The following is a 57,671-nucleotide window of genomic DNA, read 5'->3' as shown; positions in this document are numbered from 1 at the left end:
CGTTGTGTTACGATCAATCAACTTCGTGAAGACACCACCCATGGTTTCGATACCAAGTGACAATGGCGTAACATCAAGCAAAACAACATCCTTCACATCACCAGTAATAACACCACCTTGAACAGCGGCACCAAGAGCAACGGCTTCATCAGGGTTGATGGAGTGGTTAGGTTCCTTGCCGGCCATGTCCTTAACAGCTTCTTGAACAGCTGGAATCCGAGTAGAACCACCGTTTAAGATAACTTCGTCAATGTCGTCCATTGACAAGTCTGCATCACGCAAAGCGTTTTGAACAGGTGTCTTAGTCCGTTCGATTAAGTCAGCCGTCATTTGGTTGAATTGAGCACGTGACAATGTTTCTTCCAAATGTAATGGGCCGTTATCACCACTGGAAATAAATGGCAAACTAATTTGCGCTTCATTAACACCTGACAGGTCCTTCTTGGCCTTTTCAGCAGCATCCTTCAACCGTTGCATAGCCATGGTGTCTTTGGATAAGTCCACACCATTGGTCTTCTTGAAGCCATCAACTAACCAGTCAATGATCTTTTGGTCAAAGTCGTCACCACCAAGATGCGTGTCACCATTCGTTGACAGGACATCAAATACACCGTCACCTAATTCAAGAATAGAAACATCAAATGTCCCACCACCAAGGTCGTAGACTAAGATTTTTTCATCTTTGTCTTTTTTGTCCAAACCATAAGCTAAAGCAGAAGCCGTTGGTTCGTTAATGATTCGTTCAACATTTAAACCAGCAATTTTACCAGCATCTTTGGTAGCTTGGCGTTGAGCATCGTTGAAGTATGCAGGAACAGTAATAACCGCTTGTTCAACCTTTTCACCAAGGTAATCTTCAGCAAAACCCTTGATATACTGTAAGATCATTGCTGAAATTTCTTGAGGCGTATATTTCTTACCTTCAATATCAACCGTGTAGCCTGCTTCACCCATGTGACGCTTGATTGAACGAACGGTGTTAGGGTTAGTGATTGCTTGCCGTTTGGCAACTTCCCCGACCTGTGTTTCACCATTCTTGAATGAGACAACGGATGGCGTTGTCCGGTTACCTTCTGGATTAGCGATAATCTTTGGTTGACTGCCTTCAAGAACAGCAACCGCTGAGTTCGTAGTACCTAAGTCAATTCCAATAATTTTAGCCATTTTTATAAACTTCCTTATTATTTAATCTAATTGCTTACTGCGCGACAACGACCATCGCTGGACGTAAAACGCGATCTTTAAGCATGTAGCCCTTTTGAAGCACCGCCACAACGGTGTCCGGCTTCTGATCAGGGCCAACCGGTGTGGTCTGGACTGCTTGGTGCAGCGTTGGATCAAACGGTTTGTTGAGCGCTTCAATCTCCGTCACGTTATTTTCCTTCAAAGCATTTTGAAGGTGGTTATACACCATTTCAACACCGTGCTTCAACTGCTTTGCAGCCTCATCCTGAACATCCGTATTCAACGCGCGTTCAAGGTTATCCAACTCGGGAACGACATCGTGCGCCAGTTGTTGACCATCGTACTTCATCAACTGCGCAGTTTCCTTCTTTTGCCGCTGTTGAATGTTGGCAATTTCTGCCTGTGCTCGAAGTAGTTGATCATCCTTCTCTGCCAACTTATCATTCAGCTTATCAATTTCAGCAGATTGATCGACAGTATCATTTCCCGTTGGCTGTTGAACCTTTTTCTTAATGTCCTTAGCCGTTGGATCCTTCGCTTTAGCTGCGTTTGCCTTAGCTTGTTGATCATCTTTCGCTGCTGATGATTGGGCTTCTTTTTTATTTGACAAACTGCCACCTCCATTTAATTTTATAGTCAAACCACTGGTGACTGTTAAAAAAATTAGTCATCCAGGTTTCGATAATAATCCAAAAGCTTAGCGGCCAGTTCTTGTCGGAATGCACCAACTAAACCAATCATCCGCGAATATGGCATCCGCGTTGGACCTAACACGGCAATCATACCTCTTCCGTGGGAACCCACATCGTAAGTTCCTGTAACCAAACTATAATGCTTTAGCAAATCATTGGTAATCTCATTACCAATTTTCACCTGCACTTTATTGTCCGGTGGGCTTAAAACACTGGCGATGTCATCCGACGTGTCAAACAATTGATACAGTGATTTTAAGTCCTGCGGATTGTGGTTAACAGAAAAGTTCAGCAAGTTTAAGCGACCACCAACGAAGAAACGTTCAGTAGCTGCTTGGTCCAGCACACGACCGAAAATTTGTAAAAAGCCTTCCGGTGTCTGCATGTACTGACCAACTTTCGCAGGGATTTCCACACGTAGTTTGTCCACAATCTCAGTGATCGGCAAGCCAACCAACTGATCATTAATCAAACGAACTACTGTTTCCAGCTGATCGCTGGACATTGAGCGTGGAATCGTGAACGTTTGGTTAGCAACTTCACCGCTGTCCATCACCAAAATTGCCATCACCTGTCGATTGCCTAAAGGCACCAACCGAAACCCACTTAGTCGCGCATCCGCCTGTTCAGGCTTGAGCGTGAACGCAGTGTAAGAAGTCAATTCAGATAATAAATTTGCTGACTCTTCAATGATTTCATCAATCTTATTGAAAGAACCGCTCAATTCATTTTGAATTAACTGAATATCGGCATGTGCCACCGCATCATTATTAACCAGATGGTCAACATAGTAACGGTAACCTGCCAGTGATGGAATCCGTCCCGAAGACGTATGCTCTTTTTGAACATAACCTTGTTCTTCCAACGATGCCATTTCATTGCGGATTGTTGCAGAGCTAACGTGAATTGGCAAGCGGGCTGCGAGGGCCTTAGACCCAACTGCCGCACCGGTTTCCGTATACTCACGCACAATAGCTTGCAAAATCACTTTTTGTCGTTCTGTTAGCGTCTTAATCACCCCTTTTAGCACTTACGCTATTTGAGTGCTAAGAACAGTTACTAATATAACAACTTGGTCAAACAAAGTCAAACAATTTTGGCGAGTTCAAACATCTTTTGTTAATTATTTTTTTCAACGCACTTAACCGTCAAATGATAGATCGAATTGCACAGTATCTTCCGTCTAAAAACAATAAAAGAACGGCTTCTTTCCCAATATGGAAAAAACCGTTCTTTCGTTAAAAGTTACTGTTTCATCGATAAATGTTCAACGGGTCCTTCGAGGTGTTTCGCCATGAACACCCGTGTATCGGCAGCATCCTGATCTAGTTGACGTATCAAAGCATCAGCACCGTCAAACTTAACTTGACCGCGCAGATATGCGCCCCAAGCGACCTTAACCTCTTCACCGTAAACCTCCTGATTAAAATCAAGCAGATTAATCTCGATAGTGACAGGCCGATGTTCACCAAACGTTTCGTTGCGGCCTATTGACGCCATGCCCGGATACCATCGCTGACCGATTTGGAGCCACACTGCGTAAATCCCAATGCCTGGAACCCGTTCACTCGCTGTCGGATCAACATTGGCCGTTGGATAGCCCAATGTCCGCCCACGCGCCTCACCGTGAACAATAATTCCGGTAGTTTGGTACGTGTATCCCAACAACTCGTTGGCTTCTGCCAGTTGACCGTCATCAATTAACTGACGAATTCGAGTCGAACTATCCTTTGCTTGGTCAATGGCCACTTGTTTGACCTCAACCACATCAAAACGCCCCTTAGCATAAGCCGGTAATTGTGCCATCCCGGCGATGGCCTTCTTGCCATACGTATGATCAAATCCGGCAACCACGGCCACTGCATGTAAGCCAACCATGTAATCGTCAACAAATTCCTGTGGGGCAACTGCCGACAACTGGGAGGTAAAACTAATTCCATACACAATATCAACACCGAGCTGATTTAATAATTCTAGTTTACGGTCAAACGTTGATAAGTAGCGAAAAGAGTCAACGGATGTTTTGTAAACAATTGAAGGATGATGCGTGTAGGTCAACACCGCAAGTTTGACACCCCGCTCATTGGCCAGTTTACGCCCCCACTCAATTACCGTCTGGTGACCAATATGCACACCATCGAAAAATCCCATTGCTAAAACAACCGGTCCATCAGGAATTTGTTCTGGTCGGTATGGATGTCGTAAATAAATAACTTGCAATGTTTCGCACCTTCAATATCAAAAATTTTAATTCACACCCATTACAGATGATTCGAAAACATTTTCAGTGGTTTGGCTACTTTACCGTCAGTTGATAATTGGTAAAGCGCCTTAATGTGATTCTGAAACTTAAGGGCAGTGACCCCTTGATCAACCAATACAGAAGGCGACAAAAAACCGCCGTTTGTCACAATCTGCCACTCTGCTAACGTTAGTTCTGTAACAGGATAGTGGGCCAGCGCGACATCAATTGGCAATAAATACTGATTTATATTACCCTCGGTCATTGCGTCGGCAACCTGTTCTAAAGTGACTGTTTGTGACAGATCAAAACCGCCACTTTTCAAACGTGTCAAATCACTCATAACAGCAGGGACGCCCAACGCTTCACCCAATTGAACGGAAAGCGTTCGAACATAAGTCCCCTTACCACACCCAATCTCAAACGGAATCACTTGAGTTCCGCTTTCTTTATCGAAACTAGTTGGTCCCGTTTGTTCAAAACGATCGACATGAATATGACGTACTGGACGTTCAACTGTTTCCCCAGCCCGAGCGTACTCGTATAGCTTCCGCCCATTAACTTTGACTGCTGAATACATCGGTGGAATTTGATCGATGTCGCCAGTCAACCCCATCATGGCGTGCAAAATTTGAGCATCAGTAAATGGCTGCGTTAAGTGTTTTCGAGCAATCTCCGCCCCGTCTAAATCTTCAGTTTCCGTGGCAAATCCCAACGTCACTGTGCCACGGTAAACCTTTCCTGAAGCCATTAAATATGGCACAACCTTCGTAGCCGGTCCCACACAGATAGGCAACACACCATCAACATTGGGATCTAATGTTCCAGAATGGCCAATCTTTTTTGTGTGCAATATTTTTCTCAGTTTAAAGACCACGTCATGACTCGTCATTCCACGCGGCTTATTAATCGGCAAAATGCCTTCCATGGCAGCGATAACCTCACTTCATCTTTTAAGAATAGGCCAACGTACAGTGGCCCATCAATTTGAATTAATAACGGTCACAATTATAACCTAGCAAAAACTAAAAAGCGACTGCCAGTCTTGGCAGTCGCTTTTTAGGATTAGTCACGTTCTTGTTGATGTAATTTATTAATTAATTCATCAATATGATTACCATACTGAACGGATTTATCTTGCTCAAACGTGATTTCTGGTGTCTTGTAAATGCTTAGCCGACTGCCAAGTTCACTACGAATCAAACCACTGGCCTTACTCAATCCAGCTGCAGCCTTTTCGTTATCACTCGCCTTATCGGACAAGATACTGTAATACAATGTTGCTTCTTGCAAGTCGCCCGTTACCTCAACACCGGTAATAGTGACACCGGCTACACGAGGATCACGGACCCGCTTAAGCAAAATATCAGCAACTTCACGTTGAATCTCCTGTTCCAGGCGACCCACACGATAATGCTTATTTGGCATCGTCTTTCACTCCTAACGTTACTTGAATTTACTAGACTACCGAGATTATTCGACGGGAACTTCCTTCATCACGAAGGCTTCGATAACGTCGCCAACCTTGATGTCGTTATAACCAGCTATGGTTAGACCAAGATCAAAACCGGCTTTAACCTGCTTAACCTGATCCTTGAACCGTTGTAGAGAGCCCAGCTTACCTTCGTAAACGACGACACCATCACGAACCAGACGAACACCGGCATCGCTACTGATGTAGCCTTCTGTAACCATACCACCGACAACAGTACCGACTTTAGAAACTTTGTAAAGTTCACGAACCTCAACCTGACCAGTAACTTCTTCTTTGTAGACAGGTTCAAGCATGCCCTTCATCGCTGATTCAATTTCATCAATAGCATTGTAGATAACGTTGTGCAAACGAATGTCCACACCATCGCTATCAGCCTGCGACTTGGCTTGAGCGGTCGGACGAACATTAAATCCAACAATGATCGCATTTGAAGCCTCGGCCAGAGTAACATCACTTTCATTGATGGCACCAACGGCCTGATGAATAATGTTAACCCGAACACCATCAACCTGAATCTTCTGGAATGAAGTTGCTAACGCTTCAACAGAACCTTGAACATCGGCCTTGATGATAACGTCAACTTCCTTCATTTCGCCTTCCTTCATGGTGTCGAACAAATTGTCCAACGTCACGTGGTTAGCATGAGAGCGTTCTTCAACTAAGGCACGTTTAGCACGTTCCTCACCAGCTGCCCGAGCAGATTTTTCATCTTCAAAGACAACAAACTTGTCGCCGGCTTCTGGTACATCGTTCATCCCTGTGATTTCCACTGGTGTTGCAGGTGTAGCTTCTTTAACGGTCCGACCACGATCATTGTTCATGGTTCGAATCCGTCCGTAAGTGTTCCCAATAACAATTGGATCACCGACTTCAAGCGTACCTTCTTGAACTAAGACAGTGGCAACAGGGCCACGACCTTTGTCCAAACGTGCTTCAATAACTGAACCGAGAGCACGCTGTTCTGGATCTGCCTTGAGTTCCATCAAGTCAGCTTGCAAAAGAATCATGTCCAACAATTCATCCAGGTTCTTATCGTACTTGGCTGAAATTTCGACAAAGATGGTATCGCCACCCCAGTCTTCAGGAATCAAATTGTAAGCAGACAACTGTTCAATAACATGGTTCGGGTTGGCACCTGGTTTATCAATCTTGTTAACGGCCACGATAATTGGCGTCTTAGCAGCTTGCGCGTGGTGAATAGCTTCAATTGTTTGAGGCATAACACCATCATCAGCAGCAACGACCAAAATCGTAATATCAGTAATGTCAGCACCACGTGCACGCATAGCGGTAAAGGCCGCGTGTCCTGGTGTATCGATAAAGGTAATCTTACGACCCTTTAATTCAACTTGATAAGCACCAATCTTCTGAGTGATCCCACCGGCTTCACCAGCCGTAATGTGAGAATTACGCAGTTGATCCAACAGTGTTGTTTTACCATGGTCAACGTGACCCATGATTGTTACAACTGGTGGACGTGGTACTAGCTTAGTTGGATCAGTTGTCGATTGCTCTTCGAAGAATTTGTCGATATCGGCAATATCTTCCTTAGGCTTTTCTTGAGCCTCGATACCGTAATCAGCTGCCAAAATTTCAATGGTATCCTTATCCAAACTTTGGTTTTGGTTAACCATGACACCCAGCATGAATAATTTCTTAACGATTTCCGCAGTCTCACGGTGCAAGATTTTACTCAAGTCCTGAGCGTTCATGCCAACGTCATACATCAATACATCTGGTAATGGACGTTCCTTACGAGTTGGTGCTGGCTGTGCTTGGGCAGTCTGCTTAATTCGTTGATTACGTTTATTACGCTTTTGGTGCTTCTGTCCATATTGTTGTTGGCCACGGCCACCACGACGGTTGTTATTGCCAAAACGGTTACCATTGCTACTATTACTGAAACGGTTATTACGACCACTGCCATTGCTGTTGTTATTGGATGACGATGCACCGACATTAGCAGTTTGTCGGCTCGAAGTGCGCGAACTCGTGTTGCGCGAGTTGGTACTGTTCCGGTTGTTTGAGTTACCAGAATTGTTGGAGCCGTTGTTGTTACGTGATCCATAACTACGATTATTGTCACGGCCACCATTGTTAGTATTGCTACCATTACGGTTGTTGTTACTGTTATAGCCACCATTACGTCCGTTTGAATGCGAACTGTTGGTGCGACCAGTACGGTTAGCCGTTGTGTGATTATTATTGTTATTGCGTGAACTATTGTTACCGCCGTTACGTTGATCAGTGTTTCTAGCAGCCGGTCGAGACTGAGTTGGTCGACTCGTCGTATGAGTAGCAGCAGAACGCGGTGCATGACTTGTAGCGCTTGTCTTAGCAGCCGCCTGCGAACGAGGCGTCGTTGATTTAACAGTTGACGAAGCAGTCACTGAAGTTGCAGTGGACTGAACAGCTTGTGATGTCGCTTTAGCCGCAGTACTCGTTGCAGTTTGTGAAGCAGGCGCTTGAGAGCGTGGTGCAGTTGACTGCTGTTCTTGCTGACGCTTTGTTTGACGATTATTCGTCCGTGGATTACTCAAATTCATGATCCGCCCTTCGCCGTGTAAGTTGGCCCCGTTTCGGCCAAAATTAGTATGACGACGGTCCGATTTCTTATTATTGTTGATCAAATGGTGAACGACTTTGCGTTTAGGTGCGTTATCACCAGACTTTTCATTTGCCGCTGCATTGGCAGCTTTCGCTTGAACAGTCGGTTTAATAATCCCACGTAACGTCTTTTCTTGAGCATCACTAATGGTCGCCATGTGATTATTAAAACTCATCCCCTTGGCGCTTGCCTTCGTTAGGAGCTCCTTGCTGGAAACATTAAGTTCCTTCGCGAGTTCATAGATTCGCTTATTGGCCATCCTTTCACTCTCCTCATTTCATTTTATCCAATAACGTTTGCATTTTTTTGGCGAAGCCAGCGTTGCTGACGCCTAATGCTGAACGTTGTCGTCCCGTAGCCTGACTCAGTTCCGCAACACTAAATGCGGTACTGACCGGTACATGGTAAAAGCTTGCTTTATCAGTTAACTTCTTTTTTGAGCTTGCGCCCATGTCATTTGCAACCCACAGAAAACGAATATTACCTGCTTTAATCGCTGCCAATACCATGGGTTCGCCTGTAACCAACTGGCCCGCCCGTTGTGCCAGGCCAAGAAGGTTTAATAATTGCTGTTCTGGGGTCATTTGTGATCGTCCCCGAACAACTCGCGCCGGGCTTGCTGGTGATCGACGTAAGCAATTAACTCTTCATAGAAGGCGTCGTCAACTTTCATTCCAAACGCCTTGTCCAAGCTATGCTCATGTTGTGCCTTTTTAGCCGTCGCTGTATCAATGGTCACATAGGCGCCACGACCATTTTGCTTACCCGTTGGATCGATTGTGACTTCATTTTCCTTATTTTTGACTACACGAATCAAGTCTTTTTTCGGAAACATGTCGCCACTGACGATGTCTTTACGCATGGGTACTTTACGTTGATGCATCACAATTCCCCCTTAAGGTTAAAAACTAGTGCCAGTCTACTCTTCGGACTGATCGTCGTCTTCGCCCTTTTCAAAATCGGGCTTGTCGACCTCAACGTCTGATCCAGCTTCAACATACTCCTGATCATCCGCATCTTCAAACAAGTTGGCAGCTTCAGTTTCTGACTTAATGTCAATCTTGAAACCAGTCAGCTTAGCAGCTAAACGGGCATTTTGTCCACGTTTACCAATGGCTAATGACAATTGATAATCCGGAACAACAACCGTGCAGGCCCGCTCGTTTTCAGAATCAAACACAACGTCAACAACTTCAGCCGGGTTCAGTGAGTTTGCAACGTATTGCGCTTCGTCATCCACCCATTCAACGATATCCATGTTTTCGCCGGATAATTCATTAACAATAGATTGGACACGCTGACCACGAGGACCAACACAGGTACCAACAGGATCCAAGTTAGGATCGTTGGACTTTACGGCAATCTTAGCACGATCACCAGCCTCGCGGGCAATCGAAACGATTTCAACAGTCCCATCATAAATTTCTGGCACTTCTTCTTCAAATAAGCGTTTTAGTAACTCTGGGTGTGTCCGGCTAACGAACACTTGTGGTCCCTTAGGGTTATTTTCAACCCGTGAAACATAAACCTTGATCTTATCGTGCATCTTGTAAGTCTCGTTTGGCATCTGGTCTGAACTAGCCATAACGGCTTCTACCGTATTAGAACCACTGCCTAACGTGACGTACAAGTAACGCGTGTCCTGGCGTTCAACTTCACCAGTAACGACTTCATCCATGTACTGACTATATTCATCGTAAACCAAACCACGTTCAGCTTCACGAACTCGTTGCATGATGACTTGCTTAGCAGTCTGAGCGGCAATCCGACCAAAGTTCTTCGGTGTGACTTCAAACTTGATTTCATCGCCAATTTCATAGGCACGGTTAATAGCAACGGCATCTTGTAGACTTACTTGTAACTGGTCGTTTTCGACATCTTCAACCACAGTTTTAACTGCATAGACCTTAATGTCGCCTTTACGTTCATTAAACTCAACATCAACGTTAGCAGCCTGATTATAATTCCGTTTGTAAGCAGAAACTAACGCGGCTTCCAACGCTTCGATAACGACTTGCTTTTTGATCCCTTTTTCTTGTTCAAGAGCGTCTAGCGCCCCAACCAATTCTTTACTCATTTCCTAGTACTCCTTACATGAACCGTCAGGATAACGATTCGCGACTTTAGCCACGATCGCTGTGTCAGTTGTGTTTTAAATACCACTAAAATCAATCGCCAAACGGGCACTTGCAATGGCTTTGCGTTCAATCGTCACTGTTTTAGCAACCCCTTTGACTTTATGATTCAACGTTAATGTTTCCGGCGTAAGTTTAGCCAAAGTACCTTCAAACACCTTCACTTTGTTAATCGGTTGATACAGTGAAATGTGAATGTACTGATTAACTGCGCTTTCAAAATCGGCTTCTTTTTTAAGTGGCCGTTCCGCGCCTGGCGAGGAAACTTCTAAATAGTAAGCTTGGGGAATGGGATCTGGGTCAGCGGCATCAAGCTCCGCACTCAGAGCATCATTCACGATGACACAGTCATCAATGGTAATACCGCCTTGTTTGTCCACGTAGACGCGCAAATACCAGCTTTTACCCTCCTTGACAAATTCAACATCCACAAGCTGAAAATGATGTTCGTCAACGATGGGCTGAACCATCTGGGTAACCGTTTCTGTCACACTGCTCAAGTTTTCCACCTCCTCATTTAGCCCTGAAAAAAGAGCGAGCCACGAATGGCTCACTCTTAGATTAAGAGTCTTAAATTACATGTCATAGTATAGCATCCCAGCGCCAAAAACACAACCAACGGCACCAATCCAAGCATTTTGAGCGTGTTCGGTATAAAATATGATCAAGTTCAACTGATATTGAGGAGGGGTATCATGCTTTTTTCGCCACATCATATTTCATTACTGACCGGTAATGCTTCCGTTAATGCACAATTTTACATTCAAGTACTCGGTCTTAGACTCGTTAAAAATTCCGTCAATCAAGAAGCCGTTCATATTAGACACCTTTATTACGGTAATAATTTGGGCGAGCCTGGCAGCGTGATCACCTTTTTTGTTTTAGACCGCTTAGGCCAACGTCAAGAAGCAAACCACGGACTAACAGGCATCCGGATCGGCATCCCTCGAAACACGACGTCCTATTGGCAAAAGCGGCTTGAGGCGGCCAACTTTCATCCACAGCTCAGCGCTAGTGGGTTAATAGTCACAGATCCGGATGGTGTTTTGTTAACCTTTGTCGAAGTGGATCGTCAATTAACGGAGCGGCAACAGGTGCCAAATGATGTTCCCGTGGAGAATCAAATAGTGGGTCTGCTTGGAACCAATATTGACTATGTTAATTATTCAGAAACAGTCACCTTCTATCAGGATTGGCTGGGGCTCAACGACTTTAATCATCAAATCCCCCTTCCATCGAGCGGCGCAGCCATCACCCTAACATCAGCGCCTGATTCAAAACACCGCTCGCGAATGGGCCGCGGCAGCGTTGATCACATCGCACTACAAGTTCCGGATCAATCAACACTGTTTCGTTATTACAGACGGGCACAATCACTCGGTTTGGACATTGAACTTTATCGTGACCGGGGCTGGTTTCAAAGTATTTATGTTCGTGACCCCTCCGATAACCGAATCGAATTAGCAACTACTGCGCCTGGTTTTGCATTGGAAGAACCAGCCTCCACTATGGGTCAACAACTGTCGCTACCGCCCCTTTTTGCTGACCAAACAGACACTGTCAAGCGTTGGTATGATAAACACAATGTAAAGTTCGACGAAGTAGAACGTTTTGAACATAAGGCCACCCTTAACCAAAGCAAACTGCTGACAAGCAACCTACGATAATCATTACTGAACTGAACATCAAAAGAACGAAACAAGATCCGATATGCGTTCGCGTTGAACATGGCTAGTCGTAAAATATGCCCTATTCCTCAAATTCAGGAATAGGGCATATTTGGATTGATCATGAAGTTGAAGTTTTTCAAAATTTTAGAAACAAGATGACATCAGCCTCATTTGCTCTAAGTAAGGAATTGTCACGGCCACACTCAGTTCGAATTTTGACAGATGAAACACTGACTGGTCCGTTCAGACATTAAAATAGGCTCAGCTGATTTTCGTCTGGCAAATCATCTAACACATGGTTCTCAGTCAGAAAATCAATAATCGTAGCAGAAACTTTACCACGTTTGCTTAGATCTTCTTTGGACAGGAATGGCTTTTCTTCACGAGCCGCCACAATCTGTTTAGCAACGTTATCGCCCAAACCGGGAACTGCATTGAACGGAGCAATCAATGAGTCTCCGTCAATCAACCAGCTCTGCGCATCCGAACGTTCAACATCGATCATCTTGAACTTAAAGCCACGCTCCATCATTTCGTTAGCCAATTCAAGCACCGTTAACAAGCTCTTTTCCTTAGTCGATGCATCGTTGCCTTTGTCCATAATAGTTTTCATCGATGCCTTAACCGCATTTTTACCACGCGACATGGCAACTAGATCAAAATCATCAGCACGAACAGAAAAGTAAGCAGCGTAATACAACATCGGGAAGTAAACCTTAAAGTAAGCCACTCGCAACGCCATCAAAATATAGGCAGAGGCATGCGCCCTTGGGAACATGTACTTGATTTTTAGACAGGAATCAATGTACCACTGTGGCACATTCGACTCCCGCATAGCTGCTTGCCATTCATCAGGAATCCCGCGACCATGACGCACAGATTCCATAATCTGGAATGACATTTCTGAATCCAACCCGTAGTTGATCAAGTCGGTCATGATGTTATCACGACAACCAATCACGTTAGCAATTGTCGCCGTGCCATCTTTAATCAATTCTTCCGCATTACCCAGCCAAACGTCAGTCCCATGTGACAGGCCTGAAATTTGTAGCAATTCAGAATAGTTTTTCGGATGCGTTTCTTCAAGCATCCCTCGAACAAACCGGGTTCCGAATTCAGGAATGCCCAGTGTTCCTGTTTTACTGAAGATTTGTTCTTCTGTAACGCCTAGCACCTCTGTGCCAGAGAACAGCCCCATCACACCAGGATCGTCTGTGGGAATTGTTTTTGGGTCGATACCTGACAAATCTTGTAATGTCCGGATCATCGTGGGATCATCATGTCCCAGAATATCCATTTTCAAAATATTGTCATGAATCGAATGGAAATCGAAGTGAGTTGTCTGCCAAGCAGCATCTTGATCATCGGCAGGGTATTGAATAGGTGTGAAATCGTAAATATCCATGTAATCCGGCACGATGATAATCCCAGCCGGATGTTGCCCCGTCGTTCGTTTGACACCCGTGGCGCCACTGGACAAACGGTCAATTTCAGCTTGGCGGAAAGTAACGTCGTGATCACGTTCATAAGCCTTAACGTAACCATAAGCGGTCTTATCGGCAACCGTTCCAATCGTCCCCGCGCGATATACATTGTCCTCACCGAACATAACTTTAGTATAGTTATGCGCAATGGGTTGATAGTCTCCGGAGAAGTTCAAATCAATATCTGGAACCTTGTTTCCTTTAAATCCAAGGAATGTTTCAAACGGAATGTTCTGTCCATTTTTCTTAAGCAGCGTTCCACATTTAGGACAGTTCTTGTCTGGTAAATCATAACCAGAACTGTATTCACCATGCGTAAAGAACTCGCTGTACTTACATTCTGGGTTGGGACACAGATAATGAGGTGCCAGTGGATTGACTTCCGTAATACCGGCAAACGTTGCTACAACGGATGAGCCAACCGACCCACGGGAGCCAACCAAGTACCCGTCCTTGTTAGATTTATGCACTAACCGTTGTGCAATCAGATAAATAACAGAGAACCCGTTTCCAATAATCGACTTTAGTTCACGGTCAACACGTTTTTGCACGATATCTGGTAATGGGTCACCGTATAGTTCATGAGCCGTGTCCATTGTCCGTTCACGGATTTCATCCTCCGCACCGGCCATTCTTGGCGTGTACAGCTTATCTTTCAGTGGGTGCACGTCTTCGACCATATCAACGATTTTATTCGGATTGGTAACAACCAATTCCTGTGCCAAATCGTCCCCTAGGAAACTAAATTCTGACAACATTTCGTCAGTAGAACGGAAATGAACATCTGGTAAGGAATGACGATTAAGCGGATTAGCGCCACCTTGCGAACTAATGAGGATTTTCCGATAAATGGCATCATGAGGATCCAAGTAATGAACATCCCCTGTCGCCGCAATCGGTTTATCCAATTCATGAGCGATTTCAACCAATGACTTAATGATCGCCTCAAGTTTTGCATTGTCGTGAATTAACTCACCCTCGATTAAGGGTTTGTAAACCGGTTTGGGTTGAACTTCCAAATAATCGTAGTATTTTGCTCGTTTGAGTGCTTCGGCTTTCCCCTTTTGCATGGCCGCTTCAAATACTTCACCAGAGGAACACGCTGAGCCAACGATAAGCCCTTCGCGTAAACGATTTAGTTCACTCCGCGGGACACGGGGTACCCGGTAGAAATATTTCACATTCGACAGCGAAACAAGTTTAAATAAGTTCTTCAGGCCAGCCTGTGTTTTTGCAATCACAGTTGCGTGAAACGGTCGCGCATGTTTGTACGCGTCATTGTCACTCATGTGTTCATTCAACTGATCATGATAAACAATGCCATAGCGTTCTTCTGCATCTTTCAAGAAAATCATGGCTAAATGACCCGTTGACTCAGCATCAAAGATGGCACGGTGATGATGTTCCAATGAAACATTGAATTTTTTGGCTAGTGTATTCAGACGGTAACCCTTTAACGTCGGATATAAAAACCGTGCCAGCGTTAAGGTATCAATAATCGGATTATCGATTTCTGGCATATCATGACGCACATAACCAGTGTTCATAAAACCGACATCAAATGTCACGTTATGCCCGACCAAAATATCGTCGCCATACCAATCGCGGAACATTTTAAAGACTTCTTCTTCAGTCTTAGACCCTGCCACCATATCATCCGTAATACTCGTTAAGTTAGTGGTCGTATCTGACAAGTGAAAACCGGGGTCAATGAATTCCTCGAACTGATCAATGACGTTACCATCCTGCATTTTAACGGCAGAAAGCTCGATAACTTTATCGTAAATGGCTGAAAGGCCAGTCGTTTCAACGTCAAACACCACGTATTCGTGACCTTTTAGCACCTCATGTGCGTCATTGATTCCAATTGGCTCACCATCATCAACCAGGTTAACCTCAACGCCATACAGCATCTTAATGCCTGCCTTTTCAGCGGCCTTAAAAGCTGCCGGGAAGCCTTGAACACCCGCGTGATCAGTGATTGCAATCGCCTTGTGTCCCCATTTTGCGGCTCGACTGACAAAATCAGCAATGTTATTCGTAGCATCCATCGTGCTCATCTGAGTATGGAGGTGCAACTCTACCCGTTTACCATCTTCAGGCGCAGTGTCTTCTCGTTCGGTATGAGAAACCACCTGCAAATCGTTGGCGATAATGGCTAAGTCTCGTGAGAAGTTATCTTCCTGAACAGAACCGCGAACTTTAACCCACGCCTTTTCAGGAATGGCCGCAAAATTAGCTTCGTCATCTTCATTCCGTGAAAACTTCTTCACAATGAAAGAAGAGGTATAATCAGTGATCTTTATTGTCAATAATTGCCGACCCGACCGAAGCACTCTAATCTCTTTTGCGAACACGTACCCTTCAACGGTCACACTACGTTCTTCTTCGGTAATTTCATCCATTCGGCGAATTGGTTCATCATCTTTAATTTTTCGACCCATACTAACCGGGCCGTTTACCGTTGGCGCAGAAGAATGTTCAGCCTTGTTTTTGGCAATGACAGCGGCCGCCTTGGTGACCATTTCTTCATCTCGTTTTTCCTTAGCTGCTTGAAAATCAGCAAGTTGTTGTGCTGAGGCAGCTTCATCAACTGTCGTTGCAAACGACAATTCTGGAAAACCTAAGCGCTGATACGTTGCGACCAAAGCAGTCAATGTATCACCGCTAAGAAAATCTGAAACAACTTGATTGGGCACTGTAATAATTACTCGGTCGCCGTCCATAGTTGGCGCAGTTCCTTCACACAATTGTCGTGCAAACTGCTCATTCAATCCGCTGTGACTAACTGCCCACGTCCAGTACCGTGCAATCGTTTCAATTTCAGCCTGTGTGTCACTTGAGGCGATATGAAAGTTTACCGTCGCAATCTCATCAAACGCTTGGGTAAGCCGTTGTGAAAAGTTCATAAACGTTTCAAACGGCAGAATGTGGTCAAAGTGAAAGCCAAAACTCCAAGTCCGACTCTGCTCATGAACAACCATATCTGTAATCTGCGCGTTCGCAAATGCTGCGTCGTTCGCCTGGGACTCGAGATTTAGTTGGTCTAGTAATTTAATAAAAAGCTCGTGTTGATTTAACGCCACGAAATGCGGCCTCCCCACATGAATGTTCTTAAGTAGCCAATTATAAAATAATCGTTTTTCAGTACAGTGCACACAAGTCGAACCCTGATGGGAAATACCCTAAAGGTTCGACTTGTTATCAGTAACGTTTTAATTTCAAAAGAATAGCGTTAGTCAATGCCCTTGAAAAGAATAGCCACAGTTTCAGTTAACTCTTCTTTGCGGACTTCAACCGTTTCACCAGTCTTACGCAGTTTGATTTCTACAATACCGTCCGCGGCCTTTTTCCCAACAGTAACTCGCAATGGCAAACCGATTAAATCGGAATCGGCAAATTTAACACCGGCACGTTCAGTTCGATCATCAACCAATACCTTGTAACCGGCATCGGTTAGAGAGGTTTCAAGTTCATCAGTCAATTCACGTTGTTCATCATTTTTGATGTTAACGGGAATTAAGTGAATGTCAAATGGCGCAATGGCTTTAGGCCATGCAAGACCGTTTTCATCAGCCGTCTGTTCAGCAATTGCAGACAGTAACCGACTCACACCAATCCCGTAGGAACCCATGATCACATCTTTTTGACGACCGTTTTCATCAAGAACCTGAGCACCAAGTGACTCAGAATAACGAGTCCCTAATTTAAACACGTGACCAATTTCAATACCACGGTTAAACTTCAAGACGCCTTCGCCATCAGGAGAAACATCGCCTTCCTGAACCAAGCGAATGTCTGCAAACTCATCAACACGGAAATCGCGGTTCAAGTTTGCATTCAGATAGTGGAAACCATTTTCATTGGCACCAACCGGCATGTTCATAAGATCAGCAACATCCTGGTCAGCAATAATTTTAATGTCTTCACTGACACCAACGGGACCTAGGGAGCCAAAATCTGCACCTAAGTACTGCTCAGCTTGTTCCGTAGTTGCCATCTCTAAGTCAGTTGCATCGGCAACATTTTTTAGCTTAGTGTCATTAACTCCATGATCACCACGAATCAAGGCAACCAATGGCTCGCCATCAGCCATGTACAACATGGTTTTCAATGTCTTAGTTGTGTCGATATCAAGACGTTTAGCAATCGCATCGATAGTTTTTTCGCCAGGAGTGGCGATTTTTTCTAACTCGCGAGGCTCTTCATGTGACTTCTTCGGCACATAAAGACTTGTTGCCGTTTCCAAGTTAGCAGCGTAATCACTACTGTCGGAATAAGCAATCGTATCTTCACCAACTGGCGCAATGGCATTAAACTCGCGCGACTCCTTACCACCCATCGCACCAGAATCCGCCAGAATTTCACGGTAGTTCAGACCGCAACGGTTAAAGACATTTCGAAAGGCAACTTCCATCTGTTTGAAAACACGGTCCAAGCTTTCAGCATCGCTATGGAATGAATAAACATCCAACATCAGGAATTCACGACCCCGCAGCAGTCCATAACGAGGACGATCCTCATCACGATACTTTTGTTGAATTTGGTACATAACCAGTGGTAGCCGCTTGTACGACTTAACTTCATCTCGAATAAAGCTTGTAAAGGTTTCTTCATGGGTTGGGCCAAGGATCAAATCACGTTCATGACGATCCTTCAACTTATACATCGTCTGACCGTACGTGTCATAACGGCCCGACTGCTTCCAAAGATCCGCTGGCAGTAACGCTGGCGCTAGCATTTCAACGGCATCAATCTTAGCCATTTCTTCACGAACGATTGTTTCCACGTTTGTTAACACTTGGAAAGCCAGTGGCAGGTAAGCATAAACACCAGCAACAACTGGTCGAATATACCCCGCCCGCAACATCATTTGATGGCTCAAGGCCTCCGCATCACTCGGCGTTTCTTTCAACGTCGGAATTAGCATTTTACTTTGTTTCATCGATTAATTCTCCTCAATCTTCCAAAAGTTAACGACCATTGTCAGTCGTTTTAGTGAACAAAATAGCGCATGATGTCATTCCATGTGACTAGAATCATCAAGAACAAAACAAAACCAAATCCGATGATTGTGACGACACCTTCAGTTTGTTGTGACAATGGTTTACGTCGAATTGCTTCAATGACGTTTAAAACCAGTTTACCACCGTCGAGCGCGGGAATTGGCAACAAGTTGACGATTCCCAAATTTAACGATAAGAAACCGAGCCAGTAGAGAATGCCACTCCAACCAGCCTGTGTAGCTGTGGCCGTATTCGCATAAATCGCCACTGGTCCGCCAAGGTCGTTGAGACTGAAATGCGTGAACAAATGACCGAGCGCCGCAAATAACAGCACAGTCGTGTTCCAGAACCCACCAAATAACTTGGCAAAAAAGCCGGTATCGATTCCACGTTTAATGCCGACAGTCCGCGTTTTACTGCCAGAAACAGTTTTTACCTGCGGCGTTATTTTGACATGCTTAACTGTCTTTTGACCACGCTTAATCCCAAGTGTGATGTCACCGTGGGTATCACTAGTAATAGCGCTTGTTACAGCCGTCCAGTTATTAGTGTCTTTATCGTTAACGCTAACGATTCGGTCACCCGATTTTAGGCCAGCCGATTGAGCCGGCGTGTTTGCTAACACCCCTGAAATCGCATTGCTATTACTAGCAACACCGCCCATGGCGAATCCCATAATGGCAAAGACCAACCACGCCAGAATAAAATTATTCAGTGGCCCCGCAAAGTTAGTTAAAATACGATGCCACAACGTAGCAGACTGAAATTGGACGTCACGCGGTGCAATCAACACCTCTGTGCTATCTTTTTCAATGATGGTCGCATCATGCTCCACTGCATACGTTTTAACGACGCTTTCGTCACCATTTTCATAACCTTTAATGACAAGTTGATCCACTAAATCAGACTCTGTCACAATGACAGGAATGCCATTAAATAGTGTCGTTTGATCACTAGCATTAATTCTGGTAACTTTACCGGAATCGCCCATCATGATGCTGATTGGCGTTCCCGGTTGAAGTTGATCATCCTCATCTTCGGCGGCACCGGCCATTCGAACGTAACCCCCTAAGGGCAAAATTCGGATGGTATACAATGTGCCATTTTTGCGTGTCCAAAAAATTTTGGGCCCCATTCCAATTGAAAATTCACGCACAAGAATACCTGACCGTTTGGCAAAATAAAAGTGGCCAAACTCATGTACGACCACTAAAATTCCAAAAACAATAATAAAGGCAACAATTGTTTTTACCATTCACATAGGATCCTTTCACTTGACCTGACTACTATTTCTAAAAAAAAGAACAGCCAGAAGTTTGAACATCTATTTTTCTGAATCAAATACTTGTGCCTAAATCAATCCCGTCAAATGTAGAATAGGTAACACAAACAACAAACTGTCAAAGCGATCCAAAATACCACCATGACCTGGTAAGATTTTGCCAGAATCCTTCACACCATAAAAACGTTTAAGAGATGATTCAACTAAATCACCCAGTTGACCACAAACACTGTAAATCAGTGTCAGACCGACCATTATCGGCAAACTAAAGTGTTGTGGGAAAAAGGCAACCCAAACGCTACCGACAATGACGGCCACAATCGTGCCACCAATGGAACCTTCCCATGTTTTGTTGGGCGATATTTGGGGAGCCAATTTGTGCCGACCTAATTTACGCCCAATCATATAAGCACCCGAATCTGTCGTCCAGATAACAAACAAAATGTAAAACAGTGTGGACAGACCAGTATTTCTAGCAGCAACAAAGTAGTAAAAGCCCATGCCAATGTACAACATTGCAAGTGTCAACACACCAGCGTCATCAAACGAAAAATGGTTGCGCGTGAATACAGTATGTAACAGCAACAGCATCACGAAAATAAAGAATAAAAATTCGCGATTGAGGTTAGCAGGCAAAAATGCCAACCAGCTCTGTGGGGCCAGTAGCACAAGTAACCCCAGAAAACTAATAATCGCTTCCGCAGACACGACCAACTTCTTTTTCATGACTAGCACTTCGCCTAACGCCACAGCGCCAAGGACAATAGCTGCCAATTGAATTAGCCAACCACCATAGACAATCACTGGAATAAAAATCAATAACGCCACAACGGCGGTAATGACACGAGTACGCATATGAAACTCCTCACTTCTGGACAAGCCTTAGCCCGTCACAAACTCTTATTTATTTTTTTGTTGTTTGACGCCACCGAAGCGACGGTCACGTTGTTGAAATTGCCCAATACAGCGACGCAATTCTGTGTCGTCAAAATCAGGCCAATACCCTTCTGTAAATACCAATTCGCTATAAGCAATTTGCCAAAGCAAAAAATTCGAAATTCGTTCTTCTCCACTAGTTCGAATTAGCAAATCAGGGTTATTGTATGGTGCAAGTGGAGCCGTCATTAAAGCCTGATCAACGGTTTCCGTAGTAATGTCCGCAACCTGTTGGTCCCCGTCAGCAACTCTTTGCGCAATTTTTTGGATAGCCGTCACGATTTCCGCTTGTCCGCCATAGTTAAGTGCAAAATTTAAAATCATGCCGGTACAGTGCGCGGTATCCGCAATCGCATTGTTAACAGCTGTTTGGGTTTTTTTCGGAAGCTGATCCGTATATCCCATAACATTAACCCGCACATTTTCTTTAACCAAGTCGGGTACAAAAGTGTCAAAAAAATCGACTGGCAGTTGCATAAGATAGTTAACTTCATTCTCTGAACGTTTCCAATTTTCTGTTGAAAAAGCATACAGTGTTAGCACCTTAATACCTAAATGACTAGCCGCAATGGTCACCTTTTTAACAGCATTCATGCCTTCCTTGTGGCCTGCCACACGTGGTAAATGTCGCTTCTGAGCCCATCGTCCGTTACCATCCATGATGATGGCAACGTGCTTAGGAATGCGTGTCTCATCGAGATCACTTGGCGAAGTTTCAGGTGCCACAGTCTTTTTTCGTCCAAACAAAACAACGTCCACCTTTCAATTCTACGTCTTTCTAGTTTAACAAAAACACCCAGTCATTACATTAAAACACAGCGAAATAAACGCAGTGACCTTCTAAAAAATGACGAAACGTGCCCGGTTGATGGGACAGACAACCATTATGTATGGTCGCCAAACAATAATCATTGTCTTAAATATCTACCTCGGCATTGTATCACTTTAACGTAACTGGTAAAACTGGCCACAGTCAGCACTCATTAGTAAATTGTCACCTTAAATAAAAAAACGACTGTGACTGGAAAAACAAATTTCCAATCACAATCGCTTATATGATAGATTGTAAAATTAATCCGAACGCTGTTCGGACAAAAAAGATCAGCTTCCTTTAAAATGGTGTTTACCACAAACCCATCTTTTAGGAGCTGATCTTTTGTCTAGTATAACCTATTCCGAACGAATTAAAATCGAAATCAGAGACCACTTAAAATACTTGACTGGCAAACACCTTATCAGATCATGCTGACAAATTTGTCCAAAAATTCGGATTAAATTTGCAATCTACCATATGACAAAAAATATCCAGAGCCGTAACTAGATAGTCATTAATTCTTTCTCTTTGTCACTGGCGATATTTTCAACATTCTTAATGCCAGCATCCGTAATTTTTTGAGCTTGTTCTTCAAGATCGTGCAACTGATCATCTGTAAAGTCACCATTTTTGTGACCTTTTTTTAATGAATCCATTGCATCTCGACGAACATTACGAACGGCAACTTTAGCTTCTTCAGCCTTACCATGAACTTGTTTAACCAAGTCTTTCCGGCTTTCTTCAGTCAATTGCGGAATAACCAGCCGGATAGCGTTACCATCGTTAGCTGGATTAATTCCCAAATCAGAAGTCAAAATTGCGTGTTCAATAGCATCCAAACTACTTTTATCAAATGGTGTTATTAATAAGACACGCGCTTCCGGAATCGTGATGGAAGCCATTTGATTAATCGGTGTTGGCGCGCCATAATAATCCGCCTTAATATCAGCGAGCAAGCCTGCGTTTGCACGGCCTGCACGAATATTGCCAAGCTCACGTGACAGCGCATCACCAGCCTTACTCATCCGTTCTTGTGCATCTTTTAAAATCGGTTCATTAACAGCCATTTTATTTCCCCCTAACAGTTGTCCCAATATTTTCACCCTTAACAACCTTCAAAACATTGCCAGGTTCGTTGAAGTTAAAGACGACCAGTGGAATATTATTATCCATTGACAACGACGTTGCTGTTGTATCCATAACATGAAGACCCTTGTTGATAATATCCAAGTGAGTCAAAGAATCGTACTTGACTGCATCAGGATCTACATTCGGATCGGCCGAATAAATACCGTCCGTGCCATTTTTAGCCATGAGAATAGCATCTGCATTGATTTCAGCTGCTCGTAAAGCAGCGGTCGTATCTGTTGAAAAGTATGGTGAACCAGTTCCACCGGCAAAAATCACGACCCGATCCTTTTCTAAATGACGAACCGCCTTCCGACGAATGTAAGGTTCTGCAATCTGGCGCATTTCAATAGAAGTCTGGACACGTGTTGGTACATCTAAGCTTTCCAAACTGTCTTGTAAAGCCAAGGCGTTCATAATAGTTGCCAGCATACCGACGTAATCAGCTTGGGCGCGTTCCATGCCCATTTCAGATCCTGCTTCACCTCGCCAAATGTTACCGCCACCGACAACAATTGCAATCTGCACACCAAGGGCATAAACCTCTCTTAGTTCTTCAGCAACGGTTTTAATCTTTGGCGGATAGATTCCGAATCCTTGTTCACCGGCCAGTGCTTCACCGCTCAACTTTAACATTACACGTTTGTATTTTACATCAGCCATTAGACCAACATCCTCCTTGTCAGATCCCATGTGGGCGTCTCATTCTACAAAAAAGGCGCACATAACGTACGCCCTGGTTTAATTACTTGATTTGACCCATAACTTCGTCAACGAAGTCATCGCTCTTCTTTTCCATGCCTTCACCGACTTGGTAACGAACGAATGAAACAACCTTGGCGTTCTTCGAGGAAACGTACTGGTCAACAGTTTGATCGCCGTCCTTAACGAATGGTTGATCATTCAATGAAATTTCAGCCAACCACTTGTTCAAACGACCATCGATCATTTTTTCTTTGATGTTGTCTGGCTTGCCAGCAAGATCGTCTTCTTTAGAAAGAACATCCTTTTCATGGTTCAAACGGTCAGCCGGTACATCAGTCCGGTCAACATATTCTGGGTTGATTGCAGCGACGTGCATCGCAACATCCTTAGCTGTTTCGGCGTCGCCACCTTCAAGAACAACCAAAGAAGCAATTGAACCACCCATGTGTAGGTATGAACCAAATACTTGGTCATCATTCTTATCAACGACCTGGAACCGGCGCAAACTAATCTTTTCACCTGTTACTTGTGTAGCAGAGATGATTGCATCGCTTAACGTTTCGCTGTCATTAGCTTTCAACTTCAAAGCTTCTTCAACAGTAGCAGGTTCTTCCAAAGCAATTTGGTCACTAACTGTTTGTAACAGATCTTTGAACGTGTCGTTTGAAGCAACAAAGTCTGTTTCTGAGTTTAATTCAACAATTGCTGCCTTGTTGCCATGAATAGCAACTTCGGTTAACCCTTCAGCAGCAATGCGGTCACTCTTCTTTTCTGCCTTGGCGATACCCTTTTCACGTAGGAAGTCTAAAGCCTTGGCTTCATCACCATCAGTGGCAACTAATGCCTTCTTAGCGTCCATGATACCAACACCGGTTTTTTCACGTAATGCTTTAACTTGAGCTGCTGTAACTGCCATCTTAGTATGGCCTCCTCATAATTTTTAATAAACTTAGTAATTTGAGAAAAAGACTGCCTATCAATCTCAGGCCACAACGGTCTCAACTGATAGACAGCCTAAGGTTTTATCGCTTAGTTGTTTTTTTGCTTGTTGTCGCCTTCAACAGCATCAACGATGTCTTCCATCGAATCGCCCTTTGCAGCGGCTTGTTGTTGATCGTCAGCGCCTTGGTCTTCACCTTGGCGGCCTTCGATAACAGCATCAGCCATCTTCGAAGAGATCAAACGGATGGCACGGATAGCATCATCGTTTGAAGGAATGATGTAGTCAATGTCGTCTGGGTCAGTGTTCGTGTCAACCATGGCAACAATCGGAATGTTCAATTTGTGTGCTTCTTGAACAGCGATTTGTTCCTTACGAGGGTCAACGATGAACATAACATCAGGAATACCAGGCATATCTTCGATACCGCCAAGGAACTTTTCAAGCTTTTCACGTTGCTTAGTCAACAAAGCAACTTCCTTCTTTGGCAGACGATCAAAAGTACCGTCTTCGTCCATCTTCTTTAAGTCCTTCAAACGCTTGATCCGTGTTTGAATGGTGTTCCAGTTAGTCAACGTACCACCAAGCCAACGGTGGTTAACGTAGTACATACCGGCACGAGTGGCTTCTTCTTCGATTGAGTCTTGAGCTTGCTTCTTAGTTCCAACAAATAAAATGTTTGAACCCTTAGCAGCTTCATCCTTAACAAAGTTGTAGGCAACGTCAGCCATCTTAACCGTCTTTTGCAAGTCAATGATGTAAATACCGTTACGTTCAGTAAAAATGTAACGCTTCATCTTTGGGTTCCAACGACGTGTTTGGTGACCGAAGTGGACACCAGCTTCAAGCAATTGCTTCATAGAAATAACAGCCATGTGTTAAATCCTCCAAAATATAATGTTTTTCCTCCCCAACGCTCATTTGCACAGATCACTCATCCCTGAGCACCGATTTGCGCATCACGCTAGGTGTGAATTGGTTTTGAACCGACAATTAGTATACCAAACGCCAAGTGCTGTGACAAGCATTAAATCACCTGATCTTCAGAGACACCTGTTTGAATCAAACTCAAGTTGTGATCGAGAGAAACGGTCACCATGTTTTTTACGGCCACATTTGTATAAAAAGCAATGTGAGGCGTCATTAAAACGTTCTCGCGAGCAAACAAATTGTTGAAGGTTGGATCATCAATTTGTTGATTTCTTAAATCGTGGTTAAAAATGGGCAGTTCCTTTTCATAAGTATCTAAGGCGGCGCCTGCGACCTTACCACTATCCAACGCTGTAATCAGCGCCTGACTGTCAATCAACGTGCCACGTCCTGCGTTAACGATCCAAACACCGTCATTCATCTGGGCAAAAGCATCCTGATCCAGCATATGAAAATCATCTTTGGTTGCTGGCGCATGTAATGTAATCACGGTGCTGGCCTGATATAACTCGGCCAATGAGTCAACATAGACGCCCTCTTTTTCCAATTCGGCATTATGGTAAACATCGTAAGCAACGACTTTCGCGCCAAAGCCACGGTATATTTTAATTGCCGCACGCCCAATTCTGCCAGTGCCGATCACACCGACCGTTTGCTGATTCAATTCCTGTGAGACATCTGGTGCCCAGCGGAAATCCTGAGCGTGAATTTTAGCTTCAAAACGACGCGTGTTGCGCAACAACTGCAATAACTGGCTAACCGTGAATTCCGCAATTGCCGCTGGAGAATAGGCAGGCACATTAGTCACCTTAATTCCTAATTTTTTTGCAGTATCGAGCGCCATAGCGTCCGCGCCCACGATTCGCGACGACACTGCTCGCACATTTTCTTTGACCAGTCGTTCAAATATCGCTGGCCCTACTGGATCCGTTTGTAAAATGCTAATCCCATCACAACCAGCGGCCTCATCAACGGAATGTTCATCTAAAATAGCCGGTGTCAACGAAACAGTTACTTCTGGATGTGCTGCCTGCCAAGTTTTAAAGTAAGGCCTTTCGTCATCCCGTACGCCATAAGCTAGAATTTTCATAACGTTTATTCCTCCAAGTAAAATTGACAACTATTTCAATTTTTGAATACCAATTTAGCTTAGCACAAAACTAGCCCCATCTTCGCTGAAAGAATGGCACACAATCACCACCTTTTAATGACACAACTGGACAACCTCGCTAATTACTAATCATTATTTTCAAATGGGTTGGCATGATGATCCTGAAGGAAAGCAATTTTTTTGGCTCGCGGTTGATGTTTAAATGCATACTCAGCCTTTAGCGCGCTAGATTTATCTTCAAACGCCTGTGCATAAATCATTTTTAACGGATGACGAAATGCTGGTCGTGTGTACTTGGCTCCCTTGCCAGCCTGATGAGTTGCAAAGCGTCGGCCAACATCGTCTGTAAAGCCACCGTACAGCGTGTTGTCGGCACAAAGTAGCACATAAAAATAATAAGGCTTTGACACTATTATTGCGCCTCGTTTCCGTAAAGCAATTCACGCACATGACCAACATAGTTACCTTCGTTGTCTGCAACAGTCAACGGTGGTAATACTTTTAAACCATTTGTTTTGCCGTCTTTGATAGCATCCACTAGGAACATATTGGCTTCGCGCCCTGGTTTTGGGTACACAAACTGCAACCGTTTGGGTGCCAAACGAGCCGCCTGTAACAACGTCATCATTTCCAAAAAACGATCTGGTCGGAACACAAAATACGCGTGACCGGTCATTTTCAGCAATCCTGAGGCCGCGTTAATCACATCTGCTAACGTTGTCGTCAGCTCATGCCTTGCAATGGCGTAATGTTCATTGGGATTTTTTTGAGATGTTGGTGCATCAACGAAATAAGGTGGATTACAGGTCACAATCGCAGCCGAATCAGGACGAATAACCGTCGTCACATCTTTAAGATCCATTGTCAGAACTTCCGCCCGTGTAGTCAAACCATTAAGACTAACTGAGCGCCGAGCCATATCGGCTAGACGTGGTTGAATCTCAACCATTTTTATTGGCCCTTTTGTTTTAGGACTGAAAAACAAACCGACCGCCCCGTTGCCCGCACATAAATCGACGGTTAATCCTCGCCTGGTTCTGTCGGGATTGGCAAAATCAGCTAATAGAACCGCATCTAGTGAAAATGAAAAAACGGTTTTACTTTGAATAATTTTAATATCGGCACCATATAACTGGTCAATTCGTTCATCTGGCAGTAAGTTCGGTTCCATTAATGTGTTCACTTCTTTCACAGACTGTTTCAACCTTGCATTCTAAGGTCATCTTCGTCATACTCTTATCAGAATTATTATGGTCTAGCCTAGCAAATGCAAGTAGATTTCCAAATACCATGGCGACCAGCTTTGTTTATGTCAGTGATCAACAGGGTTGACGAATTTCAACTTATTTTTTAAACTAAGGCCAATGTTTCGACATTCGGGAAACGTCAATCACAATAAATTATCAGCTTTTTAGATTATCTATTTTTAAAAACATTTAAGACTCGGAGGCACCGCCTTGTTCTATTCATTTATTCGTGTTGTCGCCCGCATTATCCTATTAATCGTCAACGGGCGACCAAAAATCACACATAAAGACCGTTTGCCAGAAGGAACCTACATTCTTGTGGGGCCGCACCGAACTTGGTTTGATCCAATTTATTACGCTCTAGCCGCATCACCTCGAAAATTCTCGTTCATGACCAAAAAGGAACTCTTCAAAAATCCAATCATCCGTTTTGTGCTCAACCATGCCAATGCCTATCCGGTAGACCGGGATCACCCAGGCCCTTCAGCCATCAAGACCCCTGTCAAGATTCTAAAACAAGGTGAACTGTCGACCATCATCTTTCCTTCTGGCACTCGTCATTCCAGTGAAATGAAAGGTGGCGCCACAGTCATCGCTAAGCTTGCTGGTGTTCCCTTGGTTCCTACTGTTTATCAAGGGCCATTGACATTTATGGGATTATTCAGTCGCAAACGTGTCAAAATCAGTTTCGGTGAACCGATTTATATCGACCGCAAATTCAAAACAGATGATGCCGGTCAACAACAAATTGATCAACAAATGCAAGCCGCCTTTGATGCTTTGGATAAAGAAATTGATCCGTCCTTCCACTATGTGGATCCAAATCAAAAGCTCTATGAAGAATATCAACAAAAACAAGCCGCAGAGAAAACCAAAGAAAAAGTCGAAGCTGAACATTTGGCAGAGTTAACTAAACCAGAAGTCCACAACAACCGTAAATCATAATTAACCAAACACAGCATAATCATTGTCATTAAAAAGGTGTACTGACGACTCCAGCTTTGGAATCGTCAGTACACCTTTATTTTTGCCTATCCAACGCGTAGTCTCAGTCATTCCTTCACTTAAGCACTGGAATCATCTTCTTCACTATTAAGAAGTGCCTCACGTTGATCTGCATCAACTGCTGTTTGCAACCGATACATGTCGTAGTAACGCCCGCGCTTAGCCAGCAAATCATCATGCGTGCCTCGCTCAACAATTCGACCTTGATCCAGTACCAAAATCTGATCAGCATTTCTAATCGTTGACAGCCGGTGCGCAATTGCAATCGTGGTCCGTCCACTTTGCAGTTTTTGAAGACCATCTTGAATGAGTGCTTCAGTTTCTGTATCGATGTCGGCCGTTGCCTCATCCAAGATAAGCACCTTTGGATTATGTGCTACCGTGCGTGCAAACGACAACAATTGTCGCTGACCACCAGAATAGCTGGCGCCACGTTCAATGACACGAGCATGATATTTATCAGGCAATTGGTCAATAAAACGATCTGCCGACACAAAACGTGCGGCATCTTCAACTTGTTGATCACTGATATTGTCATCAAACATGCGGATGTTTGAGGCGATGTCGCCGTAAAACATAAACGAATCCTGAAGAACGAGCCCAAATCGTTGACGCAATTCAGTCATACTGTAATCGCGAATGTCACGATCATCTATCAAAACTTGGCCCGAACCAAATTCATAAAACCGCATCAAAACATTTATCGTTGAAGATTTACCGGAACCAGTGTGACCAACCAACGCAACCGTCTGCCCTGGCTCAACGGCCAAGGAAACGTCGTGTAACACATCATGTTCACCATCATAACTAAAGTTAACGTGTTTAAACTCGATTTTTCCTCGGGTAATTTTAGCACCCTCAACCGGATGTTGTTGTGGCGCGAGTGTTTGATCATCCATCACTCGTAAAACCCGTGAACCGGCAACAATACCGTCTTGAAAGTCGGAGAGCGAATCCATCATGTTCGCCATCGGATTGTAAAAATTACTAAGGTATTGAACAAACGCGTAAATTGTACCTGCAAGAACAAAGTGATGAAATGCATCGATACCAAACATCCATAGCACAGCAACTTCGCCCAGAGCAAACAGTAAATCAATAATTGGACCAAGCAACAGTGAATTGGTACGAATCATTGCCCGTCTTGTATCAAAATAGGCTTGATTAGTTTGTTCAAATTCACTATTCATTCGGTGCTCCTGGCGAAATTCCTGAATCACCGCAATTCCGTTAATAGACTCTGCTAGTTTAGCGTTCAGTTCGCTTAGTCGTTCGCGCATAGACCGGTAAACCCGACTACTAAAATGCTGATAATACCAAATCGCAAAAATTAATATCGGTAAGAAAGCGAGGACAACTAGCGAAACTTTAACGTTTGTTCGGTACATGGCGTAAAACGATGTAATTACTGAGAACAACGCCACAATAGCGGCAGCAAACAGTGCCCAGAATGTTTGAAATGACATTGTATCATTTGTTAGCCGCGATAATATTGATCCGGCCGGTACTTGGTCAAAGTAGCGCATTCCAAGTGTGTGGAGCTTACGGAACATCTTAACACGCACATTTTCAAGCATTCGTTCGCCACCCATGGCGTACAAGAATTCCTGACCAAACTGGAAAATTGCTTTGATAATCGTCCCAAGAAAATAAAATCCGGCAAAGAAGAGGACAACGCGCAATCCTGAATTATGCACCCTTAAATACTGATCCATATACGTCGACATCAACTTTGGCAACAATACATTAATTAAACTAACCAAAAAGGCAAAGACAATTGCCCAGATGAAGTCCCATTTATAGGGTGCCGCATAAGGTAATAAACGCTTAATAACAGTTGTCTGTTCTTTCAGCGACATACTTCGAGCCCAGACCGACTCATGATTATTTTGTGCCATTAGTCGTTGCCACCTCCAATCGAATCTGACAATTGCTGCTGGTCGTACATCCGTTTGTACCAACCATTTTGGGCCATCAGTTCGGCATGGGTGCCTCGTTCGCTAATATGCCCATCCGTCATCACTAAAATTTCATCAGCATTAACAACTGAACTTAAACGATGTGCGGCAATAATCGTTGTCTTACCTGCTCGGTTACTGCCTAAACGTTCAAGAATTTGAGCCTCCGTTTTGGCATCAACCGCCGACAACGCCTCATCCAAAATCAATACCTCAGGATCGATCACTAACGCTCTGGCAATAGCTAACCGCTGTTTCTGACCACCAGACAGTGAGACCCCTTCTTCGCCCACTTCCGTTTGATAGCCGTCCGGCATGTTACTGACCTCGGTATCAAACGCAGCCGTGTAAGCAGCATCTTCAATGGCTTGATCACTCAAATCAGGGTTTGCAAAAGCAATGTTGCCTTTCACAGACGCTGAAAACAAAAAACTATCCTGTGGCACGTAACCAATAGAACGAATATAAGCATCCAGCGTGTAATCACGAATATCATGACCACCCATTTTAATCGTGCCTTGATAATCGTCAAACTGACGTAGAAGCAACTTAATAATGGACGACTTGCCGGCTCCAACACGGCCAACGATGCCCAATGTGTGACCCGTAGGCAAAGAAAAATCAATGTTTGTCAACCGTGATTGCTTCTCATCAGGATAGTTAAATGCCTTGATATCAAAATTAATGGTGCCTGTTGCTGGCTGTTTAATCCCATCCGTTTTTTCAACAATGCTAGACTTTTCGTGCAATAAAAAGTTAACCCGGTCGTAGGAAGCGTTCCCACGTTCCATAGTGTTGAATAATTGACCAATCGCAAACATTGGCCAAACCAGCATACCAACATAAGCAATGAACGTCACCAATTGTCCGAGTGAGATCACCCCACTGGTTACATATCGACCGCCTAAGACAATTGTCGCCACGTAAGACAAACCAATAATCACCGTAATCAACGGATCAAACATCGCGTCCAAGAAATTGGTGTATCGGTTGATTTTGATGGTGTCCTGAACTTGCCCCTCAAAATCTGCTTCATCCTGTTTTTCTTGACCTAATGTTTTAATAACCTTAATGCCTTCAATACTCTCTTGGGCCTTGTTGTTTAAACGAGAAAAAGCTGCCTGCGATTCACCAAAGGCTACGTGAATTTTTGTTCCTACATACCGAGCCACAATTGCAATCAATGGCAATGGCAGGACAGCTAAAATAGTGAGCCGCCAGTTAACCATGATCATCATGGCAACCAATGTTGTACCACCAGTGATAATGGAATCGGCAAACTGAAGGATCCCGCCACCGGCGACTCGTTGGACGGCCGATAGATCATTGGTCGCATGGGCCATCAAATCGCCAGTTCGATACCGTTGGTAAAAAGCGGTATCCATTTGCATAAAATGCCAGTATAACCGCTCTCGTAGTGTTCTTTCGAGGTTAGCTGCACCTCCCCAAATAGCCGTCCGCCACAAAAAACGGGCTGCGTATGCTAGCAAGGCCGTAACAGTCATGACACCAAGTGCTAGACCAAGTTTTCCAGCAGTCAGCGTACGCTTATCCATTAAATCAACCAGCATACCAATAATTCTTGGCGGAATGATGCCCAGTAAGGCGGTTAGCAATAAACCAATCACACCCCAAAAATATGTTCGTCGCTCAGCCTTAAAGTACCAAGCAAGTTTTCTAAAAATCGACACCAAGGTCACCAACTTTCCAATAACGCACAATTAAAAAAAGAACTTGAATTGTCAAATTAAGTGCAACACTACATTAAAGAATATTTCATAAGGCGTTTTCCATCCGAGACATTTACGGGGACGATTATTCATTTGTTCTTTCCTTTCATGATTGTTTTCGCAAACATCATTTTACAGAAATTTGGCCATGGGCCATTCTTTATTTAATTAGTGTTGCACTTAAAGTGTAAATTCAAGAATATAAAAAACGGGCAGGAGTAATCCAGCCCGTTTAATCAATTACATTAATCAGAATTAGCTCTTTCGTGCTTGACTCTGCATGGTTGACAGCATTTGCTTCAACTTCTTTTCAGAAGGCTTTTGCCCCATTTGCAGCATCATCGTCCGTAGCATTTCTTCAGTAATCGGAGGATTATTCTTAAGGTAGTTTTGCATGTAGCGGCGCGCAAAGAAGAAGCCACCAACAACACCGGCGACTGCCGCTAAAATAACGATTAAAATCCACAACCCTGTTGACATCGAAATAACCTCCTTCCATAGATGAATTACATTAAGTAATACTACACAACATCAACGCGCTTGAAAACCCTTTAATGCCAAAAAAAGCAAATTAATCGTCTCGCAAACCTTTTTTGCGTTGGACATCCTTCACTTTTTCTGGCGTAACTTCTTTACCGTCTTTGTCGAATACTTGCATCATTTCAACTTGTGACCGGAACGCCTTCCTAAAGTTGGCTAAAAAGGCCTCGCGAAGTTTCTTTTGTTCAACTTTCTCTTCATCGGTCAGTCCCGTTGTCTTTTGTTTATGAGCAAGTTCATTAATCCGGGCACGTAATTTTTCTGATTCCATTGATTCTGCCCCTCCTTATCATTTATCCAAGGCTTCGACTGACCATTATACAAGAAGAAGTCAAAAAGTGGAAAAGATTTGCAGTAAAGCGAACATTTGTTTGACCGAGAGCAAAAAATGTGCTAAGTTTTAACTATCGAAATCGCGTAGCTCCGCCAACCGGACCCACCACGAACACGTTTTCACATTTGTTCGCGGCTACGCAAAAATAAGACGAGGTGTTGACGAACATGTCAAGAAGTTCCGAAAGCAAACAAATTGCGGTACTCCGCTTTATCTATGAACGTGTTAATGAAAAAGGTTATCCGCCGACCGTTCGTGAAATTGGCGAAGCAGTTGATTTATCCTCTACTTCTACAGTTCATGGACATATTGATCGTTTACAAAAAAAAGGATTGCTGGTTAAGGATCCCACTAAACCACGTGCCATTGAACTAACGGACGCTGGTTTGCAAACACTTGGCGTGTCAACGACACCAAACGAAATTCCGGTCTTAGGTGTCGTTGCTGCTGGTGAACCAATCTTAGCAGTCCAAGATGCTACCGACTATTTCCCGGTTCCACCAGAGCTAACCGAATATGATGGCGACCTCTTTATGCTTACCATTCGTGGTGACAGTATGATTAACATGGGGATTCTCACCGGCGATCGTGTCATTGTTCGACGTCAACAAAACGCCGACAATGGGGATATTGTTATTGCAATGACCGATGAGAATGAAGCAACCTGCAAACGTTTCTTTAAAGAGTCTGATCACTATCGGCTCCAACCTGAGAACGATAACATGGCTCCTATTATTTTGAACAATGTCACAATTTTAGGTAAAGTTGTTGGCCTCTATCGTGATTCAGTTTATTAATTCCAAAATTACGGCAGTAAAAAGCTGAGGTTTAACCACTCATTTGTGGTTAAACCTCAGCTTTTTTTGTCTGACCTCTTACATAGGTCGCTTCTCATCGCACATGACATGCAACAATTTGTTCACTGACTAAATCTGTACAAGTCGACCTATTTTCACTGTTTGCTGTACCTTAATAAAAATAATCACCATTACCACAGCAAGTGCTTCCTGGACAGACACTTTTACTGAACTTCACCAACGTAACGTTGTTCTGGCAATTGATCAAAGTTAAGCGCCGTCAATTCTTCAGCATGCTCAACATATGTTTTTGCGCCTTGAGCTAACATCAAATTAACCAGGCCCGCTTTTTCGTGAACTAATACTACCGTCTTACCTTTGGCCACGGCATAACCAATTTCAAAGGCTGTCCCGCTGTCAACGGAATCTTCTGTAAAGTCACTAACAGCAACAACAATATCAGCATCGTTTAGATGATCCAAGTCGTGCTTGTATGCTGTCGACTGCCATTCTGGACTGCCGAACGTTAATTCAGGGAATTGGGACTTTCGTGGACTAAACACGTCACCAACGGTTTTATTGTCCGCTAGAGCCTGTTCTACACGTTTGACACGATCAATTTGGTCATCGTCAAAAAAAGGGCTGGCTAAATAAATAGATTTCACAGGATAATTCCTCCTCGAATTGATGCACTAATTATACGACAAAAATGAACAATCATACAATTAAAATTCGATTATGTTCACAAATGGAACTTTATATCTGTTCAAATCTTTATTAATTTGCTACTTATCGTCAAAAATGTGTACAATGATTTTTTATCCACGCGACGTTCTCTCGGATCGCGGATTAATTTTGATCATCCTTAACGGACGTACTTGGTCCGTTCTTAAAGTCACCTGCCCGTCTAATACATCTACCATGTAGCGATCGATCGGGTCAAAATTAATAATTTGTACAATAACATGATGTGTTAAGTGTTCAAGTACCTTACCCAAAAAGGGCTTTTGTAAATCGTCGCATTTTGAACATCGAACTATACTGCCTTGGCCTAGAGTTGCTGTCATAATAGGTCCTCCTTGAAATCATTCACTTCTTCTCCGTGTTTCGATTATGGATAGTGTAACGCACGTTTTCTTCGAATGCAATAATTTTATTTATGATTATCATACGAATTTTATTATGGATAATCAATATCGCTTTTTCTTTCATCAGTCGCAATGGTAGAATAGAAGTCATCACGACAGAGAAAAAAGGGGTTATCTTCATGATTTTTTTAGCCATTTTCGGTGGAATTGCATTAATTCTAGCCATTTTTTATTTACTCAATTCGATACAAAATTACGGTACATGGAAGTTTGCGACAGCACTTGTCGTGATTTTCACTTTGATCACGGGATTTGGAATTGTTAAACTGCCTTTCTGGCACCATCAAAGCCAAACAACGGCTAGCCAATCTTCCACCCAAAACGCTAGTCGACACTCTTCTCAAACATCAGCGGCTGCTCAATCATCATTGACCAAGGCAGCATCTACCTTTAACCCGACTGGCGGTGTCATCAATGGCCAAACGGCTAAACAAAAAAGCGCCGCTAAATCTTCCGCCGAAGATCAAATGACGACACAACTTAACTCCGCTTTTTCAACACTTGGCAAAGTCACCTTTGATCGTGCCAAAAAAACTTACACAATCACACCGGAGAACGAAAACACAGTCAAAGCGCTGGAAGCACTCGAAAAACAACCTTCCGAGGCTGATCAGGCTCATTGGCCAACATTGGTTAAGAATTTGACCACTTCTTCTACAAACATTAGTAAGGCGCTTAAAGACGATTACACACTGACATTAGTCAGCCCAGATCAATCTGGAAAAGTTTTATTCAGCGCCACAAATGGAAAAGCAACGACTAATTTCGCACAATAATCACCTTATGGACTAGCTACTGCCTTTCGTCCTAAATAATGAACTATTATGACTGCCCACGGGTGGTCTTTTTTTATTTGTAAACAAAAAGCCCTCGAATTCACGAGAGCTTTAGACTTTATCGTTCATAAAATCGTATAGGTGTATCCATTGCGTTTAACGCAGTGACACCACTCTAAGTGACGACTTACTATTGACGGAATTTCTCGTCAACTAGTGCGCTTGGTACTGACGCTGTTCACTATCAATGCCGGCAAGCACAAAATGTGCCGGATCAGCCGTAATGTCTAATTTTTTCGTACTTCCATCAGTCGGCAATTGATCATTAAAGAGCTGTTCATACTCGGCTACCGATACCCGTTGACGAGCATTGAGTAATGATTCAATTTTGACCTGATCAAACCCATTCCGATAGTTCGGCTGAACCGATGCCGTGTAAAACTCACCTTCCGCGCCTGAGCCATAACTAAACAATCCCAGCTGTGCATTAGCCGCTAATGTACCGTTTGCTAATAATGACAACAAACTTAAATATAATGAGCCCGTGTAGAGATTACCAACATGTCGGTTCCACAATCTGGCAGATTCAAAGTTATCAGTCAACCGAGATGCCACCGTGTCATCCGTCGGCAATACAGTTCGCAACGCTTTTAAGCCCATCTTAGAAAACGGCAAATGAAACAACATTGCGTCAAAATCTGCTACATCGGCACCATATGTCTTTTTGAATCGAGTCCAAACATCTGTAAAAAAGTCAACGTAAATGTTGGCGGAAAAATGTCCGTCCACACGTGCCTCCGTTGCGTAAACCGGCCGCCAAAAGTCCATCACATCTTGCGTCAAGTACGTACTTTGGTCACTGATTGCTAATATTTGTGGGTTCGCGCTGACAACCATGGCGACTGCGCCCGCACCTTGAGTGATTTCTCCAGGTGTGTGTAAGCCATAACGAGCGACGTCACTAGCTAACACTAACGCTTTACGTTGCGGATGTGCGGCAATATAGTCTTTGGCTAATTGCAAAGCCGCCGTGGCAGAATAACAAGCCTGTTTGACCTCAATGGCTCGTGTATGTTCCGTCAGTCCAAGCAAACGTTGAACATAAACGGCACCAGACTTAGAGTTATCCACACCAGATTCAGTCGCAAATAAAATAAGATCAATTGCCTGTTTGTCTGAGTCTTCGATAATTTGATCCGCTGCATTGGCCGCCATGGTGACTACATCCTGCGTTGGAGGCACAACAGCCATTTCTGATTGACCAATGCCGATATGATACTTATCAGGATCATCCCCGCGCGCGTGAGCTAAATCCGTCATATCTAACACCAAATGGGGTGTATAGAACCCCATCTTATCGATCCCAATGTTCATCTTAGCAAGCTCCTTTTTAGCAGATCAATTTTAGTTGTTTCCAAAAACGCCCAGGCATTAATTTAATTTAGAAAAAACACCACTCATCAAACGTCAATGGGTGGTGTTTTCCTGCCAAGGGTATAAAGGAGAGTACAGGATTTGAACCTGCGCGCCCGCTATAAACGGGTTCGACGGATTTCGAGTCCGTTGCATTACCACTCTGCCAACTCTCCAAGAGGTACTCAAATAGTATAGCATAAAAACACCCCTACACAACGGTAGTGCTGATTTTTATCAGTTGAAATAAGCACTTTTTAAATTAGTCTAAACAAAGTGGTTGACGAATGTCATGTTTCGTTTATACTGTAAAAAGTAATCGTTACTATTTACATGTTTTATAAATGAAAGAAGGTTTGCTCATGGCCACTCCAGCCCGCAAAACATCCAAAACTCGGCGTAACCGGCGTCGTACAGCGCATAAAATCACAGCGCCAGCTATCCACTATGACACACAAACTGGTGAATATGTGATGAGTCATCATGTTTCTCCCAATGGCTTTTATAACGGTAAACAAATTATAAAAGAGGCAAACTAAATGAAAATAGATCAAAGCACTGCGATTCGAAACCTGAGAAGTCCCAACATCAAGACACGCAAGAAGGCCCTCCAAATCCTTCATAGTCTTAAGAAAAATAATAAGTAATTGATGACGCCGTAGATGAGCAGCAATGTTCATTTACGGCGTTTTTATACGACAACTTAAATATCAAAAAAATTATTATGCTGTCCTGACAATTTTAGAAACTAAAAAGGCGTGACGAAAAATCCCGTCACACCAAGCGATTTAATAGTCCATTAAGACTAATGTATCGTAATCTTTTAGTTTGTCTAAGCCATGCAAATCCTTCAATTGAAGTAAGAACGCACAACCAACAACCACGCCACCAAGCTGTTCAACAAGCTTAATTGTTGCTTCAATCGTACCACCAGTTGCCAGAATATCATCCGTAACCAATACCCGCTGGCCTGGCTTAATCGCATCTTCATGCATGTATAACGAAGCAGTGCCATATTCCAAAGCATAGTCTGCTTTGATTGTTTTACGTGGCAACTTGCCCTTCTTACGTGCTGGCGCAAAGCCAATGCCTAATTCATAAGCCACTGGACAGCCAACGATAAAACCACGAGATTCTGGACCAACGACCATATCAACCTGCTTGTCGCGCGCATAATTGACAATGGTATCAGTCGCTTGGTGATATGCAGCGCCGTCACCCATCAACGGTGAGATGTCACGAAACATGATACCCTTTTCGGGATAATCTGGCACCGTTGCAATGTATTTTGTTAAGTCTAAAGCCAATTTTTACAGCTCCTTTAAGCTTAGCTCATGGCGCCCATCAACCAAGCCTTCAGTTGAGGTGCCTTAGAATAAAGTAATTTTTCTTCAGTATCAATGCGTGTCAAACGTTGTCGGTAAGCTGCCGCATCAGTAAGATTTACGTGCGGTGGTTCACTCACCCCATTCATAACGCCAGAGTCTATTTTAACAAATCCCACCTCAAAAAACAGCTGTATCATAAAAATCAATTTAGCGTCATCAATTTGGAGATACTTTGCCAACGTTGGCAACTGATGAGCAATATCAACATTCTGATGACTAGCAACGAACTTAAACAGTTTGCCATACTCTGCACGACTTGGCATACCATCTAAATACGCTGAATCGTGTTCATAAAAGTAGGTCGTTAATTCATCCGTTTTGATGTGACTCAGCACTTGTTTTAAATCATCCAGATCATCCGGGCAATCGACAATAATCAAATGATCACAGCTTGAAGGCAGTTCATCACGACCAACACACAAAGATTGTGCCCCTTCTGGCAAATAAGTTTGTAATTGATCAACCAACTTTTTGTGGAAAAATAAATAGGTGTCTGGCCTTTCAAACAATGATTTAGCGAGATGATTCGTTCGACTATCAACAATTGTAATGCCAGTCACCGAGAAATCTTTTACCATTACCTGATAGGTTGTTTTCCCCTGCCAGGTATTGGCTGACAATGTACCTACGACACTCACATTTTCAGGGTTAGCAGTGACCTGTTCGCTCTGATGACCGCGCCCAAAAGCAATGGCCGCGACTTGATGCCCGGCTTCATCTGCCATCTGGAATTTGAGATGGTTCTTAGCCGCCCCCATAGTCCGGACATTGTCTACCGAAGTTGGTTTAAATGCCAACACAGGTTGCGGATTATCAGTTCCAAACGGACCGAGTTCTTGAACCGCAGCGTAATCAGCCGCATTAACGTCTGCGAGTGGGACTAGCCCAGCAACAGGCAACGCTGGCTTTGCTGTCAAATCAACCGATTGATCGACACAGGCCTGTTCCAGAGCAGCCGCTAAAGTATCGAGCTGATCTATTGGACAGGTCAAGCCACACGCCATCGCATGACCACCAAACGCCACCATTTTGTCGCGAACAGGATTGATGGCGTTAAACAAATCATAGCCCGCAATCGAACGTCCAGAGCCCTTTAACGTCCCTTTTTCTGAATCTTCACTCATAACTAGTGTTGGTTTGTGCGTTGCTTCTACTATTTTGCTAGCAACAATTCCCAATACGCCTTCATGCCAACCCTTGCCGTGAATAATGAGCGTTTTGCGAGCCTGATTTTTCGGTGTCTGCGCCTGTGCCAAGGCATCACCGCTGATATCCTTAACCAGTTGTTGTCGCTTCTCATTTTGAGCATTAATTTCCGAGGCCAACTCTTCAGCACGTGCGTCATCAAACGTAGTTAGCAACTCGACCGCTGGATTGGCATCACCAAGTCTACCCAATGCGTTTAACCGCGGCGCAATGCCAAAGCCGACGTGCTCTTCATTGATGGTCTGCCCGTCAATACCCGCAGCCTTCATCAACGCAATCAAGCCTGGCCGCTGCGTATTAGCAATTACCTGTAGTCCAAATTTAACGAGCGCATGATTTTCGTCATTTAGTGGCACTAAGTCCGCAATCTCGCCAATCGCAACCAAATCTAATTCATCACTAAGTTCATCGGCAGTCGCATCTAACAGCACCTGGGCCACTTTAAAGGCCACCCCAACACCGGATAATCCGCCAAACGGATAATGTCCTTGTGGATGACGAGGGTGAATAATGGCAGCGGCATTGGGTAATTGTTCTGGCAGTTCATGATGATCAGTAACGACGACGTCAACGCCTCGTTTGGCAGCAGCATCGATTGCTTCATTACCAGCTACCCCATTATCTACTGTTACAAACAACTGTGTGCCGGCATCGATTAGTCGATTAAAGGCTGCTACGTTTGGTCCATAGCCATCCGTAAACCGGTTAGGAATGTATGTGTTCACATTAGCGCCAAGCTGATCAAGAGCCTCATACATCAACGACGTACTAGTCAAACCGTCTGCGTCGTAATCCCCATATACCGTAATCTGATCGCCAGCCTCCACAGCTGTCTGAATCCGGGCAACACCTTTTTCGATGTCAAACATTTCGTGTGGATCATGCAGCACATCAACGGTCGGTTGCAGCCACTCGTTGACCTTATCGGCAGTGTCTAACTTTCGTGCCAGCAACAGTCGTGCCATAAATGGTGAAACATCAAGGTCGTGAGCAAATGTCGCGACCTTTTCGTCTTCCACCCGTGGCGCTTGTTGCCAATCGTACTTGGACTCTAGCACAGTCTTTCCTCCTCACTCACGTCGTAATAAATCCACAACTGGAAAGGTGTTTGTTCCCTGCATTCAGAAAACAAACACCTTTCCTTAACCACATTAACGATTTTTTCATCTCGCATTGCAGAAAGCTAATTCGCATTGTTTTGTTGACTAAGTTTCTGCTGTAACTGCTCTATGGTCTTGTCTCGATCATCTAAGAGCCCATTAAGCTGTTCATTTTTACTCGTTAATTCTTCATTTTGCTTCTTTAATTGATCATTTTCCGCAGTTGCTTCGCTGTCAGAACGTTTCCCATTCCGTTTGTCGCTAGCATGCGTTCCGGCTGTCACTAACAACGCAATAATAGCACCAAGTAACAGTGACACAATTAGGATCAAAATCATCGGCCACTTAACCGTCGCTACACCAAAATGAATGGGTACACTATTTCCGTTCATGACGGCAAAAATTGCAACAATTAGCACTAGAATCAACCCTGCAATTAAACGCCATTGATTTTTCATTCTGGTGCCTCCGTCGGATCGGTTTCAGTATCAGCTGAAGGTTCGTCACTTTCGGCACTCACCTGCATGCGCTTAGGGGCGTGCGGTTTAAATAGCTGTTCGATAACAAAATCGCCAACTGTTGGGAACAAATGATAGGCCACTGAGGCTACGGCAAAATAACGTGGTACAGTAATTTCGCGCACATGATAACCAATGGTATCAACCAGTCGCTCAGCCACCAGTTGAGGCGTCACAGTGAAGTTGGCAACTTTTGACAAGTAATGGCCGTCTTGATCCGCAATATTGAAGAAGTTGGTCGCAACAGGACCTGGATTGACGGTTGTAACCTGAATGCCAAACGGCCGTAACTCTTGCCGCAATACGTCACTGTAACCGACAACCGCCGTTTTTGTTGCTGTGTAAACAGCGGCCTTCGGAGTCGGAATTTTTGCGGCCACAGAAGCAATGTTAATGATTGCGCCATAATGTTTATCGATCATGTCGCTGGCTAGCTGACGCGTAATGTAAATCAAACCAAGCACGTTAACCCGAAACATCCGGTCTGTTACCTCAGGATCGGTATCAACTGCTGGCTCCATGTCGCCAAAACCGGCAGCATTAATGACAACGTCTACTGCGCCCACTTCATGGCGGACCTGACTTAGAGTTTTATCGATAGCCGCTGGATTAGCAACATCTAGCGCAAACGCAAAGGCTGGCCGGCCAGAATACAACATGCACTGTTGAGCAACCTGATTTAACTTCAACTCATTACGGGCAACCAAAACCACAATTGCCCCGCGACGAGCAACTTCAAAAGCGGCTGCTTGACCAATTCCGGAAGATGCGCCAGTAATTAAAACAATCCGATTCTTCAAATCACGCAGTTCTTTTAATCGACTTGATAAGTTCATCATTAGCACTCACCTCAACTGCCGTAACTATTTGTACGGTTTATTTTTTAAACGGAATATCAATGACGTCAAAGTCCCGAACAACCTTTGAATTGGCAAACGTTGCGCGAGCCTGACGCTCTAATTCTTTAGCACCACGTCCATTATAACGCGCCGAAATGTGATTCATCAGTAATCGGCCTACATGAGCATCATGAGCTACCTGAGCAGCCTGTTCGCTGGTTGAATGATAATAGTTACGTGCCAATTTACTTTCGTTGGCAGCAAACGTACTTTCATGAACCAGCACATCTGCATCCTGCGCCAATTCTGTCGCCCGTCGTGTCTTACGTGTATCACCCAAAATCGTCACAATCCGTCCCTTTTGAGAGGGTCCGATAAAGTCCTTACCATTGAGTGTTCGACCATCTGGTAAGGAGACGGTTTTGCCGGCCTTCAACTGGCCATATACCGGTCCGGATGGCACCTTGGCCGCCGCTAGTTTATCCACGAGTAATTCACCTTGATGATCCTTCTCAACAATTCGGTAGCCAAAACTCACAATTTTGTGATCTAACCGTTTGCATGAAACCGTGAAGGTCGCATCGTCAAAAATAACACCATCCCCGCTGAGTTCCACAAACTTTAAAGGATACGTCAACGCAGACTCGGACAACCGTAAACTTGTTTGAACGTATTCCTTAATCCCTCTGGGTCCGTAAATCGTCAGTGGCTCATTGCCACCCTGAAACGAACGTGAACTAAGCAAACCTGGCAACCCAAACAAATGATCACCGTGTAGATGCGTAATAAAAATCTTTTCAATTTTGCGTGGTTTCAACGTTGTATTTAAAATTTGATGTTGCGTACCTTCACCACAATCAAATAGCCAAACTGCATTGCGCTCATCCAACAAACGAAGTGCAAGGCTCGACACGTTGCGCGCTTTAGCCGGTGAACCGGCACCAGTACCTAAAAATTCAATCTCCATAACTATTCTTCTACCTAATCCCTATATAAAAGTATTTACTGTATTATTAATGGGTTCACACATTTTATGAGTTCCTAAATAAGAACGATGACACAGTGGTCAACATTCAGTTCGCATTCAATTCTACTGAATTTGAAGTCAAAAAACAATCGTCACCAACCGCCACTATGGTAAGCTGAACTGTAATCAAACGACTGTTGATGAACGGCCAGAAAGGACCTCCAAACCGATGCGCTTAGTCGATTTTAAATTTTCCACTGCCGATTACGACATGCAACGACCCCTATTTGTTTCTGTTGATGACAAACCACAGCCGGTAGTAAGCTTAACCAAGTCTCCGACAGACCGTCGATTAGTGCTGGACATAGATTTAACCCATGCTGATCGGCCATTAACGCTAGATGCGTTCGTGACGAGAACGCAAAAGCTCCCGGGCAGTTGGCGAATTGCGGTTCAAACTGCAATTGCGTCACCGACAACCCGTGAGCTATTTGGTTATCGTCTGGTTGACGAAAAAATTATGTTTATGTGATAGCTAGTTTGGTTCAACGCTGACGTTGAGCCTTATTTTTTTGGTGAAATACTTTTCTGAACCACTGTATTCGTCACCAACCGTGTATAGGCAACGCTCCCCTGTGGGTTGGGATGCACATGATCCGGACCAAACCAACTTGGTTGATCGTGACTCGCACCATACCAATCAACAAGATAAACCTGCTTAGACCGTTTGGCATTGAGCGCAATTAAATCGTTAACCTGATTTTGCCACGTTTTCGTCGGCACCATTGTGTTGACCCAAAAGACTTTCCGTTTTGGACCAACCGCTTTCAACACCGCGTCAATTTGGGTTTGTGTTAACGGCGAATTTGTCCCCAGGTTAATTAAAACCGTCGATGCCATTAAATGGCGTTTTTTTAGTGATTGAATCACTGACGGTGCTTCCCAAACTTGACGGCCAACCTTAGCGTCTACATAGGCGTGTCCAAATACTTGTTGTAGGCTATCCGCATTATCCACTAACACCGAGTCACCCACCGCCGTTAGCGAAATGTGCTGTGCTGATAACATTGTCGCTGGCTGGAGATCAAAAGCCTTGGCGAGCTTCTTTTGCTGAGCAGATAGTTGTTTATTAGCCTTTTGGTTCGTTTGGGCTGTGGCTTTTTCAGAAGTATCAAATGCTCCTTTTTGCGCAGCCACTTCACGATTCTTTTTATCCGTCTGTTTTCCAGCTGCTTTGATGTGTTTGGTTACCGCATCAATGGGTGGCTTCTTGCGAGGTGTTGCTTGAGCATAGCCAACCATAGTTATCAGTGACGCGAGAACCAACACCGCGCTCGTAATCACTTCACGCGGATATTGCCGCCAAGTTTTTGGAGCTCTGACCGTCGCCCACCAGGATGTCAAACGTCCATGAGCGATTGGTTGTTCAATAAATCGATAGGATAACTCGGCTAACAGTAGAATCAATGCCAATTCAGCCAGCGCATTGAGCACGGTATGTTGGGCAATGTTGACGACCCGCTGCTCATAAAAAATCATAACTGGAAACTGATACAGGTAAATGCCGTAACTGCGCTTGCCAACCCAATTGAATACAGGATTAGTCAGCCATTTATTCCAACTCGCGCCAGGATGAACAATAACGGCTATCATCGCAGTCGCAAAAATGGAAAACAAGAACATCCCGCCACGGTACGTGAAAGTTGATGTCCCTGTCATCACCCAGTACAGAATAAACATGACTAGCAGACTAATGCCGCCGACCCAGTTTAACAATCGTCGACCAGCAGCGTGCAGATTTGCATTTAGGTGATTAGCTGGCCAAACTGCCGCCAACGCGGCCCCCATCAGGATTGAAAAGGCCCGCGTGTCCGTGCCATAGTAAACCCGGTTGACCTGATTAGCATCTTTAAAAAGCACTGCCATTAAAAGAGCCGATATAACAGCTCCCACCATTAGCGCGCCCGCCACCCGTGAGCGACGTTTGAACAGTTTAACCAGTCCCCAAATAATAAAGGGCCAGAAGAGATAAAACTGACCCTCAATGGACAACGTCCACAAATGGGTGAAGGGCGACTCACCGTTGAAACGATCGAAATACGATTGGCCATGATTGATTTCGAACCAGTTGTAAACGTACAGCAAGTTGGTCACAATCGTTCCCCGCAGTCCAACCAGTAGATTACGGGCAAACAACGTGATGTACGTGCTGGTCAATGCCAACATTGCCACCAAGGCTGGATACAATCGTTGAATTCGGCGTTTGTAAAAATGGTTAACCGCCAGCGAAGTTCCTTTATTAATCAAGTTCAAAAAACTATCAGTTACCAAGTAACCTGTTAACCCAAAGAAAATGGGCACACCCAGAAAACCACCTGGAAGTGCCGCTGGTAACAGGTGATAAGCGATCACACCTAATACTGCAAGTGTCCGCAAACCATCTATACCTGTTATGTAACGCCGATGACTCGACGTTTTTGCTGTTTGCATCTGTTAAACCCCTACCCGTTTTCACGAACAAATGACCGTATTACCGGATTCAGCTACTCAACAAAATCGAAGGTAAAGTCCAAAATTTGGACCGTATCGCCATCTTGAGCGCCTGCTTCTCGTAATGCATCGTCCACACCCATCGTCCGCAGTTGACGCGCAAAACGGACCATACTTTGTTCATGTTGTGTATTCGTCATCTTAAATAAGCGTTCAATCTTGTCGCCGGTCAATAACCAGATACCTTCATCCGTGTGCTGAACTTCAAACGCAGGCTTTTCGTCATCCTGATATTGATACATAACACCAAGATTTTCATCCGCTTGTGGGACAAATGCTGGTGTTTGATCAAGCAGCGTGGCCGTTGCCTGAATCAACGGTTTCAACCCTTCGTGAGAAACGGAAGAAATCGCCATTACAGTTGGCTTCGTTGACAATGAGTCATCTTCATCCAGAGCTGCTTTAAAGTCATCGAAACGTTCCTTCGCACCCGGAAGATCCATCTTAGTTGCGACCACAATCTGAGGCCGATCTAACAAGCTGGCATCATAATTGCCCAACTCCTTGTTGATCGCATGAAAGGCATCAATCGGAGCCATCGCGTTTTCTTCATCGAGAAAATCATCGCCAGCCATTGCCACTAAGTGTAATAAGACACGCGTCCGTTCCACGTGTCGGAGAAATTGAAAGCCGAGACCAACACCATCGCTCGCACCTTCGATCAGACCCGGTAAATCAGCCATAACGAAGTCCCGACCATCATCCAAACGGACCATTCCAATATTTGGATCGATCGTCGTGAAATGATAAGCGGCAATTTTAGGCTTTGCATTTGTAATAACCGACATCAAGGTCGATTTCCCAACAGATGGAAAACCAACCAAGCCAACATCGGCCAACAATTGCAATTCCAGACCAATACGTAGTTCCTGACCTGGTTCACCATTTTCAGCGATTTCTGGGGCAGGATTCTTGGGTGTGGCAAACTTCATGTTACCGCGACCGCCACGACCCCCTTTGGCAATGACAAGTTCTTGACCAGGTTCCGTTAAATCACCCAGTACTTCGTCTGTGTCAAGGTTCCGCACGATGGTTCCGCCTGGGACCTTAACGTACAAATCAGCCGCTGACCGACCTGTCATCCCCTTGGTCATCCCGTTGCCACCGTGTTTGGCCTTATAGTGTCGGTTATAACGAAAGTCCATTAACGTCCGCAAGCCTTCATCAACAACCATGATGACACTGCCACCATGTCCGCCATCGCCACCGAAAGGACCACCGTTAGCGACAAATTTTTCACGTCTAAATGAAACGATCCCGTTACCACCGTTTCCTGCTTTTACTTCAATTGTTGCTTTATCAACAAATGCCATTTGTGTGTCTCCATAATTTCTTGGTTTCTATATCTTGGTTTCTCTATATCAATGTGGTGACCAGTTGTGCGTCCCACAATCGTCTGTCAATCTTCGAACAATTCGCTCATCCCATTGTACAGTGCAATACACGCTCGGTCAAAAAACAATTCTGCATTTAACCACTATCTTGTTAACATAATTCTTCAAATGCAAACGTTGTGCTGACTTCGCCAAACTAAAACTAAAAGGACGTTGCTTTCATCTACCTGAAAGCAACGTTCTTAAATTTGCCCAAATAAGTTAAATTGTTTGCTGACGGTCCAGATAACTTAACGACTGTTGGGCTTCACCGGTAACCATGGCAGCCACAGCCACGTGAACGGTTTGCGCAACCGTTTCTGACAAGCCTAATTCATGTAGATCACTAACTGGTGCAGCCGCAATCTTCTTCAGCGATCCGTATTTTTTCAACAGTTTTGCGCGCGTTTTTGGGCCTACGCCCTGAATTTGATCCAAACGTGAGCTTAATGAATTCTTATTGTGCAGTTGACGATGGAACGTGATGGCAAACCGGTGCACCTCATCCTGGATTCGTTGTAACAAATAAAAACCTTGTGACTTAGGATCAAGATTTAGATGCTCATCATCCTCGCCAAACATTAGGTCCGCCGTTCGGTGATGATCATTTTTGACCATTCCAGCGACCGGAATATCCAATCCAAGCTCATTTTCTAGAACATCCTTAGCCGCGTTCATTTGAATGGCACCACCATCCATCAGAATTAAATCGGGCATATCTGCATGTTCTTTAAGCAAACGTGTGTAACGCCGCCGAATAACTTCCATCGTGCTGGCTGTTTCATCAGCGTGATCCACCGTACGTAACTTATACTTGCGATATAACTTCTTATTTGGTCGACCATTTTCGAAAACGACCATCGCTGAAACTAAGTCAGCACCCTGTTCATGAGAATGGTCAAAAGCTTCAATTTTAGAAACGGGTGGTAACCCCAAAGCATCCGCAATTTCTTGCATGGCACCCGTGGTCTTGTGCTCGTCTAACTCCAATAAGCGGAATTTTTCTTCCAACACCAGTCGCGCGTTCTTACCCGCCATTTCCATCAGATCGCGACGAACACCACGTTGAGGCACGTTAACTGGGACATTCAACACATCTTCGATGGATTCCCGGGTGTCCTCGTCAATACTGCTAGGAACCAAAATTTCTCTAGGCAGCACCGCATTCTTTCGATTATAAAACTGCATGATAAACGTTTGCATTTCCTCTGGTGCTGTTGAAACAACTGGGAACAACCGTTTTTCCCGCTTCATCAAGCGTGCTTGCCGCACAAAGAAAACCTGAATGGATAACCAGCCCTTGTCCAGATAGAAATTAAAGATGTCCCGTGGCGTCTGATCGTTGCTGATAATCTTTTGCTTTTCAACCGTGACATCGATGTAGTGCAACTGATCACGTAGGTCAGCGGCCCGCTCGAATTCCAAACTGGCTGCTGCTTCTTTCATTTGTGTTTGCAAATGTTTGATAACTCGTGCGGTATTACCGTTTAAAAACGATTTAATGCGTTTGATCTGCTCATCGTACGCGCTCTCGGGAACTTCTTTAAAGCAGGCCCCCAAGCACTGCCCCATGTGGTAGTACAAGCATGGTCGCCCTTTATAACCAGAACAACGACGCAAAGGATAAACTTTTTGTAAGAAATGTAGTGTTTCTTCGGCCGCGTAAACGTTGGGATACGGTCCAAAATAATATCCACCGTCGTGTTTAACATCGTTTGCGATGATGATTCGCGGATCACGTTCATGCGTAATTTTAATATACGGGTAACCTGTGCCCCGCTTCAACTTAATATTGTAGTATGGCTGATGCTTTTGAATTAGTGTGATTTCAAGCAAAAAAGCTTCCTTGTCAGTCGACGTCACAATCGTCTCAAAGTCCACAATGTGAGCCACTAACTGGGCAGTTTTGCCTTCGTGACTACTTTTAAAGTAGGAACGCACACGATTTTTCAAATTTTTGGCCTTGCCGACATAAATAATCTTGCCGTTAATGTCCTTCATCAGGTAACAACCAGGCATTGGCGGTAGTAACGTTAATTTATGCTCAATGTGTTCTGATGCCACAAAACTGCCTCCGTTCTCGTAAAATCGTAGTTAAATTATAACGCATGAACGCGTGTTCGCAAAACAAAAGAGCGTCTGTTTGAAAAACGTTTAGCTAGACGTCTCGGCCATTTTGTTCAAAAAAACTGAGACATAACGCCTCAACTTAATTTCTAATGAAATATCAACAAGCAATTTTTCTTCAACCGCAAAAGGTCATGCGGATGAAAAATTGCCGAAAACGCGGGACATAACACTGACTTTTGCTCATCTAACGCGAATAAGGCATTCATGGGAAAAGCACCCATAAACGCCTTATTCGCGATACCTGAGAAAGCCAAAACGTGTTATGTCCCGCTCTCTGACCTTATTAATAACTTTTTTAAAATTAGTTTTGTCTGGTACCCTATTCTTCCGCTTGTGCCCAGAACGCTTCTGCCAAGGCTCGATAGAAATGGCATCCAGTCAAATAGTCACCAACGGCCACGTTTTCGTTAACTTGATGGTCAGTTGTTCCTGCTGCAGGGCCGACGATAACGATTGGCAACTGCCCTGCCTTCGTATATTCTGATGCATCTGTCGCACCCGTTCCAGCAGTTAACTCACCACCACGATGAATGGTGTTTTTCAAAACGGCCTGTGTGATTTCTGCTAATTTAGTGCCAGCCTGTGAGGGTAATGGTGGCTCGGGATAACTATAACTGATACTTAATTTAGCACCTGACTGGTTTAACGACTCAATAATGTCTTCTAACTGGGCCATGACCTCATCGTTTGGATAGGATGGAATTGTCCGGATGTTACCGGTTAGCCAAGCATTTGCTGGCACTGAGTTAATCTGTTCACCGCCGCCAATCTGACTAATCACATGCGTTAGTCCGCCTAATACATCGTCCCGTTTATCGTTTGTTGCCATCACTGATTCAGCTTGTTCAGCAAACTTCAGTAGTGGCGTAATTGCATTGATGCCTTGATCAGGACGTGATGAATGGGAACCCTTACCCAGAGAGGTAACCTTATAGTCAATAACGCCCTTGTGCGTCACCTTGATGTCAAACGCACTGGGCTCACCAATGACAAGTCCGTCCAAGTCGTTAGCGTATCCTTGTTGCGTCAACTGAGCAGCACCATACTCACCGGTTTCCTCACCAACCGAAGCTAACAAACGAAGACGCCCAGGCAGCGGTTGATTTGAATTTAACAGATCCAGCATTGCAACCACCTGTGCGGCTAAACCAGATTTCATATCACTGGCGCCACGGCCGTACACATTACCCTGATCAATTGTGCCGGCAAACGGCGGAAAGGTCCAATCAGCTTCATTACCAGCTGCAACCACATCTTCATGCCCAGAGAACCCTAGTAATGGACCATGGTCACCAATTGTAACAACTAAGTTATCACGGCCTGGTGCAAACGTAACACGTTCAATGTGAGCCGGCAAGTCCTTAAATAGGCCAGCCAAATAGTCAGCAACCTCTGATTCACGATCATTAACCGACGGAATCGCAATTAAATCCGTTAAAATCTTTAATGCAGCAGCGTCTTCCATGTTTGCCTCCAAAATTATCTCTCATGATTAAGAAAAACTGAATCATCGATAGTTTGAAACCTGATGTTTATGCCTCAAGAATTTTGGCAAGAAAGTCCTTCGCGCGATCAGTTTCGGGATGTTCAAAGAATATTTTAGGTTCAGCGGACTCTTGAATATAGCCATCCGCCATGAACCAAACCTTATCGGCCACATTACGGGCAAAGCCCATTTCATGCGTGACAACTACCATTGTCATCCCTTCGCTGGCAAGATCCTGCATGACTTTCAATACCTCACCGACCATTTCAGGATCAAGTGCAGACGTTGGCTCATCGAACAACATTACCTTAGGATTCATGGCTAGGGCCCGCGCAATGGCTACCCGTTGTTGTTGTCCACCTGATAAGCTGGCTGGAAAAGCATCGGCCTTATTTTCCAAACCAACTTGTTTCAACAGCTTTTCTGCCGTCGCGGTCGCCGTTGCATCGTCTTCGCCCTTAACTTTAACTGGGGCCAGCTTAATGTTTTCGATAACTGTTTTATGCGGAAACAGGTTAAAACTCTGAAACACCATCCCCATGTTTTCACGTGTCTTGTCTAGCTGTTTATCGTCTAATTTGGTTAAGTCCTGACCTTCAAACAAAACCTCACCAGAAGTCGGCTGGTCTAACATGTTTAAACAACGTAAAAAGGTACTTTTCCCAGCACCAGATGGGCCAATTAAGCAAATCACCTGACCATTACTAACCTGCTCATTAATATCTTTCAAGACCTCGTTTTTACCAAATACTTTTTTCAGATGCTTCACTTCTAGTACTGGCGTCGCCGTTTCGTTATTCATGTGTCATTCTCCCTTCAAAGAACTTCATCAGCCGTGAGAGGCCAAACGTCATAATAAAGTACAAAATCATGGTAATCAGTAAGGGCATAACTCCACGATAAGTATCTGCCTGAACAATTCGTGACTGATAGATTAAATCCTTAACCCCAATAATGGAAACAATTGAACTTTCCTTGATCAAGGAAACAAATTCATTCCCTAATGCTGGCCAAATGTTCTTCATCGCTTGTGGCAGGATGATAAACCGCATTGTCATCGACCTTGATAAACCAAGTGAACGAGACGCTTCCGTTTGACCAACGGCAATAGAGCTGATCCCAGAACGGATAACTTCAGCAACATACGCCCCAGAATTCAATGAAACCGCGATAATCCCGGAAAGTAGTGCCGGAATGTTAACCACGAGGCCTAACCCAAAGTAGATAAACAGAATCTGAACCATCAGTGGCGTGCCCCGCACAAACTCAATGTAACTAACTGAAATACCATTAGCAATCTTGTTCTTGCTTAACCGCATTAGGGCTAACAAAGTACCTAGCAAGAAACCAATGACAACAGATACTGCTGAAATCATCAGCGTGTAACCAACTCCGGCAATAAAGAAATCTTTGTAAGCCCACATTGAGTTGGCTGCCTTAGCCGATTTAGACTTTCCAGTTGCCAAGTATTTACCAGCATTTGGTAAATATTGTTTATGAATCAAATTTTTCGCTTTGATTTCAGCAATTGATTTATTTGCCGAATTAACCAAAGACTGTGCGCCCTTGGGAAAGGCAATGGCTGAGCCTTGTTCGCCTTCGTCTTTAAAGTGAGCGTTAATGGCGACCAAGCCATCAGTGTTCTTTGCATAGGCCTCAGCAGTTGGCTGATCCAAAGCAATTGCATCGATTTTATTCGTTTGCAGTGCAAGGATTAAATCGGTGTCCTTGTCCATCCCCTTCAGCGTTGACTTGGTGGCTTGGTTCTTGACCAAGTTGTACTGAATGGAACCAGTCTGAGCTCCGATTGCTTTTCCTGCTAACGATTTATAACTCTTGATCGTTTTTAAATCGCTTTTCTTGATAACTAGGTCTTCGCCGGCCTTGTAGTAAACGTTACTAAAGTCGACACTCTTAGCCCGTTTAGGTGTCTTACTCATTCCCGCGATGACCATATCAACTTTACCAGTCTGGAGTGCGACCAATAAAGAATCAAAATCCATCCGGCGAATAACTAACTTCACGCCCATATCATGGGCAACCTTTTTGGAAATTTCCATGTCCATCCCGACAACTTTGGATTTGCCGTTGATATTTTTGGTGAATTCGTAAGGTGGAAAATCAGGACTTGTTCCGACAACCAGCTCACCCTTCGCTTTCACCTTACTCAAGTACTGGTCCGTTGCTGGTGTATTGCTGTCCGCTTTGGTGTTCATATCACCGGTTACACCCAAGGTCACGACAATCGTCAAGACCAGAAGTAACCATTTCGAAATTTTTTTCATCTGTTTCGCCCCTCGTATCAAGTTTTACAATGTAAATGAGTATACGATTAGATGAAATAATATGCAACCGTTTTGCAAAAATAATTAGTTTTATGCATTATTTTCGAATATATGCAAGTTATAATGCATAAAATTTGTACATTTTCGTTTTTAAGCAAAATCTGCTACAATTAGCCCAACTTAGTTTTTAGATTTGGAGAGGAGCAATTCACATGGGTTTAACTTTCAAACGGCAAACAGACTTAGATAAACTGTTTGACCAATTTGCTGTCGATCCTGATGATATTAAGGACCCGAACAAAACGCCACTAAAGCGCGAGCATTTAAAAGACGAAGCAAAAAAAGATGATAAAAAGAAAGCCGACAAGTAAGCCTTGTCGCAAAAAAACAACCAGCGTAAAATCGCTGGTTGTTTTTTTATCCTATTCCCACTTTGCATGTTGTGGATCTGGATAACGATCATTTAATTCTTCAATGTTCTTTTTGGCAACTTCTTCAAAATCAATGTTGGCCCACTCAGCTATTTGAGATAGATACCAAAGTGTATCACCAAGCTCGTGTGTTAATTTTTCTTTATCTAGTGTCCGACCCTGAAAGGTATAACGCTGTACTAGGTCAACTACCTGACCAGCCTCATTAGCCACACCGAGTGTGATATTAGTCAGCACTTGTTCGTTTCCGAATAACGTCCGCTTAGCTTCTTTTTGATACTCATTAAATTCCATTCTGTTCACTCTTCCCGTTCTAACTTTTACCCGACTTAAGCCAACCCAGCTTGCTGTTCAATCCAGTTCCAAACCGCGTCTTTACCTTGTTTGGTCTCCGCCGAAAATTGAATATAAGCATCTTCTGGCGTCATATTAAGTCCTTTACGAATGCGGCTTTCAGCTTGATTCCATTTACCGCGGGCAATTTTATCTGATTTTGTCGCCACAACGAGCATCGGAATATTATAATAACTCAACCATTCATGCATACTGATATCATCATCTGAGGGATCATGACGTGCATCCACCAGTAAAATCACACCGCGCAACCGATCCCGTGTACTCAGATACGTTTCGATCATTTGTCCAAACTTTTCTCGAGCTGTTTTAGAAACTTTGGCAAATCCGTATCCAGGCACATCCACAAAGTAAACAGTAGATTCAACGTTATAAAAATTGAGAGTTTGTGTTTTCCCTGGTTGACTTGAAGTTCGGGCATACGCTTTACGGTTAATTAGAGTATTAATCAACGATGACTTGCCCACGTTTGAACGACCGGCGAGCGCAACCTCTGGTAAAGATCCCTTTGGGTATTGTTTTGGTGCCACCGCGCTGATTGTTAGCTCGACATCATGCACTTCCATGTAGAACGCTCCTTTATCGTGACCTGACCTTTTAATTGGTCACACGCTTTATAATTCAATGTGTCTATCATAGCATAGCAAGCTCTTAATTTTGTGACGTTTTAATGACGTTAACCGGTGGGTTAAACAAAAAATGACGTCAGCCCGCAAGCTAACGCCATTCCTCTTCAACGCATTCTTTCGTAAAACTATGAGGCCTTTTCACTCTTTAAAACAAGATCTGGTTGTGCATGCTTAGTGACCGTTTCTTTAGTAATGGCCACTTTTTCGACGTCGTCTCGACTTGGTAAGTCAAACATGATGTCTCGCATAACTTCTTCCATGATCGAACGTAAACCACGAGCACCTGTATCACGGGCAATGGCCAGTTTTGCCATTTCTCGCAGGGCCGGATGCGTAAATTCAAGCTTTACGCCATCCAAACCAATGAGCTTCGTGTACTGTTTAACCAGCGCATTCTTCGGTTCCGTTAAAATGCGAACCAAATCATCTTCATCTAGCTTTTCCAGTGCTGTAAGAATTGGTAAACGACCAATAAATTCTGGAATTAGCCCAAATTCCAACAGGTCTTCAGGAATCACATGTTGCATGATGTCCTTATCAGTCATGTTGGCGACTTCATCCTTATTGGCAGAATCGGTACCGAAACCAATCGTCTTTTCACCCAAACGGTTCTTCACGATGTTTTCGATGCCGTCAAACGCACCACCGACAATAAACAATATATTCGTGGTGTCGATTTGAATGAACTCCTGTTGTGGATGTTTACGACCACCCTGCGGTGGAACATTAGCAATCGTGCCTTCCAAAATCTTCAGCAAGGCTTGTTGAACACCTTCACCCGACACATCACGAGTAATAGAGACGTTTTCACTCTTTTTAGCAATCTTGTCGATTTCATCGATGTAAACAATTCCATGCTGAGCCCGTTCAACATCGTAATCTGCATTTTGCAACAACTTCAACAAAATGTTCTCAACGTCTTCACCAACGTAACCGGCTTCAGTTAAAGTCGTCGCATCGGCAATCGCAAATGGCACATTCAGAATTTTGGCCAAACTTTGCGCCAGGTAAGTTTTACCTGAACCAGTTGGTCCGATAATACTGATATTACTCTTTTGTAATTCCGTACCATCGTCTTCTGTACTCAAATCATTAATCCGTTTGTAATGGTTGTAAACAGCAACGGATAAAGTACGCTTGGCTTCACTCTGACCAATTACATACTGGTCTAACGTTTTAACAATTTCCGCTGGTGTTGGTACATCCAACACTTGGCTAGCAGCGTCTTCAGCAAATTCTTCATCAATAATTTCTTTACACAGATCAATACATTCGTTACAAATGTACACGCCAGGTCCGGCAACAATCTTCTTTACTTGATCTTGTGACTTTCCACAAAATGAGCAAGTTACTGGACCATTAGGATCGGTATTATCAAACATTAGCACCCTCGCTCTCTTTTAATCCTAGGCCGTCCATAAATTACATGGCACCTAAACTAGGAACATAATAGCAGATAATTAGAAAAACAGCTAATGACTTGCACTATTCTGTCGTTGACACAAAAGTGAGTAACCATTACTGGTCACTCACTTTCTGTAGGACAGTTATTAATGTAAGACGATATTACTTATCTTTTTTTTCGTCGTCAGACTTCTTAGCAGCTGCCTTTTTGGTTTCCTGCTTAGCGTTGTCAGCAATTAAGTCAACAGCCTTCTTGATGGCAATATCATGCTTCAACATGTCAGGTGTCAAAGCAGAACGAACTGCTGATTCTTCCATGTTGTATTGGCCAGCAAGGTTCTTAACTTCACCGTCAACATCCTTGTCAGTTGCTTCAATCTTTTCAGCATCAACAACAGCTTCCAAAACAAGGTTAGTCTTAACACGACGTTCTGCATCAGGAGCAAATTGCTTGTGCAAGTCGTCTTCAGTAGTACCAGTAATCTTGTAGTAAGTTTCAGGGTTGATCCCTTGTTGAGCCATTTGAGCCAAGTACTGGTCCATTTGACGGTGAATGTCTTCATCCATCATGGCATCAGGAATCTTGCCGCCGATAACTTCAGCGTTGTCAACAGCCGCATTGATAGCAGCATCTTCAACAGCATCGTGAGCGGCCGTCTTCTTTTCTTCCTTCAAACGGTCTTTAGTCTTAGCCTTTAATTCTTCAAGACTGTCAACGTCTTCGTCAACATCCTTGGCGAATTCATCATCCAAGTCAGGTAATTCCTTAGTCTTAACTTCGTGAATCTTAACATCGAAGATAGCTTCTTTACCTTGCAAGTCCTTTGCTTGGTAATCTTTAGGGAACGTAACCTTAACTTGAACATCTTCATCAGCCTTGTGACCGATTAATTGATCTTCGAAGCCAGGAATAAATGAGTTCGAACCTAATTCAAGGCTGTAGTTGTCGGCTTTACCACCATCGAAGTGGTTACCATCAACTGAACCGTCAAAGTCGATAACAACAGTATCGCCCTTTTCAGCGGCCTTGCCTTCTTTAAGTACCAATTCAGCTTGCTGTTGGCGCATTTTTTCAAGTTCTTCATTAACTTGTTTAGCGGTAACAGTGGTGGATTGCTTAGGCACAGTAACACCCTTGTATTCACCCAACTTGATTTCTGGGGCAACAGTAACGTCAGCCTTCAAAACCCAGTCCTTACCTTTTTCCATACTCTTAACATCAACTTGTGGTTGATCAACTGGTGTAATACCAGCTTCTTCAACAGCTTTTGAGTAAGCGTCTGGCAAAACGATGTTCAACGCATCGTTGTAAAGTGATTCTTCACCGTACATCTGGTTAAAGATAGCGCGAGGAACTTTGCCCTTACGGAATCCAGGTACGTTTAATTGTTTCCGAGTTTTAGTGAAGGCTTGATCCAAACCCTTTTGGATCGTCTCGTTAGCGATTGAGAAAGTCAACTCGCCTTGGTTGCCTTCTTTTTTAGCAAATTCTGCTTTAGCGACCATTAAAAAATTCCTCCAGTTGAAGTTTGTCACCAAACTTCTGATAAATTGCATACGCCTAATAGTTTAACGTAACCACCCGCGAAAGTAAATAAATGTGCTTGAATTTACACTTTAAGTGCAACACTAATTAAATAAAGAATGGCCCATGGCCAAATTTCTGTAAAATGATGTTTGCGAAAACAATCATGAAAGGA

Annotated in this window: 52 protein-coding genes and 1 tRNA gene (1 of these 53 running past the window's edge); 8 read left to right on the top strand and 45 right to left on the bottom strand. The window is 43.9% G+C overall.

The window, feature by feature from the left end:
• The 11 genes from dnaK to rimP form a co-directional block, all read right to left on the bottom strand.
• Window positions 1-1,170, bottom strand: partial view of a molecular chaperone DnaK gene (gene dnaK, locus GB992_RS03455; RefSeq protein WP_161001520.1) — the 5' portion only. The gene continues 696 nt to the left of window position 1, outside the view; the window shows 1,170 of its 1,866 coding nt (coding positions 1-1,170); it begins with the start codon at window positions 1,168-1,170; its stop codon lies beyond the left edge, outside the window.
• 28 nt (window positions 1,171-1,198) lie between these two features.
• On the bottom strand, window positions 1,199-1,795 hold the full coding sequence (gene grpE / locus GB992_RS03450; RefSeq protein WP_161001224.1) for a nucleotide exchange factor GrpE: 597 nt from the start codon (window positions 1,793-1,795) through the stop codon (window positions 1,199-1,201).
• A 53-nt stretch (window positions 1,796-1,848) separates the two neighbouring features.
• Window positions 1,849-2,892 carry a heat-inducible transcriptional repressor HrcA gene (gene hrcA, locus GB992_RS03445; protein WP_026017153.1) on the bottom strand — a complete coding sequence of 348 codons (1,044 nt, stop codon included), beginning with the start codon at window positions 2,890-2,892 and terminating at the stop codon, window positions 1,849-1,851.
• Between the two features lie 230 nt (window positions 2,893-3,122).
• Window positions 3,123-4,097, bottom strand: coding sequence for a riboflavin biosynthesis protein RibF (gene ribF, locus GB992_RS03440; RefSeq protein WP_161001223.1), 975 nt, complete (start codon window positions 4,095-4,097; stop codon window positions 3,123-3,125).
• 41 nt (window positions 4,098-4,138) lie between these two features.
• The gene (truB, locus tag GB992_RS03435; protein ID WP_161001222.1) at window positions 4,139-5,047 is read right to left on the bottom strand and encodes a tRNA pseudouridine(55) synthase TruB; all 909 of its coding nucleotides are present in this window, start codon (window positions 5,045-5,047) and stop codon (window positions 4,139-4,141) included.
• Between the two features lie 137 nt (window positions 5,048-5,184).
• Window positions 5,185-5,547, bottom strand: a complete 363-nt coding sequence (rbfA, locus tag GB992_RS03430) for a 30S ribosome-binding factor RbfA (protein WP_017261976.1) — start codon at window positions 5,545-5,547, stop codon at window positions 5,185-5,187.
• Between the two features lie 45 nt (window positions 5,548-5,592).
• Complete coding sequence (infB, locus tag GB992_RS03425) at window positions 5,593-8,481, bottom strand: translation initiation factor IF-2 (protein WP_161001221.1); 2,889 nt, start codon at window positions 8,479-8,481, stop codon at window positions 5,593-5,595.
• A gap of 13 nt (window positions 8,482-8,494) precedes the next feature.
• Window positions 8,495-8,806 carry a YlxQ-related RNA-binding protein gene (locus GB992_RS03420; protein ID WP_161001220.1) on the bottom strand — a complete coding sequence of 104 codons (312 nt, stop codon included), beginning with the start codon at window positions 8,804-8,806 and terminating at the stop codon, window positions 8,495-8,497.
• Window positions 8,803-9,105 carry an RNase P modulator RnpM gene (rnpM, locus tag GB992_RS03415; RefSeq protein WP_161001219.1) on the bottom strand — a complete coding sequence of 101 codons (303 nt, stop codon included), beginning with the start codon at window positions 9,103-9,105 and terminating at the stop codon, window positions 8,803-8,805. Before rnpM ends, GB992_RS03420 begins: the two co-directional genes overlap by 4 nt.
• A 36-nt stretch (window positions 9,106-9,141) precedes the next feature.
• A complete protein-coding gene (gene nusA / locus GB992_RS03410; protein WP_161001218.1) occupies window positions 9,142-10,299 on the bottom strand; it encodes a transcription termination factor NusA in 1,158 nt (385 codons plus the stop codon).
• A gap of 75 nt (window positions 10,300-10,374) precedes the next feature.
• Window positions 10,375-10,857 (bottom strand): ribosome maturation factor RimP, encoded by a 483-nt coding sequence (gene rimP / locus GB992_RS03405; protein ID WP_161001217.1) that lies wholly within the window; start codon window positions 10,855-10,857, stop codon window positions 10,375-10,377.
• 195 nt (window positions 10,858-11,052) lie between these two features.
• On the opposite strand from rimP, the gene GB992_RS03400 reads away from it, so the two are divergent.
• Window positions 11,053-12,024: a VOC family protein gene (locus GB992_RS03400; RefSeq protein WP_161001216.1), complete on the top strand. Its 972-nt coding sequence runs from the start codon at window positions 11,053-11,055 to the stop codon at window positions 12,022-12,024.
• A gap of 253 nt (window positions 12,025-12,277) precedes the next feature.
• Here the strand turns inward: GB992_RS03400 and GB992_RS03395 are convergent, their stop codons facing one another.
• From GB992_RS03395 to GB992_RS03340, 12 genes are all read right to left on the bottom strand, one after another.
• Window positions 12,278-16,597: a PolC-type DNA polymerase III gene (locus GB992_RS03395; RefSeq protein WP_161001215.1), complete on the bottom strand. Its 4,320-nt coding sequence runs from the start codon at window positions 16,595-16,597 to the stop codon at window positions 12,278-12,280.
• A 149-nt stretch (window positions 16,598-16,746) separates the two neighbouring features.
• Window positions 16,747-18,456: a proline--tRNA ligase gene (locus GB992_RS03390; protein WP_161001214.1), complete on the bottom strand. Its 1,710-nt coding sequence runs from the start codon at window positions 18,454-18,456 to the stop codon at window positions 16,747-16,749.
• Between the two features lie 50 nt (window positions 18,457-18,506).
• Entirely contained in the window at window positions 18,507-19,772 is a 1,266-nt protein-coding gene (gene rseP, locus GB992_RS03385; RefSeq protein WP_161001213.1) for an RIP metalloprotease RseP, read from the bottom strand.
• Window positions 19,773-19,868: 96 nt separating this feature from the next.
• The gene (locus GB992_RS03380) at window positions 19,869-20,654 is read right to left on the bottom strand and encodes a phosphatidate cytidylyltransferase (RefSeq protein ID WP_161001212.1); all 786 of its coding nucleotides are present in this window, start codon (window positions 20,652-20,654) and stop codon (window positions 19,869-19,871) included.
• Window positions 20,655-20,699: 45 nt separating this feature from the next.
• Window positions 20,700-21,482 carry an undecaprenyl pyrophosphate synthase gene (gene uppS, locus GB992_RS03375; protein WP_161001211.1) on the bottom strand — a complete coding sequence of 261 codons (783 nt, stop codon included), beginning with the start codon at window positions 21,480-21,482 and terminating at the stop codon, window positions 20,700-20,702.
• A gap of 570 nt (window positions 21,483-22,052) precedes the next feature.
• Entirely contained in the window at window positions 22,053-22,616 is a 564-nt protein-coding gene (gene frr / locus GB992_RS03370; RefSeq protein WP_017261988.1) for a ribosome recycling factor, read from the bottom strand.
• Window position 22,617: 1 nt separating this feature from the next.
• Entirely contained in the window at window positions 22,618-23,340 is a 723-nt protein-coding gene (gene pyrH / locus GB992_RS03365; protein ID WP_017261989.1) for a UMP kinase, read from the bottom strand.
• 82 nt (window positions 23,341-23,422) lie between these two features.
• Window positions 23,423-24,298: a translation elongation factor Ts gene (gene tsf, locus GB992_RS03360; RefSeq protein WP_161001210.1), complete on the bottom strand. Its 876-nt coding sequence runs from the start codon at window positions 24,296-24,298 to the stop codon at window positions 23,423-23,425.
• 113 nt (window positions 24,299-24,411) lie between these two features.
• Window positions 24,412-25,197, bottom strand: coding sequence for a 30S ribosomal protein S2 (gene rpsB, locus GB992_RS03355; protein WP_017261991.1), 786 nt, complete (start codon window positions 25,195-25,197; stop codon window positions 24,412-24,414).
• Between the two features lie 152 nt (window positions 25,198-25,349).
• A complete protein-coding gene (locus GB992_RS03350; RefSeq protein WP_161001209.1) occupies window positions 25,350-26,342 on the bottom strand; it encodes a D-2-hydroxyacid dehydrogenase in 993 nt (330 codons plus the stop codon).
• Window positions 26,343-26,488: 146 nt separating this feature from the next.
• Window positions 26,489-26,773, bottom strand: a complete 285-nt coding sequence (locus GB992_RS03345; RefSeq protein ID WP_161001208.1) for a GIY-YIG nuclease family protein — start codon at window positions 26,771-26,773, stop codon at window positions 26,489-26,491.
• 2 nt (window positions 26,774-26,775) lie between these two features.
• Entirely contained in the window at window positions 26,776-27,534 is a 759-nt protein-coding gene (locus GB992_RS03340; RefSeq protein ID WP_161001519.1) for a tRNA1(Val) (adenine(37)-N6)-methyltransferase, read from the bottom strand.
• A gap of 286 nt (window positions 27,535-27,820) precedes the next feature.
• On the opposite strand from GB992_RS03340, the gene GB992_RS03335 reads away from it, so the two are divergent.
• Window positions 27,821-28,555 (top strand): lysophospholipid acyltransferase family protein, encoded by a 735-nt coding sequence (locus GB992_RS03335; protein WP_161001207.1) that lies wholly within the window; start codon window positions 27,821-27,823, stop codon window positions 28,553-28,555.
• A 119-nt stretch (window positions 28,556-28,674) separates the two neighbouring features.
• On the opposite strand, the gene GB992_RS03330 is transcribed toward GB992_RS03335, so the two are convergent.
• The 4 genes from GB992_RS03330 to GB992_RS03315 form a co-directional block, all read right to left on the bottom strand.
• Window positions 28,675-30,513: an ABC transporter ATP-binding protein gene (locus tag GB992_RS03330; protein ID WP_161001206.1), complete on the bottom strand. Its 1,839-nt coding sequence runs from the start codon at window positions 30,511-30,513 to the stop codon at window positions 28,675-28,677.
• Window positions 30,513-32,264, bottom strand: coding sequence for an ABC transporter transmembrane domain-containing protein (locus GB992_RS03325; RefSeq protein ID WP_161001205.1), 1,752 nt, complete (start codon window positions 32,262-32,264; stop codon window positions 30,513-30,515). The genes GB992_RS03330 and GB992_RS03325 overlap by 1 nt, the downstream gene beginning before the upstream one ends.
• A 294-nt stretch (window positions 32,265-32,558) precedes the next feature.
• The gene (locus tag GB992_RS03320) at window positions 32,559-32,783 is read right to left on the bottom strand and encodes a YneF family protein (RefSeq protein WP_017261998.1); all 225 of its coding nucleotides are present in this window, start codon (window positions 32,781-32,783) and stop codon (window positions 32,559-32,561) included.
• A gap of 91 nt (window positions 32,784-32,874) precedes the next feature.
• Window positions 32,875-33,114 (bottom strand): DUF896 domain-containing protein, encoded by a 240-nt coding sequence (locus tag GB992_RS03315; RefSeq protein WP_161001204.1) that lies wholly within the window; start codon window positions 33,112-33,114, stop codon window positions 32,875-32,877.
• A gap of 230 nt (window positions 33,115-33,344) precedes the next feature.
• On the opposite strand from GB992_RS03315, the gene lexA reads away from it, so the two are divergent.
• Window positions 33,345-33,974, top strand: a complete 630-nt coding sequence (gene lexA, locus GB992_RS03310) for a transcriptional repressor LexA (RefSeq protein ID WP_017262000.1) — start codon at window positions 33,345-33,347, stop codon at window positions 33,972-33,974.
• Window positions 33,975-34,198: 224 nt separating this feature from the next.
• Here the strand turns inward: lexA and GB992_RS03305 are convergent, their stop codons facing one another.
• Window positions 34,199-34,639: a nucleoside 2-deoxyribosyltransferase gene (locus tag GB992_RS03305; protein ID WP_161001203.1), complete on the bottom strand. Its 441-nt coding sequence runs from the start codon at window positions 34,637-34,639 to the stop codon at window positions 34,199-34,201.
• Between the two features lie 602 nt (window positions 34,640-35,241).
• Between GB992_RS03305 and GB992_RS03300 the strand changes: the two genes are divergently transcribed.
• Window positions 35,242-35,898 carry a hypothetical protein gene (locus tag GB992_RS03300; protein ID WP_161001202.1) on the top strand — a complete coding sequence of 219 codons (657 nt, stop codon included), beginning with the start codon at window positions 35,242-35,244 and terminating at the stop codon, window positions 35,896-35,898.
• Between the two features lie 213 nt (window positions 35,899-36,111).
• On the opposite strand, the gene GB992_RS03295 is transcribed toward GB992_RS03300, so the two are convergent.
• Both GB992_RS03295 and GB992_RS03290 read right to left on the bottom strand, forming a co-directional pair.
• A complete protein-coding gene (locus tag GB992_RS03295) occupies window positions 36,112-37,272 on the bottom strand; it encodes a hydroxymethylglutaryl-CoA synthase (RefSeq protein ID WP_161001201.1) in 1,161 nt (386 codons plus the stop codon).
• 126 nt (window positions 37,273-37,398) lie between these two features.
• Window positions 37,399-37,487 (bottom strand) — tRNA-Ser (locus tag GB992_RS03290).
• A 186-nt stretch (window positions 37,488-37,673) separates the two neighbouring features.
• Here GB992_RS03290 and rpmF point away from each other — a divergent pair.
• On the top strand, window positions 37,674-37,850 hold the full coding sequence (gene rpmF, locus GB992_RS03285; protein WP_161001200.1) for a 50S ribosomal protein L32: 177 nt from the start codon (window positions 37,674-37,676) through the stop codon (window positions 37,848-37,850).
• Window positions 37,851-37,958: a putative metal homeostasis protein gene (locus tag GB992_RS03280; protein ID WP_161001199.1), complete on the top strand. Its 108-nt coding sequence runs from the start codon at window positions 37,851-37,853 to the stop codon at window positions 37,956-37,958.
• A gap of 141 nt (window positions 37,959-38,099) precedes the next feature.
• On the opposite strand, the gene GB992_RS03275 is transcribed toward GB992_RS03280, so the two are convergent.
• The 5 genes from GB992_RS03275 to rnz all read right to left on the bottom strand — a co-directional run bounded on the left by GB992_RS03275 (window position 38,100) and on the right by rnz (window position 43,329).
• Complete coding sequence (locus GB992_RS03275) at window positions 38,100-38,618, bottom strand: adenine phosphoribosyltransferase (RefSeq protein WP_017262007.1); 519 nt, start codon at window positions 38,616-38,618, stop codon at window positions 38,100-38,102.
• 20 nt (window positions 38,619-38,638) lie between these two features.
• Complete coding sequence (gene recJ, locus GB992_RS03270) at window positions 38,639-40,963, bottom strand: single-stranded-DNA-specific exonuclease RecJ (protein WP_161001198.1); 2,325 nt, start codon at window positions 40,961-40,963, stop codon at window positions 38,639-38,641.
• Window positions 40,964-41,088: 125 nt separating this feature from the next.
• Window positions 41,089-41,463, bottom strand: coding sequence for a lipopolysaccharide assembly protein LapA domain-containing protein (locus GB992_RS03265; protein ID WP_161001197.1), 375 nt, complete (start codon window positions 41,461-41,463; stop codon window positions 41,089-41,091).
• Window positions 41,460-42,362, bottom strand: a complete 903-nt coding sequence (locus GB992_RS03260) for an SDR family NAD(P)-dependent oxidoreductase (protein WP_161001196.1) — start codon at window positions 42,360-42,362, stop codon at window positions 41,460-41,462. The genes GB992_RS03265 and GB992_RS03260 overlap by 4 nt, the downstream gene beginning before the upstream one ends.
• A gap of 37 nt (window positions 42,363-42,399) precedes the next feature.
• The gene (gene rnz, locus GB992_RS03255; protein ID WP_017262011.1) at window positions 42,400-43,329 is read right to left on the bottom strand and encodes a ribonuclease Z; all 930 of its coding nucleotides are present in this window, start codon (window positions 43,327-43,329) and stop codon (window positions 42,400-42,402) included.
• A gap of 229 nt (window positions 43,330-43,558) precedes the next feature.
• On the opposite strand from rnz, the gene GB992_RS03250 reads away from it, so the two are divergent.
• The gene (locus GB992_RS03250) at window positions 43,559-43,861 is read left to right on the top strand and encodes a hypothetical protein (protein WP_161001195.1); all 303 of its coding nucleotides are present in this window, start codon (window positions 43,559-43,561) and stop codon (window positions 43,859-43,861) included.
• Window positions 43,862-43,893: 32 nt separating this feature from the next.
• Here GB992_RS03250 and GB992_RS03245 read toward each other — a convergent pair whose 3' ends face one another.
• The 6 genes from GB992_RS03245 to GB992_RS03220 form a co-directional block, all read right to left on the bottom strand.
• Window positions 43,894-45,819, bottom strand: coding sequence for an acyltransferase family protein (locus tag GB992_RS03245; RefSeq protein WP_161001194.1), 1,926 nt, complete (start codon window positions 45,817-45,819; stop codon window positions 43,894-43,896).
• A gap of 53 nt (window positions 45,820-45,872) precedes the next feature.
• Window positions 45,873-47,192: a GTPase ObgE gene (gene obgE / locus GB992_RS03240; protein WP_161001193.1), complete on the bottom strand. Its 1,320-nt coding sequence runs from the start codon at window positions 47,190-47,192 to the stop codon at window positions 45,873-45,875.
• 282 nt (window positions 47,193-47,474) lie between these two features.
• Window positions 47,475-49,316 (bottom strand): excinuclease ABC subunit UvrC, encoded by a 1,842-nt coding sequence (gene uvrC / locus GB992_RS03235; RefSeq protein ID WP_161001192.1) that lies wholly within the window; start codon window positions 49,314-49,316, stop codon window positions 47,475-47,477.
• Between the two features lie 385 nt (window positions 49,317-49,701).
• On the bottom strand, window positions 49,702-50,847 hold the full coding sequence (locus tag GB992_RS03230) for an ArgE/DapE family deacylase (RefSeq protein ID WP_161001191.1): 1,146 nt from the start codon (window positions 50,845-50,847) through the stop codon (window positions 49,702-49,704).
• A 67-nt stretch (window positions 50,848-50,914) separates the two neighbouring features.
• Window positions 50,915-51,670, bottom strand: a complete 756-nt coding sequence (locus tag GB992_RS03225) for an amino acid ABC transporter ATP-binding protein (RefSeq protein ID WP_161001190.1) — start codon at window positions 51,668-51,670, stop codon at window positions 50,915-50,917.
• Window positions 51,663-53,153, bottom strand: a complete 1,491-nt coding sequence (locus GB992_RS03220; RefSeq protein WP_161001189.1) for an ABC transporter substrate-binding protein/permease — start codon at window positions 53,151-53,153, stop codon at window positions 51,663-51,665. The genes GB992_RS03225 and GB992_RS03220 overlap by 8 nt, the downstream gene beginning before the upstream one ends.
• Before the next feature lie 212 nt (window positions 53,154-53,365).
• Here GB992_RS03220 and GB992_RS11605 point away from each other — a divergent pair, with 212 nt between their 5' ends.
• Window positions 53,366-53,524: an SPJ_0845 family protein gene (locus GB992_RS11605; protein WP_017262019.1), complete on the top strand. Its 159-nt coding sequence runs from the start codon at window positions 53,366-53,368 to the stop codon at window positions 53,522-53,524.
• 51 nt (window positions 53,525-53,575) lie between these two features.
• Here the strand turns inward: GB992_RS11605 and GB992_RS03215 are convergent, their stop codons facing one another.
• From GB992_RS03215 to tig, 4 genes are all read right to left on the bottom strand, one after another.
• The gene (locus tag GB992_RS03215) at window positions 53,576-53,878 is read right to left on the bottom strand and encodes a nucleoside triphosphate pyrophosphohydrolase family protein (RefSeq protein WP_161001188.1); all 303 of its coding nucleotides are present in this window, start codon (window positions 53,876-53,878) and stop codon (window positions 53,576-53,578) included.
• 35 nt (window positions 53,879-53,913) lie between these two features.
• Entirely contained in the window at window positions 53,914-54,504 is a 591-nt protein-coding gene (yihA, locus tag GB992_RS03210; protein ID WP_161001187.1) for a ribosome biogenesis GTP-binding protein YihA/YsxC, read from the bottom strand.
• A gap of 188 nt (window positions 54,505-54,692) precedes the next feature.
• Window positions 54,693-55,949 (bottom strand): ATP-dependent Clp protease ATP-binding subunit ClpX, encoded by a 1,257-nt coding sequence (clpX, locus tag GB992_RS03205; RefSeq protein WP_017262022.1) that lies wholly within the window; start codon window positions 55,947-55,949, stop codon window positions 54,693-54,695.
• Window positions 55,950-56,133: 184 nt separating this feature from the next.
• Window positions 56,134-57,477: a trigger factor gene (gene tig / locus GB992_RS03200; RefSeq protein ID WP_161001186.1), complete on the bottom strand. Its 1,344-nt coding sequence runs from the start codon at window positions 57,475-57,477 to the stop codon at window positions 56,134-56,136.
• Between the last annotated feature and the right edge of the window lie 194 nt (window positions 57,478-57,671).

Origin of the sequence: Furfurilactobacillus milii (assembly GCF_009863985.1) — a bacterium.
GTDB classification, from domain to species: domain Bacteria; phylum Bacillota; class Bacilli; order Lactobacillales; family Lactobacillaceae; genus Furfurilactobacillus; species Furfurilactobacillus milii_A.
Note: the sequence above shows the minus strand (reverse complement) of the source record. Positions and strands in the feature narration are given on the sequence as shown.

Bases quoted from the DNA above. Each gene is read 5' to 3' on its own strand.
- truB (WP_161001222.1), bottom strand. From the start codon at position 5,047: ATGGAAGGCATTTTGCCGATTAATAAGCCGCGTGGAATGACGAGTCAT.
- rbfA (WP_017261976.1), bottom strand. From the start codon at position 5,547: ATGCCAAATAAGCATTATCGTGTGGGTCGCCTGGAACAGGAGATTCAA.
- infB (WP_161001221.1), bottom strand. From the start codon at position 8,481: ATGGCCAATAAGCGAATCTATGAACTCGCGAAGGAACTTAATGTTTCC.
- GB992_RS03420 (WP_161001220.1), bottom strand. From the start codon at position 8,806: ATGACCCCAGAACAGCAATTATTAAACCTTCTTGGCCTGGCACAACGG.
- rnpM (WP_161001219.1), bottom strand. From the start codon at position 9,105: ATGCATCAACGTAAAGTACCCATGCGTAAAGACATCGTCAGTGGCGAC.
- nusA (WP_161001218.1), bottom strand. From the start codon at position 10,299: ATGAGTAAAGAATTGGTTGGGGCGCTAGACGCTCTTGAACAAGAAAAA.
- GB992_RS03400 (WP_161001216.1), top strand. From the start codon at position 11,053: ATGCTTTTTTCGCCACATCATATTTCATTACTGACCGGTAATGCTTCC.
- GB992_RS03390 (WP_161001214.1), bottom strand. From the start codon at position 18,456: ATGAAACAAAGTAAAATGCTAATTCCGACGTTGAAAGAAACGCCGAGT.
- rseP (WP_161001213.1), bottom strand. From the start codon at position 19,772: ATGGTAAAAACAATTGTTGCCTTTATTATTGTTTTTGGAATTTTAGTG.
- GB992_RS03380 (WP_161001212.1), bottom strand. From the start codon at position 20,654: ATGCGTACTCGTGTCATTACCGCCGTTGTGGCGTTATTGATTTTTATT.
- frr (WP_017261988.1), bottom strand. From the start codon at position 22,616: ATGGCTGTTAATGAACCGATTTTAAAAGATGCACAAGAACGGATGAGT.
- pyrH (WP_017261989.1), bottom strand. From the start codon at position 23,340: ATGGCTGATGTAAAATACAAACGTGTAATGTTAAAGTTGAGCGGTGAA.
- tsf (WP_161001210.1), bottom strand. From the start codon at position 24,298: ATGGCAGTTACAGCAGCTCAAGTTAAAGCATTACGTGAAAAAACCGGT.
- rpsB (WP_017261991.1), bottom strand. From the start codon at position 25,197: ATGGCTGTTATTTCTATGAAGCAATTGCTTGAAGCTGGTGTCCACTTC.
- GB992_RS03350 (WP_161001209.1), bottom strand. From the start codon at position 26,342: ATGAAAATTCTAGCTTATGGCGTACGGGATGACGAAAGGCCTTACTTT.
- GB992_RS03340 (WP_161001519.1), bottom strand. From the start codon at position 27,534: ATGGAACCGAACTTACTGCCAGATGAACGAATTGACCAGTTATATGGT.
- GB992_RS03330 (WP_161001206.1), bottom strand. From the start codon at position 30,513: ATGGCACAAAATAATCATGAGTCGGTCTGGGCTCGAAGTATGTCGCTG.
- GB992_RS03320 (WP_017261998.1), bottom strand. From the start codon at position 32,783: ATGTCAACAGGGTTGTGGATTTTAATCGTTATTTTAGCGGCAGTCGCC.
- GB992_RS03315 (WP_161001204.1), bottom strand. From the start codon at position 33,114: ATGGAATCAGAAAAATTACGTGCCCGGATTAATGAACTTGCTCATAAA.
- lexA (WP_017262000.1), top strand. From the start codon at position 33,345: ATGTCAAGAAGTTCCGAAAGCAAACAAATTGCGGTACTCCGCTTTATC.
- GB992_RS03300 (WP_161001202.1), top strand. From the start codon at position 35,242: ATGATTTTTTTAGCCATTTTCGGTGGAATTGCATTAATTCTAGCCATT.
- GB992_RS03295 (WP_161001201.1), bottom strand. From the start codon at position 37,272: ATGAACATTGGGATCGATAAGATGGGGTTCTATACACCCCATTTGGTG.
- rpmF (WP_161001200.1), top strand. From the start codon at position 37,674: ATGGCCACTCCAGCCCGCAAAACATCCAAAACTCGGCGTAACCGGCGT.
- GB992_RS03280 (WP_161001199.1), top strand. From the start codon at position 37,851: ATGAAAATAGATCAAAGCACTGCGATTCGAAACCTGAGAAGTCCCAAC.
- GB992_RS03265 (WP_161001197.1), bottom strand. From the start codon at position 41,463: ATGAAAAATCAATGGCGTTTAATTGCAGGGTTGATTCTAGTGCTAATT.
- GB992_RS03260 (WP_161001196.1), bottom strand. From the start codon at position 42,362: ATGATGAACTTATCAAGTCGATTAAAAGAACTGCGTGATTTGAAGAAT.
- rnz (WP_017262011.1), bottom strand. From the start codon at position 43,329: ATGGAGATTGAATTTTTAGGTACTGGTGCCGGTTCACCGGCTAAAGCG.
- GB992_RS03250 (WP_161001195.1), top strand. From the start codon at position 43,559: ATGCGCTTAGTCGATTTTAAATTTTCCACTGCCGATTACGACATGCAA.
- GB992_RS03245 (WP_161001194.1), bottom strand. From the start codon at position 45,819: ATGCAAACAGCAAAAACGTCGAGTCATCGGCGTTACATAACAGGTATA.
- obgE (WP_161001193.1), bottom strand. From the start codon at position 47,192: ATGGCATTTGTTGATAAAGCAACAATTGAAGTAAAAGCAGGAAACGGT.
- GB992_RS03230 (WP_161001191.1), bottom strand. From the start codon at position 50,847: ATGGAAGACGCTGCTGCATTAAAGATTTTAACGGATTTAATTGCGATT.
- GB992_RS03225 (WP_161001190.1), bottom strand. From the start codon at position 51,670: ATGAATAACGAAACGGCGACGCCAGTACTAGAAGTGAAGCATCTGAAA.
- GB992_RS03220 (WP_161001189.1), bottom strand. From the start codon at position 53,153: ATGAAAAAAATTTCGAAATGGTTACTTCTGGTCTTGACGATTGTCGTG.
- GB992_RS11605 (WP_017262019.1), top strand. From the start codon at position 53,366: ATGGGTTTAACTTTCAAACGGCAAACAGACTTAGATAAACTGTTTGAC.
- GB992_RS03215 (WP_161001188.1), bottom strand. From the start codon at position 53,878: ATGGAATTTAATGAGTATCAAAAAGAAGCTAAGCGGACGTTATTCGGA.
- yihA (WP_161001187.1), bottom strand. From the start codon at position 54,504: ATGGAAGTGCATGATGTCGAGCTAACAATCAGCGCGGTGGCACCAAAA.
- clpX (WP_017262022.1), bottom strand. From the start codon at position 55,949: ATGTTTGATAATACCGATCCTAATGGTCCAGTAACTTGCTCATTTTGT.
- tig (WP_161001186.1), bottom strand. From the start codon at position 57,477: ATGGTCGCTAAAGCAGAATTTGCTAAAAAAGAAGGCAACCAAGGCGAG.